This window comes from Dokdonia sp. PRO95, assembly GCF_000355805.1.
Taxonomy (GTDB): domain Bacteria; phylum Bacteroidota; class Bacteroidia; order Flavobacteriales; family Flavobacteriaceae; genus Dokdonia.
Genome location: NZ_CM001837.1, coordinates 705423 through 763093 on the forward strand (window position 1 = coordinate 705423; position 57671 = coordinate 763093).

Consider the following 57671-nt stretch of genomic DNA (forward strand, 5'->3'; position numbering starts at 1 on the left):
GCATAGCTTTTTTAGCCGTAATATCATAAAATGGATACCCTATTTTAAAATCATAAGAATTGTTCGAACTATCACCTTTAGTATTAATTACTATTGTAGAGTGTTTTAAATACTTTTTATCCCAAACAAGTCTATTCCAATTTTGGTACCTCTTCTTCATATAATCAATTTCTTCATCATCAAAAATCCATTTTTGATTCTTTCCGAAAAACATTTTCTCAAAATTTTCGTTGATAATTGAGTTTTTCCATTTTAAATAGTTTCCAAAAAAAATTTTTGGAGTAGCACTAAAATAAGCTTCGCTTGCAAGCTTGGGATGCTCAAATTTATTCAAATAAGAATTTATGATTAGATAATCATCTTGACTAGTAGGTTTAGGCAAGCCATCGCAACTATTATAAAAAAATATCGATAAGATTAAAACTATGTACTTCATTTAATTAAAATTGATTTTTACGTTAAACAAATAGCATTAATTATGAATACTAAATCGAATGCCTACTGTTTGAGAAGTGTCATTTTTTCCATAGGAAATAACTGGACAGGAGGATTGTTAGAGCTTTCACAGAGTTGATTAAAAGAGTCTAATCCAGGATAAAGAAATAATGTCATTTGATTGTTATTGAGTCCTAGACTATTAATAAATATGTTACCATCTTGGAAGCAATAAGTATCGCTACCATAATAATTTAGTATATAGGTAGTCCCATACTGATTTAAATAATCGCCTCTTATAAGAGAATAAGAGTCATTAGACAATCCAGTAGTGTCTTCTATCACCTCACCTGACAATGTAGTAATCCTAAATCTCATTAAAAGTCTGTCTTTCTGGATATTTAAAAATGAAACCGTTTCTTGGGTTATAATAATTTCGTAACTTAAATTATTATACTCACCTATCCAAGTACCTTCAAATTTATTAAGTAAATTATTTATATCTTTTATATATGTACCTTCAGGTATTTCAGTTTCATTAGTTCTATAATTGATATATTCCTCAAGAGGTACTATCTGAGATTTGCAAGAAATACCAACAAATAATAGAATAGCTAATAGATAATTTGTCTTTTCTTTCATAATGATTTTTGCTTAACATTTTTCACTAAGAACTCTACCGTTCTCTTTTAAAGATTTTTTCTTAATAACTCCGTCATTTCTTATTTTAAATAATGAAACCCCTTCTAGTCCAACAGCATTTTCAATAAAATGAAGCATTGCTCTTTCTTTATTCGAATATTTTTCGAAATATTGGTTATACTCGATTTCTAGAAGATATGAATTATAACTAGATAAAGGCGGTACAATGTTCCCTTGAAAGCGAAGTGTAAAATTTCCAGAACTTGAATACATACTACCGAAGACCTCGTCTAGGGGTAAATTATTATTTTGAGCGTTATCCAGGAGTTGTAAAAATTTAAAAAAATCTTTTAAAGAGAACATTCGTCGCGGCTGTATTATCTCTGGATTTCCATTTTCATCAAATAGACCAGACTCGAAATCATTTAAGTGACAATGCACATAACCTTGGGTTGTATCTGTAATTTCAATATTTACTTGATGCCCAGTACTTCCTGATGGTAATGGAATTAAACTTCCATCTATATTTTGAGAAAAACCTATTTCTTGTTGGCTACCGAAGTTACTAATTAATAACCATAGTCGTTGTCACACAATCCAAAGCAGGAGGCGTTCCACCGCCTGAACCGCCTGGCCCTCCCCCATTACTATCACCTGTACCACTATCTCCATCTCCATCTATAGGATCGCCATGGTCGTTTGGTATATTACCGTCACCCGTACCCGAGTTAGAACTGTCATCACCTGCTCCTACCGTCTGATAAGGACAGAGTTGATCTTCTCCAGCCCCTCGTGCAGTACGTGAACTATTTAATCCTAATCGTCTCATAGTTCCCTCAAATTGAGACAGACTCAATTGTCCACTACTATATCCAGCAAAAAAAACATCACTCATTTTGTATTCAAGTATATAAGAACTAGAGACTGTCCCATCACCATTCTCTTTTAAAATAAAACTATAAAGAACACCATCCTCTTTCTCAAAAGAGTGCAAAGGAAAAGAATAAGTAACTTTACCAGCTTCTTCATTCATAATACTTAATCCACTCTATAGGTTTACCGTCCCAAGTGGCAATGTAAAGATTGTCTCGCTCTGCGCAGCTCCTGTATAGACCATTCCTTTACTCTTAAAATAGTTCTCTAGCGACTTAGCTTTAGATAATTGATAAGTAATGGTTGGTATAGATTGCTCGTCACTGGATAACACAAATACATTCTCTAATGACTCCACAGACTCTATATCATCCCGCTCACACGTTATAAAAAAACATCATAACACAGCTAATAGCTAGCAGTTTAAATAAACTTTTAATACTTCTACTCATTTTATATTTTGATTGATTATCTGCCAAACTTATGACAATTTTACAGTTTTAAAAAAAGGAAATCCGTAAAATGAGCATATTTTCCTTAGAAAAAAAAGTCCGCTTTCGCGAAAGCGCAAACATAAAACACCAACCTAAAGCGTTTGTCTAGCTTAATCGCTTTACAAACTTTATTGATATTAAAAACGCCTCCATCTGGAGGCGTTTTTTTAGGTCTTTAAAGAAGACTACGAATTGTACTGATCCATTATCGATACAGACACCTCTTTACTTCTACTTATGGCAATGCCATTAAGTTCATTAGTGAGTACAAACATTGCTTTGAGTTCAAGAGCATAACCATCTTTTTCATCTCGCAATGCCTCAATAACCTTATTGCTTACAAGAAAATTTCCTGGTCTAACGGAGCTCGGGTCTTTTTGTAATTGGAATTTAAAACGGGCGGTAGCATTACCATTGCTTGCCTTATAACTCTTGCCAAGCTTGTTGTAAATCATATCGTCCTCGTTAGAATAAGAGTCTTTTACTTGCTCAACGTCTAGTTGACAATGCAACTCATTAATGAGCGGCATCATAATATCTTCCTCTCCATCTACGTCGTAAACAAATCCTTGTATGTAATAGATAACATCCAGTTGCTTATCGAGCTTACTAAAGACAATATCTGTTTTAATTTCTATATCAATACCGCTTGATGCGTTACCAATAACCTTTAATGATGTAGCTTGTAGTTTTGCCATTGTATGTTGTTTTTGTGATTACTACCCCAAAATTATAATGAGTATGACACAAACCAATATCACTTCACCCTTAAAACAAAGCATCAAAACACTTTAAATCAACAGATTAAAACCCTACAACAGCTTCCTAAACAAAACGAATTTTCAATCACAATCAAGTTAATTGAACTTGAGAAGATATCTGTTTTACAAAAGCCCGCTTTCGCGAAAGCGTAAAAAACCATTGCCACACATTTTTAAATCATTCTGTTTAAATAGTATATTTGCATAACTACACAGACTATGAAATATAAAAGAATATTACTTAAACTTTCTGGTGAGGCCTTAATGGGAGATCGCCAGTACGGAATAGATCCAAACCGTCTTGCCGAATATGCAGAAGACATTAAAGCAGTAACAGAAAAGGGTGTTGAAGTTGCTATTGTTATAGGTGGCGGAAATATCTTTAGAGGTGTAGCGGGAGCTAGCAAAGGAATGGATCGCGTACAAAGTGATCACATGGGAATGCTTGCCACTGTAATAAATGGCCTAGCTCTACAAGACGCGCTAGAACAAGCAGACGTAAAAACAAGACTACAAACAGCGGTGAAGATTAATGAAGTAGCCGAGCCTTTTATACGCCGTAAAGCGATGGCTCACCTTAAAAAGGGACGTGTTGTCATTTTTGGGGCAGGTACAGGTAATCCATACTTTACTACAGACTCTGCCGCAGTACTAAGAGCGATCGAAGTAGAAGCAGATGTAATTTTAAAGGGAACGAGAGTAGATGGTATTTATAACTCAGATCCTGAGAAAAATACAGATGCTATTAAGTATGATCATATCTCTTTTGACGATGTGTTACGTAAAGGCTTAAAAGTGATGGACACTACGGCGTTTACACTAAGTCAAGAAAATGAGTTACCTATTATTGTTTTTGATATGAATACTCGTGGCAACTTGATGAAAGTGGTCTCTGGTGATGCGATAGGTACTACCGTAAACTAACGTCAAGAGAATTGGCTCAATTTTTGTAAACTTGCTATCATAATTATATTACCATGAACGAAGATTTAAAATTTATAGTAGATACTGCCAAAGAAGCAATGGATGATGCCATTGTACACTTAGCAAAACGATTACTTACCATACGTGCAGGAAAAGCAAGCCCAGCAATGCTACAAGGTTTAATGGTAAACTATTACGGGAGCCCTACGCCTTTGAGCCAAGTGGCAAATGTAAACACTCCAGATGGTCGCACAATAACTGTACAGCCGTGGGAGAAAAGCTTAATGCAAGAGATTGAAAAAGCTATTATAAATGCAAACTTAGGTTTTAACCCTATGAATAATGGGGAAAACATTATCATTAACGTTCCGCCACTTACAGAGGAAAGACGTAAAGATCTTGTAAAACAAGCTCGCTCAGAAGCAGAAGACTCAAAGGTAGGTGTGCGTAATGACCGTAAAAATGCCAATAACGATATCAAAAAAGTAGATGACGCCTCTGAAGATGAAAAGGCAAATGCAGAAGTAGATATCCAGAAGCTTACAGATATTCATATCAAGAAGATAGAAGAAGTCTTAAGTAAGAAAGAAGAAGAGATTATGACTGTATAATACTACAGACGTTAAACAATTATAAAAAAGCGACCATGTGGTCGCTTTTTTAATACATTTACCTTTCAACCTACCCTATGCGTCCGTTTATAATTGCCTTACTCTTATGCTTAAGTTTTAATGCGGTAGCTCAAAATGAGCCTGATGAACTGGACATTATTACGCAAGCAATAGAAAATAAATCTAAGAACGACCCACGAGAGATACTCGCTTCTTACACGTATGACGTTTATGAGAAAACGGTTATTACCGATAGTCTCAATGGAAGCACACACAACTTCTTTTCTGAGAAAGTAAGCCAACTACAATTTACAGAGGATCACCAGTTTTCGGAGAATATTATTGGATATCAGCTTGCTGGTTTTAAGAATCCGCGATATGAGGTTTTTGCTGTAAATGTGCAATCACGGTCATTTTATGATGATGATTTTGTGATTTTTAATAATCGCTATGCGGGAATTCTCTCAAAAAGAGGAATGCGCAATTATAATTACAGTATTACTTCTGGCGATGTAAATGGAGACTACCAAGTAAGTTTTAGCCCTAAAAAACCTAAGAAAATCCCTGGGCTTACTGGGACAATGACCTTAGATAAAAACTCACTCGCTATAAAAGGCGTGCAAGTGCGTATTACAGATAAGCTTAACATTATTCTCAATCAAGAGTACACCTACATAGAAGACGCAAACATTTATTTACCACAGCAGCGAGAGTTATTTCTAGATAAAGGAAGTGAAGATCGCAAGCTGTCTTTCTTTAAAGGGCGTATCTCCATAGGCACTATAGAAAACGAAGTGCTAGAAGATATGGTCACTCGTAAGTTTCTTGTAGCTACTACTAGAATGAGCAACCATAATGTAAACGGCGATGTTGCCATTCCAGATTCTAAGTATGCTATTACTTTTAAGGAAGGAGCAAGCGAGCAAGCAGAATCGTTCTGGCAAAACTATCGTACAACCCCGCTATCTAGCAAAGATGAACGCAGTTTCTCAGAACTAGAACGCATTGTAAATGCCGAAAACATAGAACGTAGATTAGGGACTACTAATAATTTTAGTATTGGTTATTTTAGTTTTGACGCCTTCGATTTTGACCTTACTTATCCTGTAAAATTCAATAATTATGAGGGTTTGAGACTTGGCCTTGGTGGAGTGACTAATGAGTCTTTCTCTAAGCGTTTCCGTATAGAGGGCTATGGTGCATATGGATTTAAGGATCAAGATGTCAAGTATGGTATAGGAGCTGGCTATCTCCTAGATCCAGACAAGGGAGCATGGATTTCTGGAACGTACAACAGTGATCTTGAAGAAGTAGGTAATTATGCATATTTAACAGATCGCCGTGTGTATTCACTCTTTGAGCCACGCCTTGTAAACATCACACAGTTTTACAAACACCGTACTACCCGTTTAAATCTTGAATACAGATTAACACCACAATTACTTTCTGAGCTACAGATTGCTCATAGAAGACTAGATCAGACAACACCATATCGATACAACAATAACGGAAACATCATACGCAATTATGATATTTCTGAAGTCACTGCCTCTTTCCGCTGGAGTCCGTCTAATAAATACTTAAAAACAGATAATGATATTGTTCCTGTTTACGAGGGGTATCCTATAATCTCTGGCCAAGTATCTCAGGCTATTGATGGTCTAGGAGGTGATCTCGAATTTACAAAACTTGCCGCCAAAGTATTTTACAGAGTAGATAGACTCAACAAATCTGCTACGGAGTTTCTTGTAGAAGGGAACGTTGGTTTTGGAGATTTACCTATTACACACTTGTTTCACGCTTTTCCTAATGCGCCTACTAAGGAAACGATACTTCAGCGTTTTTCGGTGGCTGGGGTTAATAGTTTTGAGACTATGTTTTTTGGAGAATTCTTTTCAGACAAATTGCTTACTGCTCAGGTAAAACATAGACTGGCGCCATTTAATATCTCTAAGAGCTTTAAACCAGAATTGGTTTTTATAAGCCGTTTTGCTATAGGAGATATAAGTAACCCAGAAGATCACCTCGATATCGGGGAGTTTGGCTCGCTTAGTAAAGGATATACAGAAACTGGTTTTGAACTCAACAAGCTGCTCTTTGGTTTTGGAACGAGTCTCACCTACCGTTATGGCGCATATCACTTACCTAACTGGGGAGATAACATTGCGTTTAAGTTTACCTTTAATCTCAAACTGTAGTAAACTTATCGTAATCTCATTCAATTTACTGAACCTAGGTTAATTTTTTACGCTTTCGCGAAAGCGTAACCCCTACCACCTACAAGCCTTTGTCAATTTACCCGCATATCTGCATCCAAAAGAATATCTTTGCGGTGCTAAAACAAGTCAATGGCAAAATTTCTGAGTAAAGGTTTTTGGGAGTCTGTAGCGAGTTTAATACTACGCAATCGTCCTTTGATTCTCATTCTTATTGTGGGTTTCACCATTTTCTTAGGTTTCCAATGGCGCAATATGCGCTTTACCTATACAGAGGCAAACTTACTTCCTGACGACCATGAAGTAAATCTAGAATACCAGAATTTTAAAGATAAGTTTGGTGAGGAGGGGAACCTCATTGTGTTAGGAATACAAGACGAACGTCTTTTTACTCCTGAGGTACTTACCGCTTGGAATGACTTATCTACCAAGATTGCAAAGGCAGATGCTGTTGCATTATCCCTTTCTCTTAAAGATCTCAAGATATTAGACAAACAAGAAAATCCGCAGCGATTTGATCTTGTTCCCTTCATGACAGATAGCACGCTCACTGCCGAAAGTGCTGCTAGTTATAGAAAATTACTCTTTGACGATTTACCATTTTATGAAAATCTGATTTACAATAAAGAGACAGGTACCGTACGCTCTGCGGTATACCTTAAGAAAGATTTAATCAACACTCCTGCGCGTTTAGATTTTGTAGTAAATGATCTTATGCCAGCGATCGCGACTTTTGAAAAAGATTACGACATCGATGTGCGCACCAGTGGGATGCCATACATACGAACGCTCAATGCTCAAAATATTATTGATGAGATAGGCATTTTTGTAGGTGCAGCATTACTAGTTACTTCTTTTATATTTTTCTTTTTCTTTAGATCATACAGAGCCACCTTTATCTCCATGATTACGGTAATCATAGGTGTGATGTGGGCTTTTGGGTTCTTAGGATTACTTGGGTATGAGATTACAGTACTTACAGCTATTATCCCACCGCTTATTATTGTGATTGGGATTCCTAACTGTATTTTCTTAATTAATAAGTACCAGCAAGAGTATAAAAATCACGGTAACCAAGTAAAAGCATTACAGCGTGTTATTACCAAAGTAGGTAATGCAACCTTAATGACTAACATTACGACAGCTTCTGGATTTGCTACGTTTATTCTTACTGAGAGTTCGCTGCTAAGCGAGTTCGGTGTGGTTGCAAGTATCAATATCATTGCTATATTTTTACTTAGCTTACTTATCATTCCTATCATTTACAGTTACATGTCGCCTCCTAAGGAGAAGCACCTTAAACACCTAGGTAAAACTTGGATAGAAGGGTTTGTAAACTGGATGGAGCGCATGGTACGCACTAGACGCACTGCAATTTATGCCTCTAGTGTATTATTACTTGCTTTGAGTATTATAGGTATTTATCAAATACGCATATCTGGTTCGCTCATAGAAGACATGCCTAAAAAAGCCGACTTCTATAAAGACATAAAGTTTTTTGAGGAAGAATTTGATGGGATTATGCCATTAGAAATTCTAATTGACACTAAGAAAAAACAAGGAGTCATGAAGCTTGCCACCCTTAAACGCATGGAAGAGCTAAGCGCTACCATAGAGGAGCAACCAGAACTCTCTGCACCTATATCTATAGTAAATCTTGTAAAGTATGCAAAGCAAGCCTACTTTAATGGAAATCCTAAATACTACCAACTTCCTACCAGCAACGAGCGCAATTTTATACTGCCGTATGCAAAGAGTTTTGATAATGATGAGAACCTCATGGGAGCCTACGTAGATAGTACGGGTCAATATGCCAGAATCACCACTTTCATGAAAGATGTAGGTACTGACAAGATGGAACGTGCTGAAGAAAATATTCAATTAAAAATAGACAAACTCTTCCCTGAAGAACGCTATGAGGTTACCATGACAGGTACTGCACTCGTTTTTCAAAAAGGAACAGATTACCTCGTAATGAACCTTGTGATAAGTCTATCACTTGCCATCTTACTTATCGCGCTATTCATGGCGTGGATGTTCAAGTCGCTACGTATGATTATAGTGTCTCTCATCCCTAATTTATTACCACTACTAGTTACGGCGGGTATGATGGGCTTTATAGGCATCCCTATCAAGCCATCTACAATACTTGTTTTTAGTATTGCCTTTGGGATCTCTGTAGATGACACAATTCACTTTCTTGCCAAATACCGTCAGGAGCTAAAAGCTAATAAATGGAAGATCAAAAAATCTGTTTACGGTTCGCTACGTGAGACAGGTGTAAGCATGTTTTACACCTCAATTGTATTATTCTTTGGCTTCTCTGTGTTCATGATTAGTAGCTTTGGAGGAACTGTAGCACTAGGTGGTCTTGTAAGCGCAACACTTCTCTTTGCAATGCTAGCAAACCTTTTACTATTACCATCACTGTTGTTATCTCTAGAAAAAGAGATTGCAAATAAAGACACCTTTAAAGAACCTGCACTACAAATTGTGGAACGTGAGGGTGATGAAGAAACTGCTGATAAAGAGCTTGAGTAACTAGGCATTCCCTTTGTATCTTTATACAAAAAGGCATGACAGATCAGTATTTTAAAAAAGCACAAGACGAGTTACAACTTGGCGTCAACAAAAAGGGACACCCGTTTAGGTACACCACTATGGGAACGGTAGATGCTTCTGGAGTTCCTGCACTAAGAACTGTTGTACTAAGACAGGTTACAGACGATTTTAAACTGAGAATTTATACTGACAGTAGATCCAATAAAATTGCTCAGTTACTCCAAAATGATGTTACTAGCTTGCTCTTTTACCATCCTAAAAAATTGCTGCAGATTAAAATTACAGGAAACGCTTCCATCATTACAGACCCCGTAGAGCTGCAACGCTATTACAGCGGCGTGCAGCCCTCATCAAAAAAAGATTACACTACCACTGATGCTCCTGGATCAGAGATTTCAAACCCAGATGTGGTAGACTACCTTGAGAACACGCATTATTTTACTATTATTGAGATTGCACCTACACATTTAGAGTTTCTTCAGCTTAAGAGACCTAACCACATTAGAGCGAGTTTTAGACTTGAAGATGGAACATGGAACGGGCAGTTCTTAAACCCTTAAGGGTACGCTTTCGCGAAAGCGTAAAAACCTTTTTTACACCTCAACTTGAGCACTGCTGCAAATCTCAATAAAGAGTAATGCGCCTTAGCGTATATTTCAGTCTATTTACCCCTTACCCTACCACAAAAATCTTTTATATTTGCCCTCTATCTAGAGAATTCATTTAAATAAGATACAATGACACATACGCCTATTATAGCGCTACTCGAAAGTGACAAAATTCATCAAGAATTTACGGTAAAAGGATGGGTAAGATCCTTCCGCGGAAACCAGTTTATCGCACTTAATGATGGTTCTACTATTAATAACCTTCAGTGTGTAGTCGATTTTGAAAATACAGACGAAGCACTTTTAAAGCGTATCACAACAGGTGCTGCCGTTGCCATAAAAGGAACCTTAGAAGAAAGTCAAGGTAGTGGGCAACGCATAGAAATAAAAGTAAAAGATATCCAGATTGAGGGCGATGCAGATCCTCAAGAATTAAAAAATACGATACTCTCTCCTAAGCGTCACACACTAGAAAAATTACGTGAGCAGGCACACTTAAGAGTTCGCACCAACACCTTTGGCGCTGTAATGCGTTTACGCTCAAAGTTATCGTTTGCCATACATGAGTATTTTAATAAAAACGGCTACTTCCATGCACATACGCCTATCATTACTGGTAGTGATGCAGAGGGAGCTGGTGAGATGTTTCGCGTAAGCGCGCTTGACCCAGAAAATCCGCCGCGCACAGAAGATGGAAAGATTGATTACAGCAAGGACTTTTTTGGCAAAGAGACTAACCTTACGGTTTCTGGACAGCTAGAAGGAGAGACGTATGCATTAGGACTTGGGAAGATTTACACCTTTGGACCTACCTTTAGAGCAGAAAATAGTAACACTTCTCGTCACCTTGCAGAATTCTGGATGGTAGAACCAGAGATGGCTTTTTGTGATCTAGATGGAAACATGGATCTTGCCGAAGATTTTATCAAGTACGTAATTAACTACGCACTAGAAAACTGTCAAGATGATCTTGAATTTCTAGAAAACAGATTAATTCAAGAAGATAAAAGCAAGCCACAAGCAGATCGTGCGCCTATGGCACTACGCGAGAAGCTGAGCTTTATAGTAGACAACAACTTCAAGCGTGTAAGCTATACGGAGGCAATTGACATCTTACGTAATAGTAAGCCTAATAAGAAGAAAAAGTTCAAATACCCTATTAATGAATGGGGAGCAGATTTACAGTCTGAGCATGAGCGTTACCTTGTAGAAAAGCACTTTAACTGCCCAGTAATCTTATTTGATTACCCAGCAAACATCAAGGCATTTTATATGCGTCTTAACGAAGATGGTAAGACCGTACGCGCGATGGATGTACTTTTCCCTGGAATAGGTGAGATGGTAGGAGGATCACAGCGTGAGGAGCGTCTAGATGTTCTTAAGGAGAAAATGGCTGCACTTGATATTTCTGAGGAGGAGCTTTCTTGGTACCTAGATACTCGCAAGTTTGGAACATGTACACATAGTGGTTTTGGTCTTGGTTTTGAGCGCCTTGTGCTATTTGTAACGGGAATGACAAACATACGTGACGTAATACCTTACCCACGTTTCCCTGGTCACGCAGAGTTTTAGAAAATACTTTCTTTCGCTTTCGCGAAAATGTGAATATATCAACTATTATAAATCCAATGTACTTAGGTATGTTGGATTTTTTTTGTGGGAATTGGATGCTTACTCTTGCCTGCTTACTCGGATGTGCTTACTCCTGTGGAACATCCTCCCTAGCTTTAGATTTCAAACAGGGCTGTGCTTACTCTTGCCTGCTTACTCGGATGTACTTACTCTTGTGGAACATCCTCCCTAGCCCTCCTTCGAAGGAGGGGACTGGAATACAGCATCAATTTGTGCTTTTGTCATCTCGACGTTAGGAGAGATTTCAGAAACAAGCTTAGAAACTGATTGTTCATACTCAGGTGTGCTTACTCAGGTGCGCTCACTGTTATGTGATTTCTCCACAGGGTCGAAATGACGAGGGTTTCGATTTCAAGTTCAGTTTCAGTTTTGACTTTTCTTGCTTGAGTGTGCTTACTCGTGTGAAACATCCTCCCTAGCCCTCCTTCGAAGGAGGGGACTAGAATACAGCATCAGTTTGAGCTTTTGTCATCTCGACGTTAGGAGAGATCTCATTATCTAGCTTTGGGAAGTTGCTATGTTGGGGTTCTTACTCTTGCGTGTTTACTCGTATGTGATTTCTCCACAAGGTCGAAATGACGATAATTTCAAGTTCAGTTTCGACTTTTCTTGCTTGAGTGTGCTTACTCGTGTGAAACATCCTCCCTAGCCCTCCTTCGAAGAAGGGGACTTGAATTGGATTTCAGATTCAATTTCGGCTCCTGTCATCTCGACGTTGGGAGAAATCTCAGAAACAAGCTTAGAAACTGATTGTTCATACTCGAACCTGCTTACTCATATGTGATTTCTCCACAAGGTCGAAATGACGAGGGTTTCGATTTCAAGTTCAAATTCAGGTTCAACTTTTCTTGCTTACTCTTGTGGAACATCCTCCCTAGCCCTCCTTCTAAGGAGGGGACTTGAATGAAATTCTCATTTAAACCTGCTTACTATTATGTGATTTCTCCACAAGGTCGAAATGACGATAATTTAAAATTCAGTTTCAACTTTTCTCACTTGAACCTGCATACTCATATGTGATTTCTCAGTGGATTGAAATGAGGGCAGTTTGTTTAAAATCATCTTCATATATTTGATATTGTATCAATTACATTTATGCGTTGTAGTTTGCAGTAATGAAGTTATCACGGCAAGTGATGATTCTTTATGGCTGTCTCATTTTCAAAATGACTCAATAATCATGACCTGAACGAACTATGCTCATTCCCTATAAAGGGACATTTACCCCTACCTCATGAGTAGTATGCATAGTATACTTGTATTTCCCTAGCTTGGTTAACGTTTTATTTTCATTAATACTAACCAAAATTCTAATACACATGAAAACATGTAAATTTCTAACCTTCCTTTTATTGGGCGGATTCATAATGCTAAGCTGCGGCGGTGAAACCAAGGGTACGCCTCACACAGATGACCACGATGAAGAACCTCTGGCTGTACCTAGCACCATAATTTCATTGCAAGAAGCAGAAGATATGTACCACAGGTTTGGGAACCAAAGAGTACCACTTATAGAAAAATCAGTAAACATCGATAAAGAAGGTGACTCTATTAAGCCGGAAGATGATCGTTATATACAAGCAACTCGCTCATTATCTATGGAGTACAAAGACCTTAAGGCATACCTAGCTTTTATTGAGGAACAAGCAAAACTGGCAAATGATACTAAAATCTCAGGCTTACGTATTTATTTTTCTCAGTATAAGAAAGGTAAAAATGATGGCAGGGCGACCGTTTTTTTAAACCCTATAATGGAGGCAGGACAAAAAGGAGACATTAGAGATGATGTAGCTTTTGCAATAAAAACAGACGGTAATAAAAGTACAGCTGTACCTGTAGGGAAGCTTATTAAGATTCCATCTGAAAAATCTAATAGAGCAGACTTAACAATGCCCATACAGAATGGCGTACAGAGTTTAGCGGGGAATAGTTTGCCTTGGAATCCACCACCAAAAAATGATCCAGATGATTTTCAATAAAACTAAGCCGTTTTAAATGTATGAAGAATTCAAAATTGCAGTAATAACATCTGAATATATAGCAGCAATATTTGCGGCTATATATTTCTATAAGTATCGGAATTCAAAACTCAAATTGCTACTAATTATAATGTGGTACATACCTATTAATGAGGTATTAGGTCAGTACTTATTTGCAAGAACTGAAACTGGATACCTACTTTACAATTTGTATCGCATCATAGTACCTGCAAGTTTTGTATATCTGATTGGCACACAAATTTCAGATTCATTGAGAAAGAAAATTGTATTTGCACTTTCTGCTTTTTGTTTTCTCACTTTTTTGATAAGTATCTATTTTTCAAACCCACTTAAACAATTCTCGAGAACTACTTTCACCATTTTTACAAGTGCTGTGTTAATTTCATTATTAATCTATTTCATAGAGTTATTAAATTCTGACAAAGTATTAAATATGAGTAAAAATTTATTTCTATGGATTGCTCTCGGTTTTCTAATATTTTTTATTTCATTCCCTGTAATCTTACTCGCAAGAGAGTTTGTAAGTGACGGAGATAAAATACATAGATCGTTAAATTATATTCAATTTACAGTGTCCATTTTATCATACCTCACTATTGCCTTTGGCTTCTATTATGGAAATAAGATAGAAATGGACAAGTAAAACAGTCTTACTTAAAAACAACACACTGTACACCCTGTGGACTACCTAATATACATAGTGCTATTATTTGAGTTTGCTGCCGCAATCTCTGCAACTGTATATTATAAAAAGTACAAGTCAACCCCATTAAAATGGATGCTACCGCTGTTATGGTATATCGCCATTAATGAGTTTGCTTGTCACATACTACTAGCACCCTATAGGTTTGAGATACTTTATAATTTTTACGAGGTTATCGTTTGTTTAGGCTTATTAATAATCACAAGATTGCATTTATCACATCATATACGCATCGCTATAGCAAATGTATTAATTGTAATAAGCGCTATCGCATTTACTATTACTGCGATTACTCAAGACCCTTTTAATGAATGGCCTGTATACTCATTTACGTTATCTACCATATTAATCATTATAGCACTCACGCTATACCTAATAGAGCAACTAAGAAGTAATAAAATTGGAGCATATAGCAGAGATATCTTTTTGTGGGTGAGTATTGGTTTTTTGATATTCCACATTTCATATCCCGTTATAATGTTTTCGAGATACTTTCTTGTTACGGATAGTGTTTTTCTATATGAGGCAATTTTTCTTATTCAATTCATTGCAGTAATTGCGTGTTATGGCACGATTGCATTTGGTTTTTATAGAGGAGTACATTCAGCAACTTTAATAAGGCGTACCTAATGATTAAGGAAGAAGTTCTTGTCATATGGCTGGTCTGTGCGACCATTTTGTTTCTACTTTTTTTAGTGGCGACTCTATTTTGTGCGATTGCTCTGTATTATCGTTTTGATAACAAGCCGCGAGTGCCGTAAATACAGTTTTCTCTTAATTTAATATGAAATTTTAGTGTCGAGTACACTTTCGCGAAAGCGTAACACACCACACCACGAGTATAATATTTTACAAGTTCACTCTTTATAATTTATTACCTTACAGCACTAACTTAAAGAAACCCCTACTTGAGTACTCTAATGTATATCTCAGAAATTATAGTGGCACTTGTGGCAACTATCTACTTTTCTAAGTACAAACACCTCCCTATAAAAACCATACTGTATATTCTCTGGGTTGCGGTCATTACTGAGAGTATGGCTAAAATATACTCACACTACTACCACAATAATCACTGGGCATATAACCTTTATGCATTCTTGTTTTACATCTTGTTTTATAAAATGGTGTATGATCATATAGAAAACACGACTCGAAAACGCATTGTAAAGTGGTTATCTACAGTGATGATTATAGCCATTATTATTAGAGCCTTTACAGTGCCTGTGGTCACTCACTATATGAGTATCATCTATAATATTGCCATGGTTTTATTGGTCGTTTTATTAATGTACTATGCCATAGACCGCCTTAAGAGCGATGCACCGCTTAGGCTTAAAAACCAACTTGAACTCTTTGTGTTTGCTGGGTACTTATTATTTGGAATCACCTTTATCCCATTAGCTCCATTTGTGGTAGGCCAACTGGATTTTCAGTATTCACGAGAGGTATTAAGCACCTTACGAGCAGTACAGACATTTTCTCTTGTAGTAACTAATATTATTTTAGTGTTTGGATTTATATGGACAGACCCTAAGAAAGTAAGTGCTTACGAAATGTAGTTGTTTATAGTACGCTTTCGCGAAAGCGTATTCTTAAAACCATTAAACCTTGACTTTGGGGTAAATGCCCTATGGGTAATCAATATCAAAATAAGTACCTTCAACATTCATTATAATTACTCCAATCCAAATTATGCTTCTTATCCAAAATCAAGATAATGGCACACTATTTATAGTCCTAGTGGCTATTACCATATTACTATTGCTTCTAGTTGTTGTTGTAGTGCTCTTCTCTGTATTTATGAAACGTAAGAACACCTTACTCTTAGAACAGGAGAAAACAAAGAAAAAGTTTGAAAAAGAAATTGCAGAGACGCAGATAGAAATACGTGAAGAGACACTACGTAATATAAGCTGGGAGCTCCATGATAACATAGGGCAGCTACTTACGCTAGCCAAAATACAAACTCAAAATTGTGGTGGTAGTCAGCAAGATCTTGACGAGGCAGCAGCTACTATAGGCAAAGGTCTTACAGAAATAAGAGCACTCTCTAAGCTCATAAATCCAGAGGCACTAAAAAATATGTCCCTTCCAGAAGCTTTAAACTTAGAGTTAGAACGCTTTAACAGAATGGCGTATCTAAAACCATCTCTCAAAATTACAGGAACCCCAATTACTATAGATAAAAAGATTGAGACCATCATCTTTAGAATCTTACAAGAGTTTTTTACAAACACCATCAAGCACTCCAAAGCAACTAACCTTGACGTTAACCTACTCTATAAATCTGATACACTGCATGTCACTATAAAAGATAATGGCGTAGGCTTTAACTACGATCAAGCAAGAGCAAAAAACGGCATAGGGCTCACTAATATTGAAACCCGTACAAAACTTATAGGCGCAACAATAGACTATAAATCAAACGTAGGCGAGGCCACAACGCTATCGCTTACTTACAAACCACAACCACAATGAAAACTATCGTTATTGTAGATGACCACACCTTATTAAGCCAGGCAATAAGCGGCCTAGTGAATTCTTTTGAAAATTTTAAAGTACTCTACACTTGTAAAAATGGTCAAGAACTTCTGGATAATCTTCGTTTTGAAAACAAGCGCCCAGACATCATCTTGATGGATGTAAACATGCCTATAATGGACGGTATAGAAGCTACCACACAGGTAAAAGAGCTCTACCCTACTATTCTCATACTCGCGCTCTCTGTAGAAGAGGATGACCACACTATCTTACAAATGATACGCGCTGGCGCAAAAGGATATTTACTTAAAGACACAGAAAAAAAGACACTTGAAAATGCTCTCAACGAACTTGCAGTAAACGGTTATTATCACACAAATACGGTAAGCCAGCTCCTTGTAAAAAGTCTAAATGGTAACAACAAAGATGCATTGCGAGATCGAGAGATCGAATTTATAAAACACGCTTGTACAGAGATGACCTATAACGAGATTGCAGATGTTATGTTTTTAAGTCCAAAAACTGTACAAGGATATCGTGATAGCGTATTCTCAAAACTCAACTTAAAAAACAGGACTGGCTTAGTGATTTATGCACTTAAAAATGGGCTATTTAGACCCTAATAAGGTGAAAATATAGATTAAGTTAAACTAGCCACTGCTTTGAGTACTTCCTCTAGCTTACGCACATCAATGTCCTCTGGAGCATGATATCTAAGCGAGCGTAATTGCTTGCGGCCTTCTCCAGCGATTAATACATCATCAAAGCCCCGTATGAGTATCCCCTTAGGAAAGCCGACATCTACAAATGTCTTTCTGAAATTTAAAAAGCAGAACATCTTACCCTTTAAGCTATAAAACGGCAAATGCCATTTATAACTTTCCTCTACGTCAGGAACGGTATGCTTAATTACAGCTTGTAGCTCCATAAGCATAGAACGCCAAGGCTCTGGTTTAGCGAGGATGTATTCTTCGGCTGGGTTCATTGTTTTGTTTTATATTTAGTTTTTAAAACTAAAGATCTTGAAAATAAAACATTTAGCAATCGCATTTCTTTTTTTCTCACTCCTTGCAAACAGTCAGACAATTGAAGAACTAGAACAGCAGGTTAGCACTTATCCAAAAACACTAAATACCATTGAAGACATTGCTTATAGAATCCACAATGACTTTAACTCAAAAGAACTACAAGCAAGAGCTGTCTACACTTGGATTAGTAAGAATATCGCATATGATTTAAGCAGGTATTACAGCATTAGATCTTCTCCATTAATGATATATCGTTCGCCAAAAGAACAAGCGAGACAATTGAGAAACTTAGAGAGGCAAAGAATCACTAAAACTCTAAAAAGCAAAAAAGGAATTTGCGCTGATTATGCATCATTATTTGTTGCGATTTGCGAAAAATTAGAAATTCCCGCTAAAAAAATTAGTGGTTATTCAAAACTAAATCCAAATTTTATTGGGGCAGGTCCTGGCATGAAAGATCATGTATGGAACGCTGTATACTTGGATGAGGAGTGGCACTTGGTAGATACTACGTGGGGAGCTGGCTATGAAGTAGAGTATAAAACGAAATGGGAATTCAATTTTTCAAATAAATTTTATAAAGCTCCACCAGAGGTTTTTATTCAGCACCACTACCCTGGAAATCCAACCTGGCAATTACTCGAAAAACCAATATCAAAAAAAACATTTTTCTCAAAACCAGTATTTTACACCTACTACAGCTCATCAGATATTCATCTAGCTGATGATCACGAAGGTATTTTAACAGAATATAAAAATGACACTTATCTAATTTATTTTGATAAGCTCCCAAAAGGAAAGGAAATTTATTACCAAAATGCATCATTTAAATTTGCTAAAAAGCTTTTTATCCATAGAAAAAACAACAAATTGGTAGCAAAAGTTAAAGTCAAAAATCCCAGCCAACCTTTTCTTACACTCTTTACTGATAACAAAGCAATTGTAAATTTTAAATTAGAAAGGGCATCTCAATAAATATAGATGCTATTTTAAATCATTATCTTCCTACTCTGATTCACCATACATTCTTCTTTTTTATGATTGACTTATCTGGCTTAGATATTGCCATTATTATTGCTCTTTTTGTAATTATTTTGGGCGTAGGTTTTTACGTAGGCAAAAGCGCAGGAAAAAACACTACACAATACTTTCTATCGGGTCGTAATATGCCGTGGTGGCTTTTAGGGCTTTCTATGGTCGCTACTACCTTTTCCACAGACACGCCTAATCTGGTTACAGATATTGTGCGTACTAACGGTGTCTCAGGTAATTGGGTATGGTGGGCATTTCTCGTTACTGGATTACTAACGGTATTTGTCTATGCAAAACTATGGCGTAAGTCTGAGGTAAAAACAGATATTGAGTTCTATGAGCTGCGTTATGGTGGTGCTCCTGCTCGTTTTTTACGAGGATTCAGAGCGATTTATTTAGGTATTGTTTTTAACGTACTGGCTATGGCGGGTGTTACACTAGCTGCCATAAAAATAGGCGAAGTGATGCTAGGTCTCGACCCAGTAACAACGGTGATAGTTGCTGGAGTGATTACCGTTGTCTTTAGTGCCATAGGCGGCTTTAAAGGAGTGGTTTATACAGATTTTATATTATTCTTTGTTGCAATTGCAGGAGCATTTGGTGCTGCATATTACATCGTAGGTATGCCAGAAATAGGCGGGCTAGAAGCATTAATTTCTCATGAAAATGTAAAAGATAAAATCAATCTCCTTCCAGATTTTAACGATACAGAGATGCTTATTACACTTCTCATCATCCCGCTAGCGGTACAATGGTGGAGTTCTTGGTATCCAGGTTCTGAGCCTGGAGGTGGTGGATATGTGGCGCAACGTATGCTTGCTGCCAAGGATGAAAACCACGCCATAGGAGCAACCTTTTTCTATAACATCATGCACTACGCATTACGCCCATGGCCGTGGATTCTGGTTGCACTTGCTTCTCTTATTATCTTTCCAGACCTAGCAAGTATTCAAGAGGCTTTCCCAAATATATCTGAAGATAAACTAGGACAAGATCTAGCATACTCTGCCATGCTTACCATGTTACCTAGCGGGTTGTTAGGCCTCGTGCTCGCATCACTATCTGCCGCATATATGAGTACCATAAGTACGCACCTCAACTGGGGAGCATCTTACGTGGTTAATGATGTTTATGCACAACAAATTAAACCTGACGCCACCGAAAAGGAACTCGTTGCTGTAGGTCGTATTACCACGGTAATTCTAATGGTGATAAGCGCACTCATTGCCTTGGCACTTACAAATGCGCTACAACTCTTTAATATCATACTGATGTTTGGTGCAGGTACGGGACTCATATTTATACTAAGATGGTTCTGGTGGCGCATTAATGCGTGGACAGAGATAAGCGCCATGCTTGCCTCTGGTGTAATTTCTATCCTCATAGAATTTACTTCACTGGGTGAAACACTCTTTGGAGCTAGTGGGATGTTACCAGCGTATGCCAAGTTTCCTTTTGTGGTTTTTAGCTCAACGCTTATTTGGCTTATTGTTACTTATCTCACACAACCAGAAACTAAAGAAACACTTTATGCGTTCTATAAAAAAACACAACCTGGAGGCCCAGGATGGAAAAAAATTATAATAAAAGCAAACCAAGAACAAGTAAACATTATAAAAACTACAGAAAACTGGAGTGTACCTATGGGTATTGTCGCAATGCTGCTGGGATGTGTATTAATTTACGGAACGTTATTTACCACCGGTTACTTCATTTATGGCCAACTGACTAATGCACTTATTGGATTGAGCATTTGCGTTGTATCTGCAGGACTACTACTCAGTGTTTGGAAAAAAATAAAAGGAAAAGTACTATAATGAGACTATCAATATTTATCACCATTTTGTGTTTGAGCTTAGGGCTTCAAGCACAAGAAACTACAGAGACATATCAAAAAGCTGTCGATTTAATTAAAAAAACGCCTGAATTTAAACAGACGGGAGCCACTGCAATTGCAGCATCGGCAGGGACCGTAAGTTTTACAAATCAAGCTTATGCATTCTGGCTAGATGGTATGGACACTCGTTTTGCAGATAAGGATTTTGAGAACTTCTTTGGTGATTTATATCAACCAATTGAGATTCCTGCTTTTAAAAAAGTACGAGATAAAAGAAGATCACGCTACCATCTTTATGTTTCTGAAACCGAGAATGATATGTTTGTGATAGAAATGCTTTCGCGAAAGCGTAAACGTACCGCAAAGTATCCTACGTTTTATCAAGGAGGAAGTACGTCGTTTCTATTTGAAAAAACAGCAACAGGCGTTCGACTTGTTGAGACACTAACATTGCAGAATAATTAGAGAATGATAGATTGCCAAAACATACTAGACAACACCTATCAAAAGGTGTTGAAAATGGAAAATAAAGGAGCCGTTGCTAGCTATATTCCTGAGCTATCTACAGTAGATTCAGATCAATTTGGCGTATGTCTCATCACAAAAAGCGGAGAACGGTTTACTTGTGGTGATTCCACGGTAAAGTTTTCTATACAAAGTATCGCTAAGGTATTATCCCTGAGCCTAGTGCTTTCAAAAATAGATGATAAACTTTGGGAGCGCATGGATTTTGAACCTTCTGGAACTGCTTTTAATTCGCTGGTACAACTGGAGAGTGAGAACGGAATCCCCAGAAATCCTCTTATTAATGCTGGGGCGATTGTAATGTGTGATATTATTTGTGACCTGTTTGATGATCCTAAAACGGCTTTATTAGATTACGTGCGAGAAGTATCAGGAATTAAAGATTTACAATACGCTACCGACATTGCTGCCTCAGAGCAGGCAACAGGATATCGAAATTATGCACTAGCAAATTTTATAAAATCCTTTAAGAACATTCATAACACATGTAATCAAGTAACAGATTTATACTTTCACCTCTGCTCCATAGAGATGACGTGCGAGCAACTGGCTTATACCTTTGGATTTCTAGCAAATCAAGGTAAGCAGATTCAAACAGATATGAAAGTAGTAAAACCCGCTCAGGCAAAACGCATAAACGCCATTATGCAAACCTGCGGCTTTTATGATGAGGCTGGTGAGTTTGCCTTCCGTGTGGGTCTTCCAGGCAAGAGTGGTGTGGGTGGTGGCATGGTTGCCATTTTGCCTAACTCCTTCTCCATTGCTGTGTGGAGTCCAAAACTCAATAAACACGGTAACTCTTACCGTGGGATGAAATTTCTAGAGTATTTTACAGACGAGACTCAGGATACGGTTTTTTAAGAATCCCCTGCCCTTTTTTACATTCATTCTTTCTTTTTTGAGCAGAAGGGACTTTGTTTATTTTGCGAGGTACCACCCGCTTTACATTACAATTCCTCATTGCGCTAGCGCGCCATTGCGGGATTTTCATTGCAATCGGGGCTATGGAGTCATGCAGTTGTTTCTTAACGCATGCCTTATCTATCTAAGAATAAGCAATAACAGCTTCTTTCCAAGAGTCTACATTCCCCCATCACCTACCTAGATTACCACTAAGCACATATCCTACAAACACTTAGAAAAAAAATAATTTATAATGTTTGCTGAAATTCAAAATTAAAGTTTAACTTTGAATTTCAAAGTACTTTATTATGGAGTCATCAAAATATCTAGAAGACATTGCCAGCATCAAAACGATGATGAGTAAATCTTCACGTTTTATGTCATTAAGTGGCCTTTCTGGCATACTTGCTGGAGTATATGCTCTTGTAGCTGCCGTTATTGCTCATTATTTAATACAAGGTCATATTCAATTATTTGCTTCAAGTAGAGAAGATTTTTTAAATCTTATTATGCGCATGTTTGCCTCTGTAGAATTGGCTGGAAACTTAATCATATTATTTCTCGTTACATTACTTCTTGCAATAGGCACAGGAATTATTTTAACCTACAAGAAAGCGGCTAAAAACAAAGAATCCATCTGGGACAGTTCGTCAAAACGACTTATTGCAAATTTTGCTATTCCATTAGTTGCGGGAGGTATTTTCTCTATCGTACTAATTCAATATGGTATTGTTGGTCTTATTGCTCCAGCAACGCTTATCTTCTATGGCCTTGCCTTAGTAAACGCAAGTAAATACACACTAGGAGATATTAAATACCTAGGACTTGCAAATGTGATTATTGGTCTCGTTGCCACTCAATTTATAGGTTACGGGTTGTATTTTTGGGCATTGGGATTTGGTGTATTTCATATCATCTATGGAGCAATCATGTATAATAAATATGATAGAAGCAACTAATATTTTCGCGAAAGCGTATACCACATCATATAGACGCCACAAAACACAACAATGTCCATCATAAACAACATAAATAAAGCTTTTGATCATCGTATCCGCCTAGGGATTATGAGCGTGCTTATGGTGAATGAAAAGGCAGATTTTAAAGAATTAAAAGAGCTTCTAGGAGCCACAGATGGTAACCTTGCTAGCCACGCAAAAGCATTAGAAAAAGAAGCCTATATAGTGGTCCAAAAAGCGTTCATTGGCCGCAAGCCTAATACGAGTTATAGCGTCACATCAAAGGGCAAGGAAGCATTTAAAAAGCACATAGAAGCACTTGAAAAATTATTAGGCAAGAACTCATAATATATTTTTTTATCATTTTACTTTGAAATACAAAGTACTTTTAGATTATGAAAACACTTCGTTATTTACTACTAGAACGCCTCTACGAGTGGAGTAAAGTCCCGTATAAATTGCTTTTTAAGCAAGACGATGCGTGGGGTATATCTGTAAACCAATTATTACAATACGCACCATCATCACTAGGTTATCACCTAGGCTGCTTTTTACTTAGCCACAACTTCACTCCAGAACCTCAACTAGAAGATCACGACGTGTTTCACGTACTTACCACTACTAGTATTGCTGTGCCTGACGAAATTGCAATGCAATGGTTACTTCTTGGTAATGGCAAGCGATCTCTATACCTCTTTATTGTACTCACCGTAGGTACAACATTATTTATAGATCATTTTAAGTCATTTATAAAAGCTTTCAAGAGAGGAAAAAAAGCAAATCGATTTTATAATCTCAATTACTTAAATCTACTCACAGAACCACTCACAGATTTACAACATACTTTAAAAATCAAACCTTTATGAAAACTTCAATAATCAGATGTTTAGGCGCTATACTTTTTAGTCTTCTATTTTACGGTCAAAGCCTTGGCCTCAATATGCTATTATTTTCAATAATTGCAGTAGTAGCGGTTCTTATCATTCGTCCGGAAACCAAGTCGAACAAATCATTTTTCCTTGCATCAGGGCTCTATGTATTGAGTGCCGTGTTTGTATTTACAGTAAATAGTTTGCTTGCAATCATCACTTGTATTTTTGCTTTTATTGTATTTGCAGGTAGTATATCGGGAATTAAAAACGCAGTATATGTACAGTGGCTCAACGGACTGTATCAATCTTTGCTAGGTGCTTTACATAGTACGGTGAATCCTAATAAAGACATCCCTAAGACAAAAAAAAATCACAATTATAAATTTATCATCCTTACCACAGCTATTGTCACTACGCTGGTAGTGGTTTTTGCGATGCTTTATGGTAAAGCAAACCCTATACTAGGTGAATGGATTTCGGCTATTAATCTTGATTTTGTAAACTTTAATTGGCTACTCACTGCAGGTATGGGGTATTACTTACTTATAAACCTCACCTCTAGGGCAGAGCTAGACATCATTACTTCTATAGATCGCGATGCTTCCACTACTCTATCTGAACAACCTATATCTGACATTAAAGCTACTACCCTTAATAGAGAACAACTACTAGGCACTATTCTATTAGGAGCACTTAATGCGCTCATTATAATATTTATCACTACAGATATTTGGTATATACTTCACGACCCCCTTGCGGATGCAGCTACACTTTCCACCACGGTACACGATGGCGTGAGTGCACTTATTACTTCCATTATTATTGCGATTACTACGATATTAATTCTCTTTCGCAGTGATCTTAATTTTTACAAAAAAAGTGAGACGCTAAGGCGTTTTACCTATGTCTGGATTGCGCTTAACATAATGATCATCTTATTTACGGCTTATAAAAATTATATGTACAGTAGTGGTTTCGGGCTCACTTATAAAAGAATAGGAGTGTTTATTTACCTCGCACTATGTATTGCTGGTATGATCACTACTTATGTAAAAATCGTGCGTAAAAACAACCTACTATTTATCGTAAAAGCAAATACTCGTATTGCATTTATAATTCTGATTGTCGTTTCAGGTTTTAACTGGGATCGTGCGATTACTACATATAATCTGCATGAAGTAGCCTCTCCAGATGTCAATTACCTCCTCTCTATGGGGAATAGCAATGGAGATATTTTATACGCTTTCGCAAAAGCGCACCCAGAAAAACCTATGAATCGTACAAGTATTCAAAATAGATATGAGCAATGGCAAACTTCTTTATCTGAAGAAACCTGGCAATCCAAAACACTTCTAGGCCTAATAAACCCAAACACATCAAGCTATGAAATTACCGACACCGCAGCACGCAATTAATCGATTTGCGATAAAGCTAGCAGCATTTAGTGCCTGTCTTGGGATCTTATTTGTATTTGTATATATGATCACAAAAGATAGTGAAGTTGCTATGGTAGGTTACTTACACTTAATCCCAACAATAATCGTACATCTCGTGGTTTTTATATGGGTATTCTTTAATGCTGCAATACATCGCAATGAACTTCCAGAGCATTTTTTGACACTAGTCATTATGCTATTAAATATTCCGCTAGCTTTTGCATGCGGGGCAATTGTTCTTAATTTTTTATAGTCATGGAAAAAATTATCATCTCAAAACTTAGAGAGTTCTATATTCTCATAGGAGGTCTTTTACTATGCTTCATTTTACTTGCAATACGCATTAAGATGACTGGTTCATTTTTCTTTCTCTTTTTAGTGTGGAATCTGTTTCTTGCATTTATACCCTATGCTTGCTCACTACTTTTAGTAACAAAAAAACAATGGATGCAATCTAGCTGGAAGTGGATTCCAATAGCAATACCATGGTTACTTTTTTTGCCTAATACGCCTTATTTAATAAGTGATTTACAGCACTTACAGCATAGCTCCCCAGATGTTATTTGGTACGATATCTTAATGCTTATAGCTTTTGTTTGGTATGCGCTATTTATAATGTACTTAACGGTAAGTGACATGCAAAAGCTCCTCATTTTAAAATTGAGATCTCAATATATTTCTTATGTTACCATAGGCATATTTATCCTTTGTGGCTTTGGTATTTATCTAGGTAGATTTTTAAGATGGAATAGCTGGGATATTATTCAAAACCCCTCAGGTCTTACTAACGACATATGGAATCAAATTAGTCATCCATATATAAATAGTAAAACCTGGATGGTCACATTTGGTTACGCAGCTATCATGATTCTATCCTTTTTTGGACTACAATTCACTCATTCAAAACACAAAAACTAATGCGCTTATCACTTAAATACATCATCGCATTCTTAGTCCTACTAGCAATAGGAATATTTATTGCCATTTATGTACACGACAATTTCATTAGACCTTACTTAGGCGATAGTATCGTTGTAGTGCTAATCTATGTGCTTATAATGGGATTGTTTAATATCCCGAGAAGTTTTAAAAGCAAAAATATCACTGCGCTAGCGGTATTACTATTTGCTTTTATAGTAGAAGGTTTACAAGCAATTTCTTTTATAAACTACACAGGTCTAGCCGACAATAAATTTGCTCGCATTATTCTAGGCACCTCTTTCTCTTGGTGGGATATGCTCGCTTATGTAGGTGGATATCTCTTTATTATAATTATAGAAAAACTTAGAGAGTAAGCTTTGTAGCTCTTAACATCTCGCGTTTGCCCGGAGGTCCTGGCAGTCGCTCTACTAGAAAACCTACAGCTTGCATTGCTCTCCTTGCAGCTCCTTGAGCACAATAAGTTGTCAAAACACCATTTGGTTTTAGTGCTTTAAACATTTTTGCAAAGATCTCTTCGGTCCATAATGTAGGCTGAACTCTTGGTCCAAAGGCATCGAAATAGATCAAATCAAAAACCTCGTTATCCGTAATATCTTCAAAACGCTGCTTGCGTTTTGTAAGCATAAAATGGTCACTTATTCTAATTTCCTTTTCCCAAGCAGCGTCGTGCATCTCGTTGTAAACCTCTGTAGCATCCTCTTCCTCTAGCTGACTAGCATAATCCATTGCTGAAGCTTCCTCTGATGTAACGGGATAGGCTTCTGCTCCCACGTAATTAAAAGAAACTTGATGCTTTTGTGCCTCAAAATAGGTAAGCAAGGCATTGAGCCCTGTACCAAATCCCATTTCTAGTATTGCAATTTCTTTTTGATCTCGATGTTGTGTAACATAGTGCTCTACTCCAGTCATTAAAAACACGTGACGTGCTTCTTGTATCGCTCCATGTTTAGAATGATACTGCTCATCCCACTCTGCAATATGTATCGTCTTTGAGCCGTCTCCTGTAGTTATAATTTCTCTCTTCATTTCTGTTAGGTAATACTAGTAAAAAAGGGTAAGCATACGCCTACCCTTTTTTAATGATTTTATAAAGTGTGGCTTAGTCTGCTTTAATTAACACACCATCTGCCATAAAGCGTAACTCGCGCTCCGGTTTAGTAATCGCAGCTATCTCTTCTTTAGATTTTCCAGCATCTTCTGCCATGTGACGCAGTTCATCTACAGATACTTCCTCTAGGTAAGCTTTTCCTTCTACAACGGCATTTCCATCTTTAGTATCTGTAGGCACAAAGAATCCGTAATCTTTAAACTTTACAAAAACTTGTTCCTCATCTGCGATATCTAAGCGCATCCAGCAACCTTTTGAAGCGCAAACATCATTAATAGGTGCTTCAAATTTTACGATAGCCGTATCACCTTCGGCAAGAGCTGCATACCTTTCTGAGATCTCATTTTTGGTCATTGCACCGTCTACAGATATCTTTTCTCCGTAGCTCGCATACGCCTGTTGAGCTTCTTTATTTTCAGTTTCCGCTTTCGCGAAAGCGTTATCACCCTCATTGTTAACTTCTTTACAACTTAGTATTGTCAAGAAAATTAAGAATATCGTTGCATATATTTTCATAATAGATTGGTTTTTAGTTGAACATCGTAAAATTATGCAAAAATCACTCGACAAGGATGACAAATCATTAAATTTGTTGCTATGGAAACAACCTCTACACTTCGTATTACAAAGCGTGACAACAGTAAAATTGCTGATGTTGATTTTAGTAACCTTGCTTTTGGTAGCGTATTTACAGACCACATGTTTTCTGTAGAATATGCAGATGGCAAGTGGCAACAACCAGAAATAGTTCCTTACGGCCCTATCTCTATGGATCCTAGTGCAAAAGTTTTTCACTATGGACAGGCTGTTTTTGAAGGAATGAAAGCATTTAAGGATGACAATGGAGATATCTTCTTATTTCGTCCAGAAGATAACTGGGAGCGTATCAATACCTCATCTGCACGTCTAGCAATGCCAGAACTTCCTAAAGAAGTTTTTATGGAAGGTCTTATGGAGCTTCTTAAACTAGACGAAGCTTGGATAAAAGCTGGAGATGGTAATTCTTTGTATATACGCCCTTTTCACATTGCAACACAACCAGGAGTATCTGCATCACCATCAGACAGGTACAAGTTTATGATTATTCTTGCGCCTGCTCAATCATATTACTCTGGTGAAGTAAGCGTAGTATTTGCCGAAAAGTATAGCCGTGCCGCGAGTGGTGGTGTAGGTTATGCAAAAGCTGCAGGTAACTATGCTGCACAATTTTACCCTACTAATCTTGCAAAAGAAGAAGGATACCAGCAGGTAATCTGGACAGATGCAAATACACACGAATACCTAGAAGAAGCAGGTACGATGAATGTATTTTTCCGTGTGGGAGATAAACTTCTTACAGCACCTACTAATGACACTATCCTTAATGGTATCACACGTAAGAGTATTATACAACTGGCAGAAGCAGCAGGTATTACTGTAGAAGTAAGACCAGTGGCTGTAAAAGACATTGTAGAAGCTGCACAAGCTGGTGAGCTTAAAGAAATTTTTGGCGTAGGTACTGCTGCAGTAGTAGTTCCTTTTAAGAGCTTTGCTTACAAGGGTGAAGATCACAAACTCAATGCACCAGAAAACAGTTATGGAGTACAGTTTAAAAAAGACTTAAACGACATACAATATAACCGCACAGAAGATAAATACGGGTGGAGAGTTGCTGTAAAATAGTACTTCAACATACATAAACAAAAACCGGAATAGCAGCTGCTGTTCCGGTTTACGAGTTTCTACAAGGCTATTATACTAAGAGACTACAGACTTTTTATTACCTTGTAAGCATTAATAAAAACAACCATCTAGATTATGAAAAGAGGTAGCGGTCTTAAGATCAGGTTACTTATAGGAGTTGCCATTGTTGCATTTGCACTTTTAAAAAACTGCAGCAATAGAGAAGAAAATCCATATACAGGCAAAGTACAAGCAATAAGCATGTCACCCGATGAGGAGATTGCAATGGGAATACAGTATGCCCCACAGATGGCAGAGCAGCATGGCGGTTTACACCCAGACCAGCAACTGCAAGCCTTTGTAGATCAAGTAGGAAATAAGCTAGTACAGGAAAGTATGGCTCGTGAGACCCCTTATAGATACGACTTTCACTTATTACGAGATGAACAGACAGTAAATGCATTTGCACTTCCTGGAGGACAAATTTTTATCACCTATGCCCTACTTTCAAAACTTGAAAATGAAGATCAAGTCGCAGGTGTACTAGGTCACGAGATAGGTCACGTACTTGGAAAACACAGCGCAGAGCGCGCCGAAAACTCTAGCATGTGGTCTACCATCTCCATGGGTGCAGAAGTAGGCGGCGGCATGGGCGGTGCTGCAGGTTCTATAGGCCAGAGTGTCTTGTTAGGTAATGGTCGTGATGACGAGTTAGAGAGTGATGATCTAGGCGTACGCTTTATGATACGCGCTGGTTATGACCCATACCAGATGATAGGTGTGATGAAAATACTTAAAGCGGCAAGTGGCGGCAGTAGTCAGCCAGAATTCTCTAGCACACACCCAGATCCAGAAAATCGTATAGAACAAATCAAGGAGAGCATCCAGAAATATGGTTATACGGGACCAGCGACTATGTAATAATATACTCGCAACCGTTTTCGTTAAAACCCTTTTAAAACCTCGCACCCGCGAGGTTTTGTTTTTATCTTTACTACTCAACCTAAGACGATGAATAAAAAAACAATCCTAATGATACTAGATGGCTGGGGTATGGCTCCAGACAAAAAAGTATCTGCCGTAGACCAGGCACAAACGCCTTTTATAGACAGCCTTTACAATAAGTACCCCCACGCACAGCTACTCACCCACGGTGAGAATGTAGGCCTGCCAGAGGGCCAGATGGGTAATAGCGAAGTGGGCCATATGAACCTAGGCGCCGGGAGGATTGTTTATCAAGACTTTGCTAAGATCAACAAAGCACTTAAAGAAGATACGCTCAAAGATGAGCAAGCGCTTAAGGATGCTTTCGCTTTCGCGAAAGAAAACAACAAGTCTGTTCACTTTCTCGGTCTCGTTTCTGATGGAGGTGTACATTCACACATTGAGCATCTTAAAGGACTTATTCTCGCTGCCGAAAATGCAGGAGTGCCACAATCTTTCATTCACGCTTTTTCTGATGGTAGAGATGTAGATCCAAAATCTGGAAAAAAGATGATAGGTGATATTTCTGCTTTCGCGAAAGCACACAACGCACAACTAGCATCTGTCATAGGTCGCTACTACGCAATGGACAGAGATAAACGATGGGAACGCGTTGCACTAGCATATAATTTAATTACCAAAGGAGCGGGAACACCTACTAAAGATATAGAACAAGCTATACAAGCCAGCTATGACGCAGGTAAAACAGATGAGTTTATAGATCCGCTTTTTGTAACTCAAGATGGGGAGACTATCTCTACCGTGCAAGAAGGTGACGTAGTGATTTTCTTTAATTTTAGAACAGATCGTGGTCGCGAACTAACAGAGATGTTATCTCAAAAAGATTTTGCAGAGCAAGACACAAAAAAGCTTGACCTGTATTATGTTACAATGACTAACTATGATGACACCTTTAAAGGCATTAAAGTTATTTACGACAAAGACAATCTCGTAAATACCCTTGGTGAAGTTTTAGAAAGCGCAGGTAAGAAACAAATACGCATCGCAGAAACAGAAAAATATCCTCACGTAACCTTCTTCTTTTCTGGAGGGCGTGAAGAACCGTTTAATGGAGAGTCTAGATTACTAGCTCCCTCGCCAAAGGTTGCCACCTACGACCTGCAGCCAGAAATGAGCGCTTTTGAGATACGTGACAAAATTGTTCCGGAAATAAACAAAGGAGACGTAGACTTTGTATGTCTTAACTTTGCAAATCCAGATATGGTAGGTCACACGGGTGTAATGGAAGCCGCAATAAAAGCCTGCGAAACAGTAGATAGCTGTACAAAAGATATTGTAACCGCCGCCGAAGAAAATGATTATACTGTAATCATCATTGCAGACCACGGTAATGCAGAGGTGATGATCAACCCAGATGGATCGCCTAATACGGCACACACGACAAATCCAGTACCGGTGATACTAGTCGATAAAGACATCAAGAAAATCAACAATGGTATTCTATCTGATGTGGCGCCTACAGTTTTAAAGCTACTAGGCGTAGACCAACCAGCTGTTATGGATTGTACACCTCTAATATAAATTACATATACAATGAAGCATTTTTATATAACACTCGCACTTCTTGCACTTATGTCAAGTTGTGATAGCTCAAAAAAAACAGTAGAAGCTACTCCTGCACCGCAGGTTACAGAGACTTTAGAAACAGAAACTCCTACTAAACCTGCACTGCCAGCAGTGGTTGCAAAACCCGCCCCTAAAGTGAAAACAATGTTAGTAGGTAAAGAAGATAGAACTGCCTTAGAACAAGCACCTTTTGATAGTTGGTTCAATCCTAACTATGCTAAATATGCAGTAAATGGAGATTACATAAAAGAAATAGAACAAGGACTAAAAGACGTTACTATCACCACTTTTATGGGAACTTGGTGTAGTGATAGTAAGCGTGAAACTCCAAGAATGTTTAAAATTCTAGATGAAGCTTCTTTTAAAAATCAAGACTTAGAACTTATTACTGTAGATCGTACAAAAAAGAAACCAACAATATATACTGACGGTAATAACATCATACGCGTACCTACTTTCATCTTTAAAAAAGATGGTAAAGAAATAGGCCGTATTGTGGAGCGTCCAGTAGAAAGTCTGGAAGAAGACATGCTTAAGATCTTAAATCAACAACCTTACAAACACTCTTATGAAAACTAATATTATAGCCTTAGCTACTATTATAGCACTTACTTTTTCTTGTAAAGAAAAGACCACCACCGAAGAAGTTGTGGTTGTTGAAGAAGTAGAAGTTGTAGATGAAAATGTAGACGACAATGGGGTTGCTATCCTTTTAGGCGCGCAAGAACGAGAAACCTTAGAGTCTGAGCCATATAACGAATGGTTTATGAACAGTTACAAAAATCATACTATAAATACGGAGTCCCTTACGGCTGTTAAGGAAGGTCTTAAAGATGTAAGGGTCACTATATTTATGGGAACTTGGTGTGAGGACAGCCAGCGTGAAGTGCCTGCATTTTTCAAAATCCTTGATGAGGTAGATTATGAAAGTGAGACTGTAAAACTTATCACTGTTTCGCAAGATAAAACAGCTCCAGAAGAACTAGTAAAAGGGAAAGATATAACAAATGTGCCTACATTCATTTTTATGAAAGATGGTCAAGAACTTGGTCGTATTGTAGAGTATCCTCTAGAAAGCTTAGAGAAAGATATGGCAAAGATTCTATCTGGCGCAGATTATCAACATGCTTATGCCGAGTAAATAAACAACAGTTATTAATTTCAAACCCCTCATCTTCATGAGGGGTTTTATTTTAAACATAATTTTTAAGGGAGCTATATATATTTATTAGCTTAGCGCATTAAACATTGATCAAAAAACAATTAATTTATGAAATGGTATTTAAAAGTAGTAGGAGATAATTATGCAAACTTTGAAGGAAGAGCACGTAGGGAAGAGTATTGGATGTTTGCGCTTTTTAATGTTATTTTCGTCATGCTTGCTTATATTCCACTTATTGCTGGTGCTGCAATGGAAAGTGAGGCACTAATTATGGTAGGGAGTCTATTACTTTTTCTTTACATAGTCGCTCTATTTATACCTAGTATTGCGGTAGCAGTACGCAGGCTTCACGATCAGGGTAAAAGCGGTACTTGGTATTTTATAAACTTTGTTCCATTTATAGGTGGCATTTGGTTTCTTATACTAATGATAACAGAAGGAACTCATGGTACTAATCAATATGGCCCAGACCCTAAGGGTGACCTGATACAATAATAATTATTAACTTATAACAAAGGGCTTCTATAAAACTTATAGAAGCCCTTTGTTATTATATAAACGTAACCGTAGTTCTTTTTGTAATTTTGCATAAACTTTAAAACAATCGAAACAATAAAAACCATAGCAGTAGATTTTGATGGTACCATTGTAGAAAATGCGTATCCAGGGATTGGTAAGCCTATGTTATTTGCTTTTGTAATACTCATAAAAAATTACAACAAGAAGGAAACAGACTCATCTTGTGGACTTATAGAAGTGGTGCTCGCTTAGATGAAGCCGTACAGTTCTGTGCGGATAATGGCATTACATTTTATGCCATAAATAAAAGCTATCCAGAGGAAGTTTTAAGTGAAGATATAAGCCGCAAGATCAACGCAGATATTTTTATTGACGATCGCGATGTACGTGGTATGATGGGATGGGGTGAGATCTATCAAATATTAGGCAGCAGTGATGAGAAATCACCCTCGCTAAAACAGAAGCGCAGTAAACCTGCTAGAAAACAATCAAAAAAGAGCTTTATGTCTCGCATAGAGGAGCTTTTTAAAGACGAAAACGCATAATGGCAATTATACAGAAAACAAGAGAAGAGATTGAGTTAATGCGTGAGAGTGCGCTAGTAGTATCCCGCACCTTAGGTATGCTTGCCGCCGAAGTAAAGCCAGGAGTCACTACGCTATATCTAGACAAACTTGCCGAAGAATATATAAGATCACAAGATGCCATTCCTGGTTTCTTGGGGCTATATGATTTCCCTAACACCTTATGCATGAGTCCTAATGAGCAAGTTGTACATGGTATCCCAAATGACAAACCTCTTATAGAAGGTGACATTATATCTATAGATTGTGGTGCTATAAAAAATGGATTTTATGGTGATCACGCTTATACGTTTGAGGTAGGAGAAGTAAGCACTGAAGTAAAGAAATTACTTGAAGTCACTAAGCAATCTCTTTATGTAGGTATAGAGCAGCTTAAAGTAGGAAATCGCGTAGGTGACGTAGGGTATGCTATTCAGAAATTTACCGAAGACCACGGTTATGGTGTAGTGCGCGAACTCGTAGGTCACGGTCTAGGAACTACCATGCATGAAGATCCAGAAATGCCTAACTACGGTAAACGTGGACGCGGTAAAAAATTTATAGAAGGTATGGTAGTAGCCATCGAGCCTATGACTAATATGGGAACTCGCAATATCACACAGCACAATGACGGCTGGACGATAACTACACGCGACAATAAACCAAGTGCCCACTTTGAGCATGATGTTGCTATATTAGATGGTAAACCTGAATTATTATCCACTTTTGCATACATCTACAAGGCCTTAGGGATTGAGAGCGATGAGGAAAGTCCTTTTCGTCAGCAAGCATTAGTGCTGTAACTAGTGAAAAAGCTTTTCAAATTTTTCTTAAATGCCATTCCGCGACCTTTGTTAATAAGGGCTAGTTATGTGGTGAGACCAATTATGGCTACCTTTTTAAAAGGTGTCCGTTACGAAGACCCTATTGACAGAAAAACATTTAAGAAATTTTTACCGTACGGTTATGGTACGCCAAGAGAGAATGTCCTGTCTCCATCTACACTTTCACTCGAACGTCACAGACTTTTGTGGCTATGGTTACAACGAGAAACAGATTTCTTTACCTCCCCTAGAAAAGTGTTGCATTTTGCTCCAGAGCAAGCATTTTATAAACGCTTTCGCGAAAGCGCACACCTAGATTACACCACTACAGATTTAAACTCTCCACTAGCAGATGTAAAAGCAGATATATGTGATTTGCCTTTCGGCGAAAATAGTTATGATCTCATATTCTGTAATCATGTATTAGAGCATATCCCAGATGACACTAAAGCCATGCAAGAATTATATCGCGTATTAAGACCAGGTGGGATGGCTATTTTACAAATACCGCAAGAACTTGATAGAGCCCTAACTTTTGAGGATGACACCATCACAGATCGTGAAGAACGCGCTAAAATATTTGGACAATATGACCATGTACGTGTCTATGGTCGTGACTACTTTGACAAACTAAGAAGCATAGGATTTAAAGTAGATGAAGTAGATTATACAAACACCTTATCTCAAGATGAAGTAGATCGCTATAGACTAGCTCAAGGAGAGATATTACCAGTTTGTTATAAATAATCGTATTTTCATGCTTTGCTAACTAATCTAACCCAATGGGACATCAAGCTAAAGCAATTTATTTGTTACTCTTTTTTAGCTTTTACGTCTCGTTTGGACAAACTTCAAATGACTGTATAAATGCCATACAAGTATGTGGCAGTTTACAATTAGGTATAGAACCTGCGGGAGTGGGATTTGACGAATTCTCAGAATCTGCTAATACTCCCCCACCTTGTTTTTTTGGTCTTTCTGACACAATCTGGCTAAGTTTTACATTTACATCTGACGGCACATTTGGTTTTACCATCACCCCTACTAACAATACAGATGACTATGATTTTGCTGTTTATGGCCCCACAGATGATTGTAGCTCACTAGGTGATGCCATAAGGTGCTCTACTACAAACCCACGAGCTGCAGGAGTAAGTGCAGCCACAGGGTTATCTCTAGCAGAACCTAATGATGATATATCAGAGGGACCAGGAGCAGATGGCGATGGTTTTTTAAGCGGTCTAAATGTTCTCGCTGGTCAGACATATTATGTTTTAATTGATCGTGCAATAGGTAATCAAAGTTTTGATATTGAAACTACAGGAACCTCACAATTACCTGAAACTCCAACTATAAATCCAATCCAAAATCAAGAGTTATGTGATCTTGACGGTCCTGTAGACGAGAAAACAAGATTTGACCTTGCTTCACTCATTCCATCGATAAATAATCAAAACAATGTAGCTGTGACATTTCATGAAACTTTGGATAATGTAAGCACAGGTGCAGATCCTATTGAATTAGATTATGTCAACATAGCTAACCCACAAACGCTTTATTATCGTGTAGAAAACACCCTCACAGGCTGTTTCAATATTGATGAATTTGATTTATCTGTAGCTATACCATTTGATGTGACCTTACCTCAAGACTTACAAATTTGCACTAACGATGCGCAACCTATAATACTTACTACAGAAGCTAATTATGCTTTCTACGAATGGAGTAATGGTCAATCTGGAGAAAATCTCAATGAAATCACAGTTAATGCTCCTGGAACTTATAGCGTTAATATAACAGATATCAGTGGTTGTAGAGCCACACAGAGCACTACGATTGTTGGAAGTTCCATAGCAAATATCACAGAGATATCAGTTACTAGTTTTGCACAGAATAATAATACCGCCATAGTAAATACAGAAGGTTTAGGTGAATATGAGTATGCAATTGACGTGCCAAGCAACTTCCAAGACAGCAATACTTTTACAGGACTAACTAACGGTTATTATAACTTTTATGTAAGAGATAAAAAGGGATGTGGCACCAGCACAGAAAGACAACTCATTTTAGATTATCCTCGCTACTTCACACCTAATGGTGATGGATATCATGATAAGTGGAAAATAATAGGCATTGGCGATATAGAAGATATAGCATCCATATACATATTTGACCGATACGGCAAATTATTAAAGCAGCTATCTCCGCAATCCAGTGGATGGGATGGAACGTACAGAGGGAAGCTACTTCCTTCTAGTGATTATTGGTTTTTATTAAAGTTTAATAACCGAGAAGACGTTGCTGGACATTTTCTATTAAAACGTTAATCTTGTATATATTTACTAAACCCTAGAGTCATAAAAACTCCTCCATCATACACGAGGTAAGCTTCTATATTTTGACCTTTTAAGGCCTCTTTTGAGCGCTCAAGCCCCATTGCCATACAAGAAGTTGCCCAAGCATCTGCCGTGGCACAATCATCTGCAATAATGGTTGCACTGAGCACATCACTACGCTCTGCAGAACCCGTAAGTGGGTTTATGGTATGTACGTATTGTTTACCCGTAGCTTCGTCAACGCGATTCTTTCGGTAATTTCCAGAGCCAGCCATCGCCTTGTTTGTAAGGTTTACGAGAACTGATGCCGTTCTGTCTGTCACTTTAGAATCTAGATTTTCTATTCCTACTGTCCAGCGTTGTTCTTTATTAAGGTTGGTCCCTGCGGCCACTATCTCTCCACCTATATCTACGAGGTAGTTATTAAACCCCTTTGAACCCATATAAGCTGCCACTCTATCTACTCCATACCCTTTTGCGATAGCATTAAAGTCAAAATAAATAGTTGAAGCGGTCTTGCTTATCGTTCCATCTTCTTGTAATTGTACTTTACTCCAACCTACATACTGCATTAATGAGTCTAATGTAGGCCCATCTAATGTTTCTAAGGCCTCTGTATCCCCAAAACCGTACGCATTGCGCAATGTGCCTACTGTAGGATCAAAGTAGTCTGATGTGACTTTATTTAGCTTTCGCGAAAGCGTAAATACATCCTTAAACATAGCATCTACAACAACGGTAGTATCGCCTCTATTTATTTTTGAGATATCACTTTCCGGAATGTACGTGCTTAGTGACTGGTTTACCACTGCTACCACAGAGTCTATACCCTTTTTAATTTGTGGAGCCTCTGCTACCTCTCCAAAGTATTTTACTCCATAACTAGTGCCAAAAGCGTTGCCTGCGATTGTAATCTCGTCTGGGGTTTGTGACTGTTTACAAGCTAGAAAACTTACAGCAATAAGAAATGATAGAAGTATGCGCATTATTGTATCTCTTGAAGTCCGTTATAAATCTCTCTGTAAGCCGAATCTTTTTCGACCGGTTTTTGATAATTGTCTCCGTGACCTAGTCCTACCCCAGCATAAAATGTACGTGCTTCAAACTTGAGTGCGTGATCACGCATTTTTATCATAAAAGCTTCATCATACACATTTGCATCTTCTGGAAATGTACGCGCTCTTACGATTACAAAATGTAATTTTTTATCCTTGAGAGCCACAAACTGCGGGTCCTTTTTAAGCTTAGAATTTACTGCCATAAACTCAAAGCCTTGACTCTTTAAATCTTCTCCTACGATATTCATCGCAAGGTTGTGAAGCTCTTGTTCTGTAAGAAGTTCTGCCATATTACAAAGATAATATTCACAGTTAACTGTACCTAACTGCAGCATAGTTTTGAAAGTAACAATATATCTAAAAACACAAAACCCGATACATTGCTGTATCGGGTTTTTAGGTTTTCGCGAAAGCGAAATTATATACTATCCTCCAAAGTCATCAAAACGGATGTTCTCATCTGGAATTCCATAATCTTCTCCCATTTTCTGAACAGCGTTGTTCATAAGTGGAGGACCACAGAAATAAAGTTCGATATCTTCTGGTGACTCGTGCTTACTTAAGTACTGGTCTATTACTACCTGGTGAATGAAACCTACAAAACCGTCTCCTTCTCCATCTGTAGAGTCTTTTACTTGCCAGTTATCTTCTTCCATAGGCTCAGAAAGCGCTAGATAGAATTTAAAATTAGGGAATTCTCTCTCTAACTCACGGAAATGCTCTAAGTAGAATAACTCACGCTTAGAACGTCCTCCATACCAGTAAGTAACCGTACGTCCCGTCTTAAGGGTTTTGAAAAGGTGATACAGGTGTGAACGCATAGGTGCCATTCCTGCTCCTCCTCCTACGTAAAGCATTTCTGCTTCAGATTCATTTATGAAGAATTCTCCATAAGGCCCAGAGATTACTACTTTATCACCTGGCTTTTGTGCAAATATGTATGATGATGCAACCCCAGGGTTTACATCCATCCATTGGTTTTTAGCACGATCCCACGGCGGCGTAGCAATACGCACGTTAAGCATAATCTCGCGTCCCTCTGCTGGGAAAGAAGCCATAGAGTATGCACGCTCTACAGTCTCATTATTTTTCATTGTAAGTGGCCATAGACCAAACTTATCCCACTCTGCTTGAAACTTATCTGGTGTTTCGTGCTCTTCTGGGTGAGCAGTGATATCTATATCCTTGTAGTTAATCGTACACTCAGGGATTTCAATCTGGATATATCCTCCAGCTTTATACCCCATATCTTCTGGTATCTCAACTACAAATTCTTTAATGAATGATGCTACGTTATAGTTACGTACAACTGTTGCATCCCATTTCTTAATTCCAAAAACTTCTTCTGGAATCGTGATATTCATATTTTGCTTCACCTTTACTTGACAAGCAAGACGTGCTCCGTGAGCAAGCTCCTTACGAGAGAAGTGTGGTGTTTCTGTAGGTAATGCTTCTCCACCTCCTTCAAGAACGTGACACTCACATTGTATACAAGTACCTCCACCTCCACAAGCAGATGGTAAGAATATTTTATTGTTTCCAAGAGTTGATAAGAGCGTACCTCCAGAGGCAACTTCAACTTCTTTTTCACCATTTATAGTAATTGTTACAGGTCCTGATGGAGATAACTTTTGCTTAGTAAAAAGCAATAAGCCCACAAGGATTAACGTAAGCACTAAAAAGGCAGCGATTGTGGCGATAACAACGCCAGACATTGATGCAGCTAGTAACATAATTAGTTTTCTTTTTCGTTAGCAATTTCAACCTCGATCATAGCTACGGGTTGCGTATTTTCTTCTTGTAACTCTATTTGAGCAGCTTCGGTAGCAGGTGCAGCTTCTTCTTCGTCACCACCTGTAAGCATTCCTCCAAAACTCATAAAACCTATTGCCATAAGACCTGTAATGATAAAAGTAATACCAAGACCTCTTAATGGAGCAGGAACATTTGAGTAACGTATTTTCTCACGTATCGCTGCAATTGCAAGAATTGCAAGGAACCACCCTATACCTGAAGATATACCATAGTTAAAGGCAAGACCTAACGTTTGGATATCTCTAGATTGCATAAATAATGACCCTCCTAAGATGGCACAGTTTACTGCAATAAGTGGTAAGAAAATACCAAGTGAGTTATATAATGACGGAGAGAACTTCTCTACTACAATCTCTACTAGTTGTACCATTGTTGCAATAGTTGCAATAAATAGTATGAATGATAAGAAACTTAAGTCATAATCTGCATACTCTGGTCCTAACCACGCTAGTGCGCCATCACGAAGAATATACTGGTCAAGTAGCCAGTTTATAGGCACTGTTACTGCTAGTACAAATATGACAGCAGCACCAAGACCAACAGCGGTTGACACTTTTTTAGACACGGCTAGGTAAGAACACATTCCTAAGAAAGTGGCAAATACCATATTGTCTATGAAAATCGATTTGAAAAATAATTCAATATGCTCTAACATATCTTTGATTTTATAGGTTTACGCTTTCGCGAAAGCGTGATAATTCATTTTCTAGTTCTCTTCTACGAGTGCAGGGTTCTTACTACGCTGTACCCAAATAATGAGTCCAACTACGATAAGTGCCATAGGTGATAATAACATAAAACCGTTGTTCTCGTAGCCTATGCTGTATAATCCTGTCTTTTCTATTGGATCTCCTAGTACTTTAACACCTAGAAGCGTTCCTGAACCTAATAGCTCTCTAAAGAAACCTACTATGATTAAGATTACACCATAACCAAGTGCGTTACCTATCCCGTCTAAAAATGATCTGTATGGACCGTTACCTAAAGCAAAAGCTTCAAAACGTCCCATAATGATACAGTTTGTAATGATAAGACCTACAAAGACTGAAAGTTCTTTACTAAGCTCATAAGCAAATGCCTTGAGCGTCTGGTCTACTACAATTACAAGTGTTGCCACAACGATAAGTTGTACAATAATTCTAATTTTTGATGGTATGATGTTACGCATAAGCGATATCACTACGTTACCAATACCTAGTACAAATAGTACAGATACTGCCATTACGATAGACGCTTTAAGCTGAGCAGTAATTGCTAGTGCCGAACAGATACCTAATACTTGAATAGTAATTGGGTTATCATCTGCTAATGGATCAAGAATGAGTCGTTGATCTTTTTTTGATAGTATCGCCATTATGCTTTGGTTTTAAAATCTTTAATTACTGGAACGTAGCTTTTAAGTGTGCTTTTAATCATTGCACTCACACCGTCACCAGTGATAGTTGCACCTGCTAGAGCATCTACTTTATTATCGTCCTTACGTTCATTTTTTGGATCATTGTTACCTTTTGCAACTGTGATACCTGAGTACTGAGTTTTTGACATAATCTGCTCACCAGTAAAGTCGTCCATAAAGTAACGCTCTTTAATGTTTGCACCTAGACCAGGAGTCTCTCCTTTGTGATCAAAAAACACACCTTGAACAACTAGATCTTTATCTAGCGCCACATATCCCCAGATAGCATCCCAAAGTCCTTTACCGTACATAGGCACAACAAAAAATTGTTTACCATCACGCTCTCCCACAAAAAGAGGCATCTTGCGCTCATTTTTAGGCAACTTGCTTTGCTTCTTCATATCTACAGTAAATGCCTCATCACTTTGAGTCACTTTACCATTCTGGATGATGTAAGCTTCTTTAATGTACTTATCGTACTCTGCTTCTACCTTATCAGTAGGGATGAAGTTTACACCTCCATCACCTTCTACATTCTCATTTACGCCCATAGCATAAAGAATGTTTTGCTGCTTTTCAAAGCGCTCATTTTCTTTAATAGCAGGCTTAAGACCTTGTGCTAGTCCTGCTAGAACTCCTCCTACTACGACTACCATAATAGTCGCAAAGAGAATTGTATATCCGTTTCCGTCTGTCTTTGCCATCGTTATGCTGTTTTAAGTTTAAGACGCTTCATTCTCTTCTTCACATTCCCTTGTACCACGTAGTGATCAATTGTAGGAGCAAATACGTTCATTAATAATATCGCAAGGAAAACTCCTTCTGGGTATGCTGGGTTAAATACACGAATCATGATAGATATAAATCCTATTAAGAATCCGTAGATGTATTTTCCTTTATTAGTTTGTGAACCTGTAACGGGATCTGTTGCCATAAATACAGCACCAAATAAGATACTACCTATGATAAGGTGTTGCCAGAAAGGAACACTCATCAATCCGTAAAACTTACTTGAATTATCAATCCATCCTGCGTCAACTACTCCGTTAAAGATAAGCCCCATCACTAGTGCTCCTGCTACTGCAGAAAGTATAATTCTCCAGCTTGCTATTTTTGAAAAGATCAAGAATGCAGCACCAAAAATGATTAAAAGTTTTGATGTCTCTCCTACAGAACCTGGTATAAAACCAGCAAACATATCCCAATAGTCGTAAGCAACAGTACTATTCTGTGCATAACTACCTAAGATAGTTTCCCCAGAGATTGCATCTGGCTGCCCAGCCATATCTACTGCTTGGTGTACCCATACTTTATCTCCAGACATCCATGTAGGATATGCAAAGAATAAGAAAGCACGTATAGTAAGTGCAGGGTTAAGGATATTCATCCCTGTTCCTCCAAATACTTCTTTACCTATTACTACACCAAAGATTACCGCTACTGCAAGCATCCATAATGGAATATCAATAGGAACAATAAGTGGCACAAGCATTCCAGTTACTAGGTAACCTTCTTCTACTTCGTGTCCTTTTATAACTGCAAAAATAAATTCTACAAGAAGACCTACACCGTACGAAACCACCACAAGCGGTAATACTGTCCAAGCTCCCATTGCAAAGTTATCCCAGTTCCAGAAATTTCCATCAAAGAAACCTACAGCTTTATACTCTGCTGCTGTTCCAGCAACCTCTGCAACTGCATAGTAATGCTGGTATCCAGCATTAAATATTCCAAATAACAAACAAGGAATCAATGCGATGATTACCGTGTTCATTGTTCGCTTTAAATCATCTACCGCTCTAATGTGACCACCACTATGTGTTGTCTCATTAGGAGCGTATAAAAAAGTGTGAAGTGCGTTGAAAGCCGGAGCCATCTTCTTCCCTTCATACTTCATTTTAAGCTTATGTAAACTTTCTTTCATTCCCATAACTTATCCTATTTCTTTATACATAACATCTAATCCCTTTCTGATAATTTCTTGATGTGGCTGTTTAGACACACACATAAACTCAGTAAGTGCAAAATCTTCTGGAGCTACTTCGTACATCCCAAGTGCTTCCATCTCATCTAAATCTTCTACCATACAAGCCTTAAGGATTTGCATAGGGTAGATATCTAGAGGAAAAACCTCTTCGTAGTTTCCTGTTACAACAAACGCACGGTGCTCACCATTTGTATTGGTATCAAGATCATATTTTTTATTAGGTTGCATCCATGAGAACGTAAGCGCTCTAGATGGCGATATCTTATCAAAAACAGGCTTATTCCACCCAAAGAATTCATAATCATCACCTTCTGGGATAGCAACAAACTCAGTTGCATAAAAACCAAGAGCTCCATCTGGACTCACTTTATTACCCGTAAGTACGTTACCAGAAATAAAACGGTTGTTATCTCCTTCTACCCCTGCAGCATAAGCAAATGTAGAAACCTCAGCCCCTATCATTGTCTTGTAATACTTAGGCGCTTTGATCGATGATCCAGATACAGATATAACACGCTGTGCATTAAACTTACCTGTAAGCAACAACTCTCCAATAACAGCAAGATCTTGTGCAGCAATCGTCCACGCAGTTTCTCCCTTATTGATTGGGCTTGTTTTATTAATTAAAGTTCCAACATTCCCAGCCGGGTGTGGTCCTTTTACTGTATGAGTTACAACATCTTTAAGTCCAGAAAATATAGAAGAGCTTGCTCCTATAGAAACATGAACACCTCCGGAAGTAAGCGTTGCAAGCGCAGAAACTGCTGCTTGTAAGTGTGCTTCCTTACCTGCAAGAACAAAATCAAGGTCTGCAGCGAGTGGTCCCGTGTTTAATCCAGAGATAAAGATCGCCTTTGGAGTTACTGTTGGATTTGCAACAACATCATAAGGACGTTGCTTAATAAATGGCCAAACTCCTCCTTCAAGTAATCTCGCTTTTACTGCCTCTGCGCTTGCAGATGCTCCTAAAGCTCCTAGATCACGAGTAGCACCAGCATAATCTGCTTCAATCACAATATCAGTAATCACACGGCGAGCGCCACGCTTGATTTCTGTAATTGTTCCAGCAACTGGAGATACAAATTTGATTTCTTCTTGAGACTTTGAGTAAAATATTACATCTCCTGCCTGTAGGGTCGCTCCTTCTTTTACGACCATTTTAGGAGTAATGAGATGAAAATCTGAAGGTCTAATAGTAATGGTACGCGATCTTGGCGCCTCAGAAATTGTTTTTTCTGCTTCGCCTACTAATCGGATATCAAGACCTTTTTTGATTCTGATGTCTTTTGACATATGTCAGTAGATTTATGTTATCTAAAATCCTCTTAAATTGAGGTTTGCAAATTTACATAATACGGTCCGTATTTCCGAGTGTGACTAAGTGAAAGTATTATTTATAACATTTCTAAATAACGTTTTACACAACTCATTAAACAAAGCTTCTCAAAACACTATATTTCAAACGTTTTCACCTCAGAAAAATCTATATTTTAAGATTATTGTTAAGCCTATTTGCTTTAGCCTGCTCAAAAATAATTTTTAAGCAACCATAAGCTAGGGGCTAAAATCTTTAAAAATCTATTCAAAAAGTAGGCAGTGATACACTTCCCGTTATCACATTTTCGCGTAAGCGTAATCATCAAACATCATAATTTGCCATGCCATATAGATCGACGCAATATCTCGGCATCAAAATTGTTTATATTTGGTAACCATTCATATTTTTATGAGACCATATTTTACCATATTCTTACTTGCTCTTTCGTTATCTGCCGCTGCTCAAGCAGTGCAAGAACTTCCCGAACCTGCTTTTATTAAAACCGTACAGTTTAATGAAAACAGCACAACCGGCACCTCACTCCCTATTATCAAACTAGGAAGTCGTTTACGCCTTTCCTTTGACGATATTATAGGTGATGAACGTGATTATTATTACAAAATAACTCACCATAATGCAGATTGGACTCCTAGCGATCTCGTACGCTCTGAGTTTATGGAAGGTATGGACAATGTGCGTATTCTTGGGTTTGAGAATTCGGTGGCTACATTACAACTCTATACTCATTACGACTTAAGTATACCTAATAAGATAACAAAGAGACTCACTAAAACAGGTAATTATCTTTTAAGTATTTACGATGAGGATGACCAACTAGTTTTTTCTCGTAAGTTTATGATTTACAACCCAAAATATAGTGTAGGAGCAGAAGTTAAGAGGTCTCGAGATTTACGTTATATAGATAGTAAGCAAGTACTACGCTTCTTTGTAGACTCTGGAGACGACCTCATTATCAACCCTAAAAACAACCTGCATACTGTTCTTATCCAGAACAACAACTTAAAAACAGCTATCACAGGCGTAGACCCTCAATACAATATAGGGAGTAAGCTTGAGTACCGCTATGATCAAGAAACAGCTTTCTGGGGCGGTAATGAGTTTTTTAACTTTGAAAACAAAGACGTACGATCATCTACTTTTGCAATACGCAGCATAGAGCTTAAAAGTCTTTACCACAATTACCTCTACACGAATCCAGCTCGCTATGATGAGCCATACACCTACAATCCAGACATTAACGGTAATTTCTTAATCAACACCTTAGAAGGTCGCACACCACTCACAGAGGCAGAGTATGTGTGGATTCATTTCTCTTTGCAATATCCAGAAATTAACGAAGGACAGTCCATACATGTCTATGGAAACTTTAATAATTATGTAATCGACAAGAGCACTGCCCTTACTTACAATAGCGACTCGCGTCGTTATGAGTTACCTTATTTGCTTAAACAAGGATTTTACAACTATCGATATATACTGGTAAACGCAGATGGAAGTATTGAAGAGAAGAATAATATAGATGGCAACTTCTGGCAGACAGAAAATGATTATCAGATTCTCGTGTACTACCGCAAGCCTGGCGGACGATTTGATGAACTCCTAGGATATGGCGCCACAAACTCTAGCCAGATTACAAACTAATCGTATGGTACTTATTTAGTGTTATTTCTTTACGCTTTCGCGAAAGCGTATCCTTCTAAAAATCCTATATTTATATCGTGAAGGAAACAGAAATCAAACCAACTAGCCGAAAGGCGATGCGATATCGAGGGGTAGAATGCTTAAACTGTAAGCATCCGCTAGAACTTTCTGACCGTTTTTGTGCATACTGCGGTCAAATAAACACCACCAAAAGACTTACGCTCAAAGATTTTTTTAATGAATTTATACTGAGCGTATTTACTTATGATTCTCGATTTAGATACACAGTAAAAGATTTATTGTTTAAACCAGGCACCATCACTAGGTATTATGTAGATGGGAAACGTCTTAAATATGCAAACCCTTTTCGGTTCTTTCTAAGCGCCTCTATTTCTTACTTTATAATACTAGCCATCATAGGCTTTATAAATGGCAATAATGATCTAGACTTCACAGATGATGGAGTCATCCAATTCAATGTTGATGAAGCACAAGGAGATATTGACGCAATAAAAGACATTACCAAAGACATCAACATAAATGAACTTCAAAATCTCAATCAAGAAGATGCAGATCTGCTAGAAGAAAGAATTAATAATACTATTGAAAATAGCGTCTCAAAACTTAAAGAGCGAAAAAAGACAAAGGACTCCACAAAGAGAGCCGTCAAGAAAGTTCCTTACAGCACCCGTTCTGAAGCCTCTATTGACGGGATGTATCTTTCTAGAATCGCAACAAAGGGCGAGATTTTTTATGATTTCTTTGAGTATACAGAAATAAGTGATCCAGTAACTGCTCTCGATAGCTTAAACTTTAGCAAGACTAGAACAAACATTTTTTTATATAGCAAGAATGAAGATATAAAACGTGTAAAAGATAATCCAGCACGTTTTATTAGGTTCTTAGCTTCAAAAATTCCTTTCTTCTTATTCTTTTTCGCACCTATTTTTGCACTCTTTTTGTGGCTGATATATTCAAAAAAGCGATTCAACTATATGGAGCATCTAGTGTTCATATTCCACATTTTTAGTTGGGTCTTTTTAGTACTACTTATAGCCATCATTCCAGACCTACTTATTGGGGATGAAATAGTTGCATCACTCCTACTTCTATTAGTCGGTCCATTTTACTTTTACAAGGCACTTCGCAATTTTTATAAACAAAAAAGAAGGTGGACGCTACTAAAATTTGTATTTTTAAATATCATATTCTATTTAGGAGCAACAATATTTGCCGTAATTTTCTTTGCAATCACTGCATTTTTATTTTAAGAATGGTACAACAAGTTACACGAGGAATCAAGATTTCTGTAGAGACTACCTTTGAGGGCACATTTTATAAAAATCATAAAATGCGCTATGCCTTTGGCTATAAAATAACGATAGCAAACCAGAGTAAAGACAGCGTGCAACTCATGGCTCGTCATTGGAGAATCACAGATGCCCTTAGCGCACCAGAGACCGTTGCTGGAGAAGGTGTAATAGGTAAAAAACCTGTTCTCAAACCTGGCGAAAGCCACACATACAGTTCTGGATGCTTGCTCAACTCTGCCTTTGGGGCAATGCAAGGTTTTTACCAGATGGTAAACTTTACTACTACACGTAATTTTAGGGTAAAAATCCCAGTTTTTAAGCTGAGTGCGCCTTTTGCTCTAAACTAATATCCGAGAATTCTTGAGAAGTAAGCTCAAGGCGAAAAAGTGAATCTCCCTGCTCAAGCGTGCAATATACGCAGTTACTATCATACACAAAACGATAATCACTCACCACCGAGAAACCCTCTGGAAATACAGTAACACCTTGAAAATCCTGCTCGCCAAACTCAGTAAACCTTCTTACAACACCTTTTACCTCAGAGAGAATCTCAAGGTGAAAATACGCACTACTACCTGTGCCCTCTAGAAAGTAAACGTTTTCTGGCAACACACCCTCATCTTCAACAGTGTACGCAGCGGGAACTCGTCTGTCAAAGTAATTTGTAAGATTCTCGCGTAGCGCAGTTGAGTTATATGGAGCAATCTCACCATTAAAAACTTGATAAACTCCTTCTTCTGAAGCGCTTTTCTCAACATTACCTACGGTACTCGGTGTAAACTTCTTGTTACGCTTAAGGTATTTAATAATAGCCTTATCCTCAGTACTAGCTAGGATCGTCTCTGTAACAAAACGAGCGCAATTACTTCCTATTTTTCCAAAGGCTTTATAAGGAACACTGCCTTGACTTTGTAGTGAATTAATGTAAGCAAGTGCTTTCTCATAATTAATAGCCGAGCAAAGCGAGGCTACAAGTCTGCCTGACCCGTGCGTTTTTTCTGGATGTGCATCAAGCCACAATAATAGCTCATCTAGATTTTCAAGCGTTCCATTATTTACAATTGCCGTTACGGGTACTTTAAGTTCTATATCTGTATTTGCACCACGCACACGACCTTTTCCTTTGGGAGTAATATATCTGCCAAAATCAAAATATTGCGCTTTACCAGTCTCATTTTCTATAAGCACAAGCGCAGCGTGACCTGCTTTGATATGGGTGCGGGTACCTAGCCCCATGAGAGGTAAAATTTTACACATGAGCTCATCAGACATTTTTACAAACGTATCTGGAAAAGCGAGCACTATAATCTTTCCGTTATATATCACGCAGGTATCATTTCAAATTGAGCGGTGTGAACTTCCTCCTTTTGAAGGTCATTATACGTCATCACGCATGTATCATCTATTTTCTCCACCTGAGTAACACTTACTGTTTTTAAAAGTCCGCGATTGATTTGCAGATCTATATGCGCATCACCTTCTCCTGCCTTGGTATGAAAGTTAAATAAACTTTCCTTACTCCAGTCTGTAGTCTCCTTAAAAGCAGCAAACCATGTCTTCCGTTTTTCTTTCATGGTGGCGTCATATAATGTAGAGGACGACCATATTTTTGGCTCATGATCTAGCACTGTTATATGTGCTTTCTCACCATCCCAAACGAGTTCTGTAGCCTTAAGTGCACTACTCCAGTCTATAGCTACAATCGTGAAAGGCTCAATACCCTTATAATTGAACGTATCGATAGCCTCAGACAAATCGGCTGCCTTGAGAAGTTCTTTTACAACGATGCCTCGACTCATGGTATAACTTTCCTTTCTCACGTGTATTTCAAAACCACCGTTAAGCAAGCATATCATCCTATTTTTTTCGGAAATGCCTATCCACGTACCGCCCGCGACAGCGTCTTTTGGAAATAGCATCTTTGTTCCATCTACATCATAAAAGTCTGGAACGAGGGTGGTTCTACCCACCGCTTCATCGCGATTAGACGTAAGAATGAACGTATTATTTTCTTTCGGAATATAGGTTACAGTACACATTAAGGGATAAGTCGCAGTTTAATGGGTGAAATTACGAAAAAAAGATTGGCAGAGTTTCATAAGATATGTTTCTAAGTTACGCTTTCGCGAAAGCGTAAAAATCCCACTTGTTACACTCTTCCCAAAGACCTGTATCATCCTATCTTAAATTTGTAACTTTACAACTCGTAAAAAACAAAACAAAAAAACATCATGGGAAAAGGATTTTTTCAAGTTCCAGTTGCTGTAAACGAAGAGGTAAAATCTTATGCTCCAGGCTCTCCAGAACGCGAGGCGGTAGCAGCAGCTTATAAAGAATTATTTAATGCACACACAGAAGTACCGATGTACATCAACGGTAAAGAAGTGCGCACAAAAAATACACGCACGATCACTCCACCACACGATCACAAGAAAGTGGTAGGTGAGTATCATCTTGCAGAAAAAACACATATTGATCAAGCAATTGCTGGAGCTCTAGAGGCTCGTACAGAGTGGGCAGAGCTTCCATGGGAGCAGCGTGCAGGCATCTTTCTTAAAGCTGCAGAGCTTATTGCAGGGCCATACCGTGCAAAGATTAATGCTGCAACGATGATCAACCAGTCTAAGACTATCTACCAAGCTGAGATTGATGCTGCTTGTGAACTTATAGACTTTTTACGTTTTAACGTGCAGTTTATGACAGACATCTATAATGAGCAGCCAGAGTCTACTTCTGGAGCTTGGAATAGATTAGAATACCGTCCACTAGAAGGGTTTATCTATGCGATTACTCCTTTTAACTTTACTGCAATTGCTGCAAACCTTCCTGCTGCCTGTGCACTTATGGGGAATGTAGTAGTATGGAAGCCTTCTGATAGCCAGATGCTTTCGGCTAAGATTATTCTTGACATCTTCCGTGAGGCTGGTGTGCCAGATGGTGTAATCCAAGTTGTACACGGAGATCCTATCATGATTACAGATACCGTACTTGCAAGCCCAGATTTTTCTGGACTACACTTCACAGGATCTACTCATGTATTTAAGGATATCTGGAAAAAAATAGGTGAGAACATTCACAATTACAAGACATACCCACGTATCGTAGGTGAAACTGGTGGTAAAGATTTTATCGTTGCTCACCCTACTGCTCCTGCTAAGCAAGTTGCAACAGCAATCTCGCGTGGTGCTTTTGAATTCCAAGGACAGAAATGTAGTGCAGCAAGTCGCGGTTACATTCCTGCTTCTATCTGGGAAGAAGTAAAAGAGTACGTTATAGAGGATGTGAAGTCTTTTAAAATGGGTTCTCCAGAGGACATGACTAACTTTATTACTGCGGTAATACATGAAGGATCTTTTGACAAGCTTGCAAAATATATTGACCAAGCAAAAGAAGATGCAAATGCAGAGATCATCGTAGGTGGTGGACACGACAAGAAGAAAGGTTACTTTATTGAGCCTACTGTTATCGTAACTACAGATCCTAACTATACAACAATGCACACAGAGCTTTTTGGCCCAGTGATGACTATCTATGTATATGAAGATAAAGACTGGAGCGAGATGCTTAAGCTTGTAGACAGCACTAGTGAGTATGCACTTACTGGAGCAATACTAGCAACAGATCGTTATGCTGTACAAGAGGCTACTAAGGCTCTTAAAAATGCAGCAGGTAACTTCTATATTAATGACAAGCCTACTGGAGCAGTTGTAGGGCAACAACCTTTTGGTGGAGCTCGTGCATCTGGAACTAATGATAAGGCTGGTTCTATGCTTAACTTACTACGCTGGGTAAGCCCACGTATGATTAAGGAAACATTTGTAACTCCTACAGATTACAGATACCCTTTCTTAGCAAAAAAGTAATAGACTAAGACAACTACTAATGATAAAGCCCATTCTTTAAAAAGAATGGGCTTTGTTTTTTTAATACGCTGTGCTAGTTAAATTACTTTATGAATCCAACTCCAGCTGTTGTATTTGTAATGGGATCAATAATAATGAATGAGCCTCCTTGCTTATGATCTATGTAACGATCATAAAAAAGTGATTTAGCAAGTTTAAAATGTACCGTTGCAATTTCGTTAATTGTAACTTCACTTGCTCCAGAGTCTCGTGTTGAGTAATCTGTCGGGATGATTTCTTGTATTTGAGATACCTTTGCAAGTATGCGTTGGGTCATATGCTGCAATTCATATTTTTTTCCAGCAGTAAGTACTGTATCATCCATCCAGCATACCGTAGCTTTAAGCTCTTTTGTTTGCTCAGGAATGTCACTAGACTTCACAATAATATCACCTCTAGTGACATTAATATCATCTTCTAGCGTGAGTGTTATAGAATTACCCGCTTGGGCTTCTTTAAATGAGTCTTTGTAGCTGAATATATCTTGAACTTTTGATGACTTTAAGCTAGGTAGTACTGTTATGTCATCTCCTACTGCAATGGAACTCCCATACACCTTACCTGCATATCCTCTAAAGTCATGAAAAGCATTGGTTTTTGGTCGTATTACTGTTTGCACAGGAAAACGCATAGGCGTATCGCTAGCTGCTTCTGGTGTTACGTTTTCTAAATATCCTAAAATAGATGGTCCTTCATACCAGCTCATTTTCGCGGAAGCGGAAGCCACATTATCCCCTGTAAGTGCACTTATAGGAATAAACGTTATCTCTTGATCTTTATAACCACTCTTTGCTCGAAGTGCATCAATGTCATTTTTAATACTATCAAAAACAGACTGATCATAATCTACCAAGTCCATTTTATTTACTGCAATTACCACGTGCTTAACTTGTAAAAGCGCATTGATAAAGAAATGCCTAAATGTTTGCTCGATAACGCCTTTTCTAGCATCTATAAGAATAATAGACACAGAAGCATTTGACGCTCCAGTAATCATATTACGAGTGTACTCTACATGCCCAGGGCTGTCTGCTATAATATAACTTTTAGTAGGCGTCGAAAAATAAATGTGAGCTACATCAATCGTGATTCCTTGCTCACGTTCTGCCACTAATCCATCTGTTGCTAGTGAAAAGTCTAGGTAATCATACCCTAACTTTTTACTGCTTTTTTCTATAGCCTCAAGTTTATCATCAGTAAGTGATTGCGTGTCGTATAACAATCTACCTATTAAAGTACTCTTTCCATCATCTACACTTCCAGCAGTTGCCAGTTTCAATACTTCCATAATCTAAAAATAACCTTGTTGTTTACGTTTTTCCATTGCTGCCTCGCTACGTTTATCATCTATACGCGCGCCTCGTTCGGAAATACGGCTTACTTTAATTTCGTTTACTATCTGCTGTATAGTAACTGCCTCAGAAGCTACAGCTGCAGTACATGTCATATCACCTACGGTTCTAAAACGCACTACACGATCTTCTACCTCTTCATTGTCATCTCTATACACACAATCTGAAGCGCTCCATATCATCCCATCACGCTCAAATGTTTTTCTTGTATGTGAGAAGTAAATACTTGGAATTTCGATATTTTCTTGTTGTATGTAGCTCCATACATCAAGCTCTGTCCAGTTTGAGATAGGAAAAACACGCACGTTTTGTCCTAATTCTATATTACCATTAAGCAAATCGAATAATTCTGGTCGCTGGTTTTTTTCATCCCACTGTCCAAAATCATCTCGTACGGAGAAGATACGTTCTTTTGCACGTGCCTTTTCCTCATCACGACGAGCGCCACCTATACATGCATCAAACTTAAACTCCTCAATAGCATCAAGTAATGTAGTTGTTTGTAAGCTATTTCTACTAGCATACTTTCCAGTTTCTTCTGTCACTTTCCCCTGATCAATAGCATCTTGCACATTACGCACAATTAAATTAAGCCCGAGTTCCTTTACTAGATCATCTCTAAATTTGATGGTCTCTGGGAAGTTGTGACCCGTATCTACATGTAGTAATGGAAATGGTATGGCAGCTGGATAAAATGCTTTTTGGGCAAGTCTCACCAAGGTAATACTATCTTTACCTCCTGAAAATAATAATACTGGATTTTCAAACTGAGCAACTACCTCTCTAAATATATAAATGGACTCACTCTCGAGTGCATTAGTCTTTAATATCTCTTTCATATGTCTCTCTGCTTAGAGATGTAAACCACATTCTCTATGTTCTAAAACTTTTGTTGGATCATTATAATTATGTTCATTAGGCAAGTTATGATCTACTAAGTACTTGTCTAACTCACTATCTGACCAATAATAAAAAGGGCTTACTTTAAGAACGCCATCTTTGCTTAAACTTAAAATATCTAAGTTATCTCTATGTGCCGTTTGCCCCTGCCTTAAATTAGTAAACCACACATCTGGCTTATGGACTTCCATAGCTCTACGGAAAGGTTCTAATTTTACCTGCTCTGTAAACTCTTTATGACTTTCATCTGTGACAGATGGATTACCCATAACAACATCACGATGTGCACGTGTTTGTCTTGGAACATATAAATCAACAGAAAGTGCTAGTTGATTAATAACCTCTTCTGCATGACTATAGGTTTCTGGAGTATTGTAACCTGTATCACACCATACTACATTAATCTTATCAAACTCTTGAGAAACCACGTGTAAGATGGCTGCCTCATAAGGCCTGAAATTTGTTGTTATCACAGGTTTTTCAGCATGTTCTAATGCCCATTTTACAACGTCTGATGGACTTTGTGATTTTAAAGCACTATTAAATTGTGTTATTTGCTCTTGAGTAAACTTCATTATTTTCCCCATTTTATTAAATTCCAAACACGCTCATGAAAAAAATAGAGCGCCATTTTTGATACTAGTTCTACTGCCCCTATGCTCAACGCTAAGGATAGCGTACCCGTAACAAACCATGAAATAGCTATTGTATCAAGTGTCCCTATTGCTCTCCAGCTTATGGACTTCACAATACTGCGCATAGGTTTTTCTGCCGAGGCAGGAGTTTTCTCTTTAGAAGTATTTTTTGATTGTTTTAAAACAAGCGAATCGATAATCATTTCAGAATTATTTATTCCTATCGGATTACTAGGGTTAATCGGCAAATGTAAAATTATTAACTTAGGTTAACAAGAATTATTGTTGTTTTAAAGAAAAAGCTAACAAATAGGACTAAGAACTGGCAGCCGCCACAAGGTCTGCAAGCGTGTTCTTTTCTAACACAAGAAGTGTATTGTCTCGTATTTGAATCATTAGACTATGAACGGAACATGCATCCTCATCTTTACAGTCTGCACAACGTTCATAATAATTGAGAGACACACATGGTAGCATGGCAACGGGTCCTTCAAGTACTCTCATGACCTCAACCATTTTAATATCCTTAGGCTCACGTCGCAGTTGATATCCGCCTCCTTTACCTTTTCGGCTAGATACGAAACCTGCTTTTTTAAGCGTAAGCATAATACTTTCAAGAAATTTTTGAGAGATATTCTCACTTTCAGCAATCGTGCCTATTTGCACCATTGCATCTTCCCGTTGTTCACGGGCGATGTACGTTAAGGCTTTAATACCATATTTAGTTTTTCGCGAGAGCATATCTAGAACGAAAGTACTAAAAAACTCTACTTTGAAATAGGGATAATTTATAATTAAAAAATACTGGCATACACGTATTGAATATTAATTCCAAAATAATGTTATCTAATCATGAGCTTTAAAATGTTTAACGACACCGAAAAACCATAGATTATTCACACCGAAAAATTTCTACAAAATTCCCCTAACTTATTTATTACAAGTACATAAAGAACCTTTACTTTTGATAAAAGAAAAATCCCTCAACTTCCTTAAATGTTTAAAAATTTCTTTTTTTTATTCCTTTTTGCATTAACTCTCTCCCATTCTAATGCGCAAGTTGGCATAAACACTACAAATCCAGATCCGTCATCAGTTCTTGATATATCTTCGTCAAACCGAGGATTATTATTACCTAGAATGACGGCTGCAGAAAGAGATGCAATTGCAGCACCAGCAGAAGGATTATTTATTTTTAATACAGACAGTACCTGTTTCCAATTTTACAAAGCTACTGGTTGGTCTGACTGTCTTGCCGAAGCTCCCACTAACTCCTTAGATTGTACTTCTCCAGTAGCAAATGGTACTTTTGCAACAGGAATACCTCTTGCTGGAAATGGCTCCATCACCATAGATGTTCTCGTAAATGTAGTAGGACCGTACTTAATTACAACAAACACCGTTAATGGCTATAGTTTTACTGGAGCAGGTGTATTTACAAATGCGGGATTAACAAGTGTTACGCTAACTGGTGTTGGCATACCGCTTATTACTCAAACAGATACTTTCACAATATCCCTCGCTGGAAATTCCAACTTATGTACTGTAGACGTCACTACAGATTCTATACTACGCAACTGCCTAGAATATCGAAATAGCGGATCTACAACAGATGGCATATATACTATTGACACAGATGGCGCTGGTCCTCTAGCACCATACGACTGTTACTGTGATATGACAAATGACGGCGGAGGCTGGACTCTTGTCTTTAATCATAACATTGCAGGAGGATACTGGCTAAATGATACCCAAGCTAGCGAGTTCAATGTACTACTACCAGGACTTACAACATCTAAATATTCTATTTTGAGTAGACTAGATGACATTAAGAGTGACACTTCCTATGAGTTTAGAATCTACTATCCCACGCTTAATTTAAGAAACCACTGGAAACAAGATTTTGACCCTAGAAGCGGCGGAGGAACAAGTCCAGTTGCTGGTTATGTACCTATAACTCTCGATATGACTCAAAACGGTTGGGGAGGATTAGAGAGATCCGGAGGCAGTACATACCTTGACGGCTCTGTAGGTTTTGGAAATTGGTTCTATTCAATAGGCAGTAGATACTCGTGGAACGGCGGATTACCGGCAAATGGCAATGCAGTTAATGAGGTACAACTCTACATTAGGTAATTGCTTTGGTTTCAAAAATTTAGAAAATGTCAAAAACTACTTTCACCTGCATAGCTTCCTTACTTTGGTTAAGTATAAGCTTCTCTCAAATTGGCATCAACACCACAACTCCAGACCCATCTGCTGCACTAGATATTGTATCTAAAGATAAAGGAGTTTTACTCCCCTCATTGACCACTCAACAGCGTGATGCAATACCTTCACCTATAGCTGGACTCTTTATATATAATAGTGATGATAATTGTTTTCAGTATTACAAAGGAACAGCGTGGTCTACTTGTCTTGCCGAACGTGGTGAAAATAATTTAGATTGTACGTCAATAATAGTAAGTGGAAATTACATAACCGGTATTGCTCTCAACACAAACAATACCATCACTATTGATGTGTTAGTCAAAGTCATTACTCCCTACACAATAAGCACAAACACTACTAACGGATATAGTTTTAGTGCAAGCGGAATATTTCCTCATTTAGGAGTGAATTCGATCACCTTATCAGCCACTGGAATCCCTAAAGCTAATCAGACAGATACTTTTACCATCACTTTAGCTGGCAATCCAAATACATGTAATGCAACTGTTGTCGTAAATTGATAGTAACAACCAATACTAAACCTTAAAAAACAGCCGCTGCTATCTGTCTAATATTATCACTTTTACCCATTGAGTAATAATGTAACACGGGTACGCCAGCAGCTTGCAACTCCTTGCTTTGCTGTATGCACCACTCTATCCCTATCTGGCGTATGGCAGCAGTGTCTTTGGCTTTTACAACTTCCATTACTAGTGCATCTGGCACGTCTACACTAAAGCGTTGCGGAATTAAATTGAGTTGCTTCTTTGTCGCCAGCGGCTTGAGTCCTGGTATAATAGGTTTTGTGATACCCGCGGCTCTACATTTTTCTACAAAGTCGAAGTATTTCTGATTGTCAAAAAACATTTGGGTCACCACATAACAGGCCCCAGCTTCT

General features: G+C 37.9%; 63 protein-coding genes and 1 pseudogene (2 of these 64 cut by a window edge). 39 read left to right on the forward strand and 25 right to left on the reverse strand.

The features are described from left to right. The 6 genes from D017_RS02990 to D017_RS03010 all read right to left on the reverse strand — a co-directional run. Positions 1 to 436, reverse strand: partial view of a hypothetical protein gene (locus D017_RS02990; RefSeq protein ID WP_035334580.1) — the 5' portion only. Its footprint begins 113 nt before the window's first position; only the first 436 of its 549 coding nucleotides appear in the window; its start codon is at positions 434 to 436; the stop codon falls past the left edge of the window. A gap of 62 nt (positions 437 to 498) precedes the next feature. After that, on the reverse strand, positions 499 to 1077 hold the full coding sequence (locus D017_RS02995) for a DUF6705 family protein (RefSeq protein ID WP_051583786.1): 579 nt from the start codon (positions 1075 to 1077) through the stop codon (positions 499 to 501). Between the two features lie 12 nt (positions 1078 to 1089). Beyond that, the gene (locus tag D017_RS03000) at positions 1090 to 1440 is read right to left on the reverse strand and encodes a hypothetical protein (protein ID WP_152023853.1); all 351 of its coding nucleotides are present in this window, start codon (positions 1438 to 1440) and stop codon (positions 1090 to 1092) included. Positions 1441 to 1642: 202 nt separating this feature from the next. After that, entirely contained in the window at positions 1643 to 2110 is a 468-nt protein-coding gene (locus D017_RS03005) for a hypothetical protein (RefSeq protein WP_035334582.1), read from the reverse strand. Between the two features lie 15 nt (positions 2111 to 2125). Next, positions 2126 to 2308, reverse strand: coding sequence for a hypothetical protein (locus tag D017_RS15250; RefSeq protein ID WP_152023854.1), 183 nt, complete (start codon positions 2306 to 2308; stop codon positions 2126 to 2128). 321 nt (positions 2309 to 2629) lie between these two features. Next, the gene (locus D017_RS03010; RefSeq protein ID WP_035334583.1) at positions 2630 to 3142 is read right to left on the reverse strand and encodes a hypothetical protein; all 513 of its coding nucleotides are present in this window, start codon (positions 3140 to 3142) and stop codon (positions 2630 to 2632) included. Positions 3143 to 3424: 282 nt separating this feature from the next. On the opposite strand from D017_RS03010, the gene pyrH reads away from it, so the two are divergent. From pyrH to D017_RS03070, 12 genes are all read left to right on the forward strand, one after another. Further along, a complete protein-coding gene (pyrH, locus tag D017_RS03015) occupies positions 3425 to 4129 on the forward strand; it encodes a UMP kinase (protein WP_035334584.1) in 705 nt (234 codons plus the stop codon). A 53-nt stretch (positions 4130 to 4182) separates the two neighbouring features. Continuing rightward, positions 4183 to 4740, forward strand: coding sequence for a ribosome recycling factor (gene frr / locus D017_RS03020; RefSeq protein ID WP_035334585.1), 558 nt, complete (start codon positions 4183 to 4185; stop codon positions 4738 to 4740). 77 nt (positions 4741 to 4817) lie between these two features. Then, positions 4818 to 6938 carry a DUF5686 family protein gene (locus D017_RS03025; protein ID WP_035334586.1) on the forward strand — a complete coding sequence of 707 codons (2121 nt, stop codon included), beginning with the start codon at positions 4818 to 4820 and terminating at the stop codon, positions 6936 to 6938. A 150-nt stretch (positions 6939 to 7088) separates the two neighbouring features. After that, complete coding sequence (locus tag D017_RS03030) at positions 7089 to 9497, forward strand: efflux RND transporter permease subunit (RefSeq protein ID WP_035334587.1); 2409 nt, start codon at positions 7089 to 7091, stop codon at positions 9495 to 9497. 35 nt (positions 9498 to 9532) lie between these two features. After that, positions 9533 to 10078: a pyridoxamine 5'-phosphate oxidase family protein gene (locus D017_RS03035; RefSeq protein ID WP_035334588.1), complete on the forward strand. Its 546-nt coding sequence runs from the start codon at positions 9533 to 9535 to the stop codon at positions 10076 to 10078. Between the two features lie 177 nt (positions 10079 to 10255). Then, on the forward strand, positions 10256 to 11698 hold the full coding sequence (asnS, locus tag D017_RS03040) for an asparagine--tRNA ligase (protein ID WP_035334589.1): 1443 nt from the start codon (positions 10256 to 10258) through the stop codon (positions 11696 to 11698). A gap of 1379 nt (positions 11699 to 13077) precedes the next feature. Further along, entirely contained in the window at positions 13078 to 13737 is a 660-nt protein-coding gene (locus D017_RS03045; RefSeq protein WP_160164953.1) for a hypothetical protein, read from the forward strand. 454 nt (positions 13738 to 14191) lie between these two features. Continuing rightward, the gene (locus D017_RS15255) at positions 14192 to 14401 is read left to right on the forward strand and encodes a hypothetical protein (protein ID WP_152023855.1); all 210 of its coding nucleotides are present in this window, start codon (positions 14192 to 14194) and stop codon (positions 14399 to 14401) included. 36 nt (positions 14402 to 14437) lie between these two features. Beyond that, positions 14438 to 15091 carry a hypothetical protein gene (locus D017_RS03055; RefSeq protein ID WP_035334592.1) on the forward strand — a complete coding sequence of 218 codons (654 nt, stop codon included), beginning with the start codon at positions 14438 to 14440 and terminating at the stop codon, positions 15089 to 15091. Positions 15092 to 15369: 278 nt separating this feature from the next. Further along, entirely contained in the window at positions 15370 to 16023 is a 654-nt protein-coding gene (locus D017_RS03060) for a hypothetical protein (RefSeq protein ID WP_152023856.1), read from the forward strand. A gap of 133 nt (positions 16024 to 16156) precedes the next feature. Continuing rightward, on the forward strand, positions 16157 to 16942 hold the full coding sequence (locus tag D017_RS03065; RefSeq protein ID WP_035334594.1) for an ATP-binding protein: 786 nt from the start codon (positions 16157 to 16159) through the stop codon (positions 16940 to 16942). Further along, complete coding sequence (locus D017_RS03070) at positions 16939 to 17568, forward strand: response regulator transcription factor (protein WP_035334595.1); 630 nt, start codon at positions 16939 to 16941, stop codon at positions 17566 to 17568. The genes D017_RS03065 and D017_RS03070 overlap by 4 nt, the downstream gene beginning before the upstream one ends. A 17-nt stretch (positions 17569 to 17585) precedes the next feature. Here D017_RS03070 and D017_RS03075 read toward each other — a convergent pair whose 3' ends face one another. Beyond that, the gene (locus D017_RS03075; protein WP_035334596.1) at positions 17586 to 17930 is read right to left on the reverse strand and encodes a DUF1801 domain-containing protein; all 345 of its coding nucleotides are present in this window, start codon (positions 17928 to 17930) and stop codon (positions 17586 to 17588) included. Positions 17931 to 17967: 37 nt separating this feature from the next. On the opposite strand from D017_RS03075, the gene D017_RS03080 reads away from it, so the two are divergent. From D017_RS03080 to D017_RS03130, 11 genes are all read left to right on the forward strand, one after another. Next, positions 17968 to 18948 carry a transglutaminase domain-containing protein gene (locus tag D017_RS03080; RefSeq protein WP_035334597.1) on the forward strand — a complete coding sequence of 327 codons (981 nt, stop codon included), beginning with the start codon at positions 17968 to 17970 and terminating at the stop codon, positions 18946 to 18948. A gap of 62 nt (positions 18949 to 19010) precedes the next feature. Further along, positions 19011 to 20822 (forward strand): sodium:solute symporter family protein, encoded by a 1812-nt coding sequence (locus tag D017_RS03085; RefSeq protein ID WP_035334598.1) that lies wholly within the window; start codon positions 19011 to 19013, stop codon positions 20820 to 20822. Further along, positions 20822 to 21307 carry a hypothetical protein gene (locus tag D017_RS03090; RefSeq protein WP_035334600.1) on the forward strand — a complete coding sequence of 162 codons (486 nt, stop codon included), beginning with the start codon at positions 20822 to 20824 and terminating at the stop codon, positions 21305 to 21307. The genes D017_RS03085 and D017_RS03090 overlap by 1 nt, the downstream gene beginning before the upstream one ends. A gap of 3 nt (positions 21308 to 21310) precedes the next feature. After that, positions 21311 to 22228 carry a glutaminase gene (locus D017_RS03095; protein ID WP_035334601.1) on the forward strand — a complete coding sequence of 306 codons (918 nt, stop codon included), beginning with the start codon at positions 21311 to 21313 and terminating at the stop codon, positions 22226 to 22228. A 350-nt stretch (positions 22229 to 22578) separates the two neighbouring features. Beyond that, positions 22579 to 23229: a hypothetical protein gene (locus D017_RS03100; RefSeq protein ID WP_035334602.1), complete on the forward strand. Its 651-nt coding sequence runs from the start codon at positions 22579 to 22581 to the stop codon at positions 23227 to 23229. Positions 23230 to 23280: 51 nt separating this feature from the next. Continuing rightward, positions 23281 to 23577, forward strand: coding sequence for a transcriptional regulator (locus tag D017_RS03105; protein ID WP_035334604.1), 297 nt, complete (start codon positions 23281 to 23283; stop codon positions 23575 to 23577). A gap of 47 nt (positions 23578 to 23624) precedes the next feature. Further along, positions 23625 to 24095 carry a Coq4 family protein gene (locus D017_RS03110; protein WP_035334605.1) on the forward strand — a complete coding sequence of 157 codons (471 nt, stop codon included), beginning with the start codon at positions 23625 to 23627 and terminating at the stop codon, positions 24093 to 24095. After that, positions 24092 to 25516 carry a DUF4173 domain-containing protein gene (locus tag D017_RS03115; protein ID WP_035334606.1) on the forward strand — a complete coding sequence of 475 codons (1425 nt, stop codon included), beginning with the start codon at positions 24092 to 24094 and terminating at the stop codon, positions 25514 to 25516. Before D017_RS03110 ends, D017_RS03115 begins: the two co-directional genes overlap by 4 nt. After that, entirely contained in the window at positions 25485 to 25790 is a 306-nt protein-coding gene (locus D017_RS03120) for a hypothetical protein (protein ID WP_035334607.1), read from the forward strand. Before D017_RS03115 ends, D017_RS03120 begins: the two co-directional genes overlap by 32 nt. 2 nt (positions 25791 to 25792) lie before the next feature. Next, entirely contained in the window at positions 25793 to 26455 is a 663-nt protein-coding gene (locus tag D017_RS03125) for a DUF1361 domain-containing protein (protein WP_035334608.1), read from the forward strand. Next, positions 26455 to 26832: a DUF2809 domain-containing protein gene (locus tag D017_RS03130; protein ID WP_035334610.1), complete on the forward strand. Its 378-nt coding sequence runs from the start codon at positions 26455 to 26457 to the stop codon at positions 26830 to 26832. Before D017_RS03125 ends, D017_RS03130 begins: the two co-directional genes overlap by 1 nt. Here D017_RS03130 and mnmD read toward each other — a convergent pair. Further along, the gene (gene mnmD / locus D017_RS03135; protein ID WP_035334611.1) at positions 26822 to 27505 is read right to left on the reverse strand and encodes a tRNA (5-methylaminomethyl-2-thiouridine)(34)-methyltransferase MnmD; all 684 of its coding nucleotides are present in this window, start codon (positions 27503 to 27505) and stop codon (positions 26822 to 26824) included. The two genes, D017_RS03130 and mnmD, sit on opposite strands and share 11 nt — an antisense overlap. A gap of 73 nt (positions 27506 to 27578) precedes the next feature. After that, on the reverse strand, positions 27579 to 28103 hold the full coding sequence (locus D017_RS03140; protein ID WP_035334612.1) for a DUF4920 domain-containing protein: 525 nt from the start codon (positions 28101 to 28103) through the stop codon (positions 27579 to 27581). An 81-nt stretch (positions 28104 to 28184) separates the two neighbouring features. Between D017_RS03140 and D017_RS03145 the strand changes: the two genes are divergently transcribed. The 10 genes and pseudogenes from D017_RS03145 (at position 28185) to D017_RS03190 (ending at position 37215) form a co-directional block, all read left to right on the forward strand. After that, the gene (locus D017_RS03145) at positions 28185 to 29249 is read left to right on the forward strand and encodes a branched-chain amino acid aminotransferase (RefSeq protein WP_035334614.1); all 1065 of its coding nucleotides are present in this window, start codon (positions 28185 to 28187) and stop codon (positions 29247 to 29249) included. A gap of 135 nt (positions 29250 to 29384) precedes the next feature. Further along, entirely contained in the window at positions 29385 to 30170 is a 786-nt protein-coding gene (locus D017_RS03150; protein WP_035334616.1) for a M48 family metalloprotease, read from the forward strand. Between the two features lie 90 nt (positions 30171 to 30260). Then, the gene (gpmI, locus tag D017_RS03155; RefSeq protein ID WP_035334618.1) at positions 30261 to 31775 is read left to right on the forward strand and encodes a 2,3-bisphosphoglycerate-independent phosphoglycerate mutase; all 1515 of its coding nucleotides are present in this window, start codon (positions 30261 to 30263) and stop codon (positions 31773 to 31775) included. Between the two features lie 12 nt (positions 31776 to 31787). Continuing rightward, positions 31788 to 32399 (forward strand): thioredoxin family protein, encoded by a 612-nt coding sequence (locus tag D017_RS03160; protein ID WP_035334619.1) that lies wholly within the window; start codon positions 31788 to 31790, stop codon positions 32397 to 32399. After that, a complete protein-coding gene (locus tag D017_RS03165; protein WP_225969329.1) occupies positions 32389 to 32961 on the forward strand; it encodes a thioredoxin family protein in 573 nt (190 codons plus the stop codon). The genes D017_RS03160 and D017_RS03165 overlap by 11 nt, the downstream gene beginning before the upstream one ends. A gap of 129 nt (positions 32962 to 33090) precedes the next feature. Further along, entirely contained in the window at positions 33091 to 33477 is a 387-nt protein-coding gene (locus tag D017_RS03170; RefSeq protein ID WP_035334621.1) for a DUF805 domain-containing protein, read from the forward strand. 108 nt (positions 33478 to 33585) lie between these two features. Next, a pseudogene (locus D017_RS03175) lies at positions 33586 to 34046 on the forward strand (hydrolase). Then, entirely contained in the window at positions 34046 to 34867 is an 822-nt protein-coding gene (gene map, locus D017_RS03180; RefSeq protein ID WP_035334622.1) for a type I methionyl aminopeptidase, read from the forward strand. The pseudogene D017_RS03175 and the gene map overlap by 1 nt, the downstream one beginning before the upstream one ends. A gap of 3 nt (positions 34868 to 34870) precedes the next feature. Beyond that, positions 34871 to 35635 (forward strand): class I SAM-dependent methyltransferase, encoded by a 765-nt coding sequence (locus tag D017_RS03185; protein ID WP_035334623.1) that lies wholly within the window; start codon positions 34871 to 34873, stop codon positions 35633 to 35635. 35 nt (positions 35636 to 35670) lie between these two features. After that, positions 35671 to 37215 (forward strand): T9SS type B sorting domain-containing protein, encoded by a 1545-nt coding sequence (locus tag D017_RS03190; RefSeq protein ID WP_035334624.1) that lies wholly within the window; start codon positions 35671 to 35673, stop codon positions 37213 to 37215. Here D017_RS03190 and D017_RS03195 read toward each other — a convergent pair. The 8 genes from D017_RS03195 to D017_RS03230 form a co-directional block, all read right to left on the reverse strand. Continuing rightward, complete coding sequence (locus D017_RS03195; protein WP_035334625.1) at positions 37212 to 38210, reverse strand: FAD:protein FMN transferase; 999 nt, start codon at positions 38208 to 38210, stop codon at positions 37212 to 37214. The two genes, D017_RS03190 and D017_RS03195, sit on opposite strands and share 4 nt — an antisense overlap. Next, a complete protein-coding gene (locus D017_RS03200) occupies positions 38210 to 38572 on the reverse strand; it encodes a hypothetical protein (RefSeq protein WP_035328806.1) in 363 nt (120 codons plus the stop codon). The genes D017_RS03195 and D017_RS03200 overlap by 1 nt, the downstream gene beginning before the upstream one ends. Before the next feature lie 135 nt (positions 38573 to 38707). Next, complete coding sequence (gene nqrF, locus D017_RS03205; protein ID WP_035334626.1) at positions 38708 to 40015, reverse strand: NADH:ubiquinone reductase (Na(+)-transporting) subunit F; 1308 nt, start codon at positions 40013 to 40015, stop codon at positions 38708 to 38710. Between the two features lie 2 nt (positions 40016 to 40017). Then, entirely contained in the window at positions 40018 to 40752 is a 735-nt protein-coding gene (nqrE, locus tag D017_RS03210) for an NADH:ubiquinone reductase (Na(+)-transporting) subunit E (protein ID WP_035334627.1), read from the reverse strand. A 51-nt stretch (positions 40753 to 40803) separates the two neighbouring features. After that, positions 40804 to 41451, reverse strand: a complete 648-nt coding sequence (locus D017_RS03215; RefSeq protein ID WP_035334628.1) for an NADH:ubiquinone reductase (Na(+)-transporting) subunit D — start codon at positions 41449 to 41451, stop codon at positions 40804 to 40806. Continuing rightward, the gene (locus D017_RS03220; RefSeq protein ID WP_035334629.1) at positions 41451 to 42197 is read right to left on the reverse strand and encodes a Na(+)-translocating NADH-quinone reductase subunit C; all 747 of its coding nucleotides are present in this window, start codon (positions 42195 to 42197) and stop codon (positions 41451 to 41453) included. The genes D017_RS03215 and D017_RS03220 overlap by 1 nt, the downstream gene beginning before the upstream one ends. Positions 42198 to 42199: 2 nt before the next feature. Beyond that, positions 42200 to 43423 (reverse strand): NADH:ubiquinone reductase (Na(+)-transporting) subunit B, encoded by a 1224-nt coding sequence (locus D017_RS03225; protein WP_035334630.1) that lies wholly within the window; start codon positions 43421 to 43423, stop codon positions 42200 to 42202. A gap of 3 nt (positions 43424 to 43426) precedes the next feature. Further along, positions 43427 to 44773 (reverse strand): Na(+)-translocating NADH-quinone reductase subunit A, encoded by a 1347-nt coding sequence (locus tag D017_RS03230; protein ID WP_035334631.1) that lies wholly within the window; start codon positions 44771 to 44773, stop codon positions 43427 to 43429. Positions 44774 to 45206: 433 nt separating this feature from the next. On the opposite strand from D017_RS03230, the gene D017_RS03235 reads away from it, so the two are divergent. From D017_RS03235 to apaG, 3 genes are all read left to right on the forward strand, one after another. After that, positions 45207 to 46460 (forward strand): type IX secretion system plug protein domain-containing protein, encoded by a 1254-nt coding sequence (locus D017_RS03235; RefSeq protein ID WP_035334632.1) that lies wholly within the window; start codon positions 45207 to 45209, stop codon positions 46458 to 46460. 77 nt (positions 46461 to 46537) lie between these two features. Further along, positions 46538 to 47731: a DUF3667 domain-containing protein gene (locus D017_RS14905; protein ID WP_152023857.1), complete on the forward strand. Its 1194-nt coding sequence runs from the start codon at positions 46538 to 46540 to the stop codon at positions 47729 to 47731. Between the two features lie 2 nt (positions 47732 to 47733). Beyond that, positions 47734 to 48120, forward strand: coding sequence for a Co2+/Mg2+ efflux protein ApaG (apaG, locus tag D017_RS03245; protein WP_013750231.1), 387 nt, complete (start codon positions 47734 to 47736; stop codon positions 48118 to 48120). Here apaG and D017_RS03250 read toward each other — a convergent pair. Together D017_RS03250 and D017_RS03255 are read right to left on the reverse strand one after the other, a co-directional pair. Beyond that, positions 48089 to 49099, reverse strand: a complete 1011-nt coding sequence (locus D017_RS03250) for a DUF6695 family protein (protein ID WP_152023858.1) — start codon at positions 49097 to 49099, stop codon at positions 48089 to 48091. The genes apaG and D017_RS03250 overlap by 32 nt on opposite strands. Then, the gene (locus D017_RS03255) at positions 49096 to 49812 is read right to left on the reverse strand and encodes an NRDE family protein (RefSeq protein WP_035334633.1); all 717 of its coding nucleotides are present in this window, start codon (positions 49810 to 49812) and stop codon (positions 49096 to 49098) included. The genes D017_RS03250 and D017_RS03255 overlap by 4 nt, the downstream gene beginning before the upstream one ends. Before the next feature lie 192 nt (positions 49813 to 50004). Here D017_RS03255 and pruA point away from each other — a divergent pair, with 192 nt between their 5' ends. Next, entirely contained in the window at positions 50005 to 51636 is a 1632-nt protein-coding gene (gene pruA, locus D017_RS03260) for an L-glutamate gamma-semialdehyde dehydrogenase (RefSeq protein WP_035334634.1), read from the forward strand. Between the two features lie 82 nt (positions 51637 to 51718). Here pruA and D017_RS03265 read toward each other — a convergent pair whose 3' ends face one another. From D017_RS03265 to D017_RS03285, 5 genes are all read right to left on the reverse strand, one after another. Beyond that, positions 51719 to 52963: a GTP-binding protein gene (locus D017_RS03265; RefSeq protein ID WP_035334635.1), complete on the reverse strand. Its 1245-nt coding sequence runs from the start codon at positions 52961 to 52963 to the stop codon at positions 51719 to 51721. 3 nt (positions 52964 to 52966) lie between these two features. Next, positions 52967 to 53866 carry a sulfate adenylyltransferase subunit CysD gene (gene cysD / locus D017_RS03270; RefSeq protein WP_035334636.1) on the reverse strand — a complete coding sequence of 300 codons (900 nt, stop codon included), beginning with the start codon at positions 53864 to 53866 and terminating at the stop codon, positions 52967 to 52969. Positions 53867 to 53878: 12 nt separating this feature from the next. Then, positions 53879 to 54502, reverse strand: coding sequence for a phosphoadenosine phosphosulfate reductase family protein (locus tag D017_RS03275; protein WP_035334637.1), 624 nt, complete (start codon positions 54500 to 54502; stop codon positions 53879 to 53881). After that, on the reverse strand, positions 54502 to 54765 hold the full coding sequence (locus D017_RS03280; RefSeq protein ID WP_035334638.1) for a DUF2061 domain-containing protein: 264 nt from the start codon (positions 54763 to 54765) through the stop codon (positions 54502 to 54504). Before D017_RS03280 ends, D017_RS03275 begins: the two co-directional genes overlap by 1 nt. A 112-nt stretch (positions 54766 to 54877) precedes the next feature. Next, positions 54878 to 55303, reverse strand: coding sequence for an Rrf2 family transcriptional regulator (locus tag D017_RS03285; RefSeq protein ID WP_035334639.1), 426 nt, complete (start codon positions 55301 to 55303; stop codon positions 54878 to 54880). Between the two features lie 255 nt (positions 55304 to 55558). Between D017_RS03285 and D017_RS03290 the strand changes: the two genes are divergently transcribed. Then, positions 55559 to 56698 (forward strand): fibrinogen-like YCDxxxxGGGW domain-containing protein, encoded by a 1140-nt coding sequence (locus tag D017_RS03290; RefSeq protein WP_035334640.1) that lies wholly within the window; start codon positions 55559 to 55561, stop codon positions 56696 to 56698. Between the two features lie 26 nt (positions 56699 to 56724). Then, positions 56725 to 57294, forward strand: a complete 570-nt coding sequence (locus D017_RS03295; protein WP_035334641.1) for a hypothetical protein — start codon at positions 56725 to 56727, stop codon at positions 57292 to 57294. 22 nt (positions 57295 to 57316) lie between these two features. Here D017_RS03295 and metF read toward each other — a convergent pair whose 3' ends face one another. Continuing rightward, positions 57317 to 57671, reverse strand: partial view of a methylenetetrahydrofolate reductase [NAD(P)H] gene (gene metF, locus D017_RS03300; protein WP_035334642.1) — the end only. It continues 611 nt past the right edge of the window; the window shows 355 of its 966 coding nt (coding positions 612-966); the start codon falls outside the window, past its right edge; its stop codon occupies positions 57317 to 57319.

Bases quoted from the DNA above. Each gene is read 5' to 3' on its own strand.
- D017_RS02995 (WP_051583786.1), bottom strand. From the start codon at position 1,077: ATGAAAGAAAAGACAAATTATCTATTAGCTATTCTATTATTTGTTGGT.
- D017_RS03000 (WP_152023853.1), bottom strand. From the start codon at position 1,440: ATGTTCTCTTTAAAAGATTTTTTTAAATTTTTACAACTCCTGGATAAC.
- D017_RS03005 (WP_035334582.1), bottom strand. From the start codon at position 2,110: ATGAATGAAGAAGCTGGTAAAGTTACTTATTCTTTTCCTTTGCACTCT.
- D017_RS03010 (WP_035334583.1), bottom strand. From the start codon at position 3,142: ATGGCAAAACTACAAGCTACATCATTAAAGGTTATTGGTAACGCATCA.
- pyrH (WP_035334584.1), top strand. From the start codon at position 3,425: ATGAAATATAAAAGAATATTACTTAAACTTTCTGGTGAGGCCTTAATG.
- frr (WP_035334585.1), top strand. From the start codon at position 4,183: ATGAACGAAGATTTAAAATTTATAGTAGATACTGCCAAAGAAGCAATG.
- D017_RS03025 (WP_035334586.1), top strand. From the start codon at position 4,818: ATGCGTCCGTTTATAATTGCCTTACTCTTATGCTTAAGTTTTAATGCG.
- D017_RS03030 (WP_035334587.1), top strand. From the start codon at position 7,089: ATGGCAAAATTTCTGAGTAAAGGTTTTTGGGAGTCTGTAGCGAGTTTA.
- D017_RS03035 (WP_035334588.1), top strand. From the start codon at position 9,533: ATGACAGATCAGTATTTTAAAAAAGCACAAGACGAGTTACAACTTGGC.
- asnS (WP_035334589.1), top strand. From the start codon at position 10,256: ATGACACATACGCCTATTATAGCGCTACTCGAAAGTGACAAAATTCAT.
- D017_RS03045 (WP_160164953.1), top strand. From the start codon at position 13,078: ATGAAAACATGTAAATTTCTAACCTTCCTTTTATTGGGCGGATTCATA.
- D017_RS15255 (WP_152023855.1), top strand. From the start codon at position 14,192: ATGAGTAAAAATTTATTTCTATGGATTGCTCTCGGTTTTCTAATATTT.
- D017_RS03065 (WP_035334594.1), top strand. From the start codon at position 16,157: ATGCTTCTTATCCAAAATCAAGATAATGGCACACTATTTATAGTCCTA.
- D017_RS03070 (WP_035334595.1), top strand. From the start codon at position 16,939: ATGAAAACTATCGTTATTGTAGATGACCACACCTTATTAAGCCAGGCA.
- D017_RS03075 (WP_035334596.1), bottom strand. From the start codon at position 17,930: ATGAACCCAGCCGAAGAATACATCCTCGCTAAACCAGAGCCTTGGCGT.
- D017_RS03085 (WP_035334598.1), top strand. From the start codon at position 19,011: ATGATTGACTTATCTGGCTTAGATATTGCCATTATTATTGCTCTTTTT.
- D017_RS03090 (WP_035334600.1), top strand. From the start codon at position 20,822: ATGAGACTATCAATATTTATCACCATTTTGTGTTTGAGCTTAGGGCTT.
- D017_RS03095 (WP_035334601.1), top strand. From the start codon at position 21,311: ATGATAGATTGCCAAAACATACTAGACAACACCTATCAAAAGGTGTTG.
- D017_RS03100 (WP_035334602.1), top strand. From the start codon at position 22,579: ATGGAGTCATCAAAATATCTAGAAGACATTGCCAGCATCAAAACGATG.
- D017_RS03105 (WP_035334604.1), top strand. From the start codon at position 23,281: ATGTCCATCATAAACAACATAAATAAAGCTTTTGATCATCGTATCCGC.
- D017_RS03110 (WP_035334605.1), top strand. From the start codon at position 23,625: ATGAAAACACTTCGTTATTTACTACTAGAACGCCTCTACGAGTGGAGT.
- D017_RS03115 (WP_035334606.1), top strand. From the start codon at position 24,092: ATGAAAACTTCAATAATCAGATGTTTAGGCGCTATACTTTTTAGTCTT.
- D017_RS03120 (WP_035334607.1), top strand. From the start codon at position 25,485: ATGAAATTACCGACACCGCAGCACGCAATTAATCGATTTGCGATAAAG.
- D017_RS03125 (WP_035334608.1), top strand. From the start codon at position 25,793: ATGGAAAAAATTATCATCTCAAAACTTAGAGAGTTCTATATTCTCATA.
- D017_RS03130 (WP_035334610.1), top strand. From the start codon at position 26,455: ATGCGCTTATCACTTAAATACATCATCGCATTCTTAGTCCTACTAGCA.
- mnmD (WP_035334611.1), bottom strand. From the start codon at position 27,505: ATGAAGAGAGAAATTATAACTACAGGAGACGGCTCAAAGACGATACAT.
- D017_RS03140 (WP_035334612.1), bottom strand. From the start codon at position 28,103: ATGAAAATATATGCAACGATATTCTTAATTTTCTTGACAATACTAAGT.
- D017_RS03145 (WP_035334614.1), top strand. From the start codon at position 28,185: ATGGAAACAACCTCTACACTTCGTATTACAAAGCGTGACAACAGTAAA.
- D017_RS03150 (WP_035334616.1), top strand. From the start codon at position 29,385: ATGAAAAGAGGTAGCGGTCTTAAGATCAGGTTACTTATAGGAGTTGCC.
- gpmI (WP_035334618.1), top strand. From the start codon at position 30,261: ATGAATAAAAAAACAATCCTAATGATACTAGATGGCTGGGGTATGGCT.
- D017_RS03160 (WP_035334619.1), top strand. From the start codon at position 31,788: ATGAAGCATTTTTATATAACACTCGCACTTCTTGCACTTATGTCAAGT.
- D017_RS03165 (WP_225969329.1), top strand. From the start codon at position 32,389: ATGAAAACTAATATTATAGCCTTAGCTACTATTATAGCACTTACTTTT.
- D017_RS03170 (WP_035334621.1), top strand. From the start codon at position 33,091: ATGAAATGGTATTTAAAAGTAGTAGGAGATAATTATGCAAACTTTGAA.
- map (WP_035334622.1), top strand. From the start codon at position 34,046: ATGGCAATTATACAGAAAACAAGAGAAGAGATTGAGTTAATGCGTGAG.
- D017_RS03190 (WP_035334624.1), top strand. From the start codon at position 35,671: ATGGGACATCAAGCTAAAGCAATTTATTTGTTACTCTTTTTTAGCTTT.
- D017_RS03195 (WP_035334625.1), bottom strand. From the start codon at position 38,210: ATGCGCATACTTCTATCATTTCTTATTGCTGTAAGTTTTCTAGCTTGT.
- D017_RS03200 (WP_035328806.1), bottom strand. From the start codon at position 38,572: ATGGCAGAACTTCTTACAGAACAAGAGCTTCACAACCTTGCGATGAAT.
- nqrF (WP_035334626.1), bottom strand. From the start codon at position 40,015: ATGTTACTAGCTGCATCAATGTCTGGCGTTGTTATCGCCACAATCGCT.
- nqrE (WP_035334627.1), bottom strand. From the start codon at position 40,752: ATGTTAGAGCATATTGAATTATTTTTCAAATCGATTTTCATAGACAAT.
- D017_RS03215 (WP_035334628.1), bottom strand. From the start codon at position 41,451: ATGGCGATACTATCAAAAAAAGATCAACGACTCATTCTTGATCCATTA.
- D017_RS03220 (WP_035334629.1), bottom strand. From the start codon at position 42,197: ATGGCAAAGACAGACGGAAACGGATATACAATTCTCTTTGCGACTATT.
- D017_RS03225 (WP_035334630.1), bottom strand. From the start codon at position 43,423: ATGGGAATGAAAGAAAGTTTACATAAGCTTAAAATGAAGTATGAAGGG.
- D017_RS03230 (WP_035334631.1), bottom strand. From the start codon at position 44,773: ATGTCAAAAGACATCAGAATCAAAAAAGGTCTTGATATCCGATTAGTA.
- D017_RS03235 (WP_035334632.1), top strand. From the start codon at position 45,207: ATGAGACCATATTTTACCATATTCTTACTTGCTCTTTCGTTATCTGCC.
- apaG (WP_013750231.1), top strand. From the start codon at position 47,734: ATGGTACAACAAGTTACACGAGGAATCAAGATTTCTGTAGAGACTACC.
- D017_RS03255 (WP_035334633.1), bottom strand. From the start codon at position 49,812: ATGTGTACTGTAACCTATATTCCGAAAGAAAATAATACGTTCATTCTT.
- pruA (WP_035334634.1), top strand. From the start codon at position 50,005: ATGGGAAAAGGATTTTTTCAAGTTCCAGTTGCTGTAAACGAAGAGGTA.
- D017_RS03265 (WP_035334635.1), bottom strand. From the start codon at position 52,963: ATGGAAGTATTGAAACTGGCAACTGCTGGAAGTGTAGATGATGGAAAG.
- cysD (WP_035334636.1), bottom strand. From the start codon at position 53,866: ATGAAAGAGATATTAAAGACTAATGCACTCGAGAGTGAGTCCATTTAT.
- D017_RS03275 (WP_035334637.1), bottom strand. From the start codon at position 54,502: ATGAAGTTTACTCAAGAGCAAATAACACAATTTAATAGTGCTTTAAAA.
- D017_RS03280 (WP_035334638.1), bottom strand. From the start codon at position 54,765: ATGATTATCGATTCGCTTGTTTTAAAACAATCAAAAAATACTTCTAAA.
- D017_RS03285 (WP_035334639.1), bottom strand. From the start codon at position 55,303: ATGCTCTCGCGAAAAACTAAATATGGTATTAAAGCCTTAACGTACATC.
- D017_RS03290 (WP_035334640.1), top strand. From the start codon at position 55,559: ATGTTTAAAAATTTCTTTTTTTTATTCCTTTTTGCATTAACTCTCTCC.
- D017_RS03295 (WP_035334641.1), top strand. From the start codon at position 56,725: ATGTCAAAAACTACTTTCACCTGCATAGCTTCCTTACTTTGGTTAAGT.